The organism is Bordetella sp. 02P26C-1 (assembly GCF_009763255.1).
Taxonomy (GTDB): Bacteria; Pseudomonadota; Gammaproteobacteria; order Burkholderiales; family Burkholderiaceae_B; genus Bordetella_A.
On record NZ_WSJB01000025.1, the window covers coordinates 57,044 to 113,371 of the forward strand.

Annotated in this window: 51 protein-coding genes, 3 tRNA genes and 1 pseudogene (2 of these 55 only partly in view); 27 read left to right on the top strand and 28 right to left on the bottom strand. The window is 62.3% G+C overall.

The window, feature by feature from the left end:
• The 3 genes from GOQ28_RS15180 to araD form a co-directional block, all read right to left on the bottom strand.
• Positions 1-81 carry the 5' portion of a Bug family tripartite tricarboxylate transporter substrate binding protein gene (locus tag GOQ28_RS15180; RefSeq protein ID WP_160357076.1) on the bottom strand. 909 nt of this gene lie to the left of the window's left edge, so 81 of the gene's 990 nt are visible here — the first part of the coding sequence; the start codon lies at positions 79-81; its stop codon lies beyond the left edge, outside the window.
• A 98-nt stretch (positions 82-179) separates the two neighbouring features.
• The gene (locus GOQ28_RS15185; RefSeq protein WP_160351520.1) at positions 180-899 is read right to left on the bottom strand and encodes a ribonuclease activity regulator RraA; all 720 of its coding nucleotides are present in this window, start codon (positions 897-899) and stop codon (positions 180-182) included.
• Positions 900-941: 42 nt separating this feature from the next.
• Positions 942-2,675 carry an L-arabinonate dehydratase gene (gene araD, locus GOQ28_RS15190; protein WP_160357077.1) on the bottom strand — a complete coding sequence of 578 codons (1,734 nt, stop codon included), beginning with the start codon at positions 2,673-2,675 and terminating at the stop codon, positions 942-944.
• A gap of 102 nt (positions 2,676-2,777) precedes the next feature.
• Here araD and GOQ28_RS15195 point away from each other — a divergent pair, with 102 nt between their 5' ends.
• Both GOQ28_RS15195 and GOQ28_RS15200 read left to right on the top strand, forming a co-directional pair.
• Entirely contained in the window at positions 2,778-3,482 is a 705-nt protein-coding gene (locus GOQ28_RS15195) for a GntR family transcriptional regulator (RefSeq protein WP_160351518.1), read from the top strand.
• Positions 3,483-3,555: 73 nt separating this feature from the next.
• Positions 3,556-4,473 (top strand): PhzF family phenazine biosynthesis protein, encoded by a 918-nt coding sequence (locus tag GOQ28_RS15200; RefSeq protein ID WP_160357078.1) that lies wholly within the window; start codon positions 3,556-3,558, stop codon positions 4,471-4,473.
• Between the two features lie 154 nt (positions 4,474-4,627).
• On the opposite strand, the gene GOQ28_RS15205 is transcribed toward GOQ28_RS15200, so the two are convergent.
• The 3 genes from GOQ28_RS15205 to GOQ28_RS15215 all read right to left on the bottom strand — a co-directional run bounded on the left by GOQ28_RS15205 (position 4,628) and on the right by GOQ28_RS15215 (position 9,042).
• Positions 4,628-6,427, bottom strand: coding sequence for a gamma-glutamyltransferase family protein (locus tag GOQ28_RS15205; RefSeq protein WP_202109749.1), 1,800 nt, complete (start codon positions 6,425-6,427; stop codon positions 4,628-4,630).
• Positions 6,428-6,447: 20 nt separating this feature from the next.
• The gene (locus GOQ28_RS15210) at positions 6,448-7,950 is read right to left on the bottom strand and encodes an ABC transporter substrate-binding protein (protein WP_160357080.1); all 1,503 of its coding nucleotides are present in this window, start codon (positions 7,948-7,950) and stop codon (positions 6,448-6,450) included.
• 180 nt (positions 7,951-8,130) lie between these two features.
• Entirely contained in the window at positions 8,131-9,042 is a 912-nt protein-coding gene (locus GOQ28_RS15215; protein ID WP_236844382.1) for an MBL fold metallo-hydrolase, read from the bottom strand.
• A gap of 103 nt (positions 9,043-9,145) precedes the next feature.
• Between GOQ28_RS15215 and GOQ28_RS15220 the strand changes: the two genes are divergently transcribed.
• Positions 9,146-10,042, top strand: coding sequence for a DMT family transporter (locus GOQ28_RS15220; protein ID WP_160351525.1), 897 nt, complete (start codon positions 9,146-9,148; stop codon positions 10,040-10,042).
• 100 nt (positions 10,043-10,142) lie between these two features.
• The gene (locus GOQ28_RS15225; RefSeq protein ID WP_160351513.1) at positions 10,143-10,835 is read left to right on the top strand and encodes a GntR family transcriptional regulator; all 693 of its coding nucleotides are present in this window, start codon (positions 10,143-10,145) and stop codon (positions 10,833-10,835) included.
• 70 nt (positions 10,836-10,905) lie between these two features.
• Here the strand turns inward: GOQ28_RS15225 and GOQ28_RS15230 are convergent, their stop codons facing one another.
• Complete coding sequence (locus GOQ28_RS15230) at positions 10,906-11,169, bottom strand: hypothetical protein (RefSeq protein WP_160351512.1); 264 nt, start codon at positions 11,167-11,169, stop codon at positions 10,906-10,908.
• 114 nt (positions 11,170-11,283) lie between these two features.
• Here GOQ28_RS15230 and GOQ28_RS15235 point away from each other — a divergent pair, with 114 nt between their 5' ends.
• From GOQ28_RS15235 to GOQ28_RS15250, 4 genes are read left to right on the top strand one after another with little or no spacing between them, the layout of a single operon-like run.
• Positions 11,284-11,706, top strand: coding sequence for an organic hydroperoxide resistance protein (locus tag GOQ28_RS15235; protein ID WP_160351511.1), 423 nt, complete (start codon positions 11,284-11,286; stop codon positions 11,704-11,706).
• Between the two features lie 22 nt (positions 11,707-11,728).
• Complete coding sequence (locus tag GOQ28_RS15240; RefSeq protein ID WP_160357081.1) at positions 11,729-12,052, top strand: hypothetical protein; 324 nt, start codon at positions 11,729-11,731, stop codon at positions 12,050-12,052.
• 50 nt (positions 12,053-12,102) lie between these two features.
• Positions 12,103-12,702: an NUDIX domain-containing protein gene (locus GOQ28_RS15245; RefSeq protein ID WP_160351510.1), complete on the top strand. Its 600-nt coding sequence runs from the start codon at positions 12,103-12,105 to the stop codon at positions 12,700-12,702.
• Complete coding sequence (locus GOQ28_RS15250) at positions 12,683-12,928, top strand: DUF3820 family protein (RefSeq protein WP_160357082.1); 246 nt, start codon at positions 12,683-12,685, stop codon at positions 12,926-12,928. The genes GOQ28_RS15245 and GOQ28_RS15250 overlap by 20 nt, the downstream gene beginning before the upstream one ends.
• A 59-nt stretch (positions 12,929-12,987) precedes the next feature.
• Here the strand turns inward: GOQ28_RS15250 and GOQ28_RS15255 are convergent, their stop codons facing one another.
• Both GOQ28_RS15255 and GOQ28_RS15260 read right to left on the bottom strand, forming a co-directional pair.
• Positions 12,988-14,124 carry a hypothetical protein gene (locus tag GOQ28_RS15255; RefSeq protein ID WP_236844383.1) on the bottom strand — a complete coding sequence of 379 codons (1,137 nt, stop codon included), beginning with the start codon at positions 14,122-14,124 and terminating at the stop codon, positions 12,988-12,990.
• Between the two features lie 37 nt (positions 14,125-14,161).
• Positions 14,162-14,890: a helix-turn-helix domain-containing protein gene (locus GOQ28_RS15260; protein ID WP_160357083.1), complete on the bottom strand. Its 729-nt coding sequence runs from the start codon at positions 14,888-14,890 to the stop codon at positions 14,162-14,164.
• 199 nt (positions 14,891-15,089) lie between these two features.
• Between GOQ28_RS15260 and clpB the strand changes: the two genes are divergently transcribed.
• Positions 15,090-17,687 carry an ATP-dependent chaperone ClpB gene (gene clpB / locus GOQ28_RS15265; protein ID WP_160351507.1) on the top strand — a complete coding sequence of 866 codons (2,598 nt, stop codon included), beginning with the start codon at positions 15,090-15,092 and terminating at the stop codon, positions 17,685-17,687.
• A gap of 126 nt (positions 17,688-17,813) precedes the next feature.
• Here clpB and GOQ28_RS15270 read toward each other — a convergent pair whose 3' ends face one another.
• Complete coding sequence (locus tag GOQ28_RS15270; RefSeq protein ID WP_160351522.1) at positions 17,814-18,773, bottom strand: LysR substrate-binding domain-containing protein; 960 nt, start codon at positions 18,771-18,773, stop codon at positions 17,814-17,816.
• Positions 18,774-18,917: 144 nt separating this feature from the next.
• Between GOQ28_RS15270 and GOQ28_RS15275 the strand changes: the two genes are divergently transcribed.
• Positions 18,918-20,360, top strand: coding sequence for an N-acyl-D-amino-acid deacylase family protein (locus tag GOQ28_RS15275; protein ID WP_160357084.1), 1,443 nt, complete (start codon positions 18,918-18,920; stop codon positions 20,358-20,360).
• A gap of 11 nt (positions 20,361-20,371) precedes the next feature.
• On the top strand, positions 20,372-21,328 hold the full coding sequence (locus GOQ28_RS15280) for a tripartite tricarboxylate transporter substrate binding protein BugE (protein WP_160351505.1): 957 nt from the start codon (positions 20,372-20,374) through the stop codon (positions 21,326-21,328).
• Between the two features lie 50 nt (positions 21,329-21,378).
• Here the strand turns inward: GOQ28_RS15280 and GOQ28_RS15285 are convergent, their stop codons facing one another.
• The 5 genes from GOQ28_RS15285 to GOQ28_RS15305 form a co-directional block, all read right to left on the bottom strand.
• Positions 21,379-22,761: a sulfite reductase subunit alpha gene (locus GOQ28_RS15285; RefSeq protein WP_160357085.1), complete on the bottom strand. Its 1,383-nt coding sequence runs from the start codon at positions 22,759-22,761 to the stop codon at positions 21,379-21,381.
• A 19-nt stretch (positions 22,762-22,780) separates the two neighbouring features.
• Positions 22,781-23,833 carry an FAD:protein FMN transferase gene (locus GOQ28_RS15290; protein ID WP_160357086.1) on the bottom strand — a complete coding sequence of 351 codons (1,053 nt, stop codon included), beginning with the start codon at positions 23,831-23,833 and terminating at the stop codon, positions 22,781-22,783.
• Between the two features lie 23 nt (positions 23,834-23,856).
• Positions 23,857-24,657, bottom strand: coding sequence for a DUF4198 domain-containing protein (locus tag GOQ28_RS15295; RefSeq protein WP_160357087.1), 801 nt, complete (start codon positions 24,655-24,657; stop codon positions 23,857-23,859).
• Between the two features lie 87 nt (positions 24,658-24,744).
• A complete protein-coding gene (locus GOQ28_RS15300) occupies positions 24,745-25,260 on the bottom strand; it encodes a DUF2271 domain-containing protein (RefSeq protein ID WP_160357088.1) in 516 nt (171 codons plus the stop codon).
• A 23-nt stretch (positions 25,261-25,283) separates the two neighbouring features.
• A complete protein-coding gene (locus tag GOQ28_RS15305; protein WP_160357089.1) occupies positions 25,284-25,913 on the bottom strand; it encodes a PepSY-associated TM helix domain-containing protein in 630 nt (209 codons plus the stop codon).
• A gap of 65 nt (positions 25,914-25,978) precedes the next feature.
• On the opposite strand from GOQ28_RS15305, the gene crcB reads away from it, so the two are divergent.
• Complete coding sequence (gene crcB, locus GOQ28_RS15310; RefSeq protein ID WP_160351499.1) at positions 25,979-26,365, top strand: fluoride efflux transporter CrcB; 387 nt, start codon at positions 25,979-25,981, stop codon at positions 26,363-26,365.
• A gap of 17 nt (positions 26,366-26,382) precedes the next feature.
• Here the strand turns inward: crcB and hpnE are convergent, their stop codons facing one another.
• The 3 genes from hpnE to hpnC are packed head-to-tail and all read right to left on the bottom strand — an operon-like array spanning position 26,383 to position 29,437.
• Complete coding sequence (gene hpnE / locus GOQ28_RS15315) at positions 26,383-27,705, bottom strand: hydroxysqualene dehydroxylase HpnE (protein WP_160357090.1); 1,323 nt, start codon at positions 27,703-27,705, stop codon at positions 26,383-26,385.
• The gene (gene hpnD / locus GOQ28_RS15320) at positions 27,702-28,565 is read right to left on the bottom strand and encodes a presqualene diphosphate synthase HpnD (protein WP_160351497.1); all 864 of its coding nucleotides are present in this window, start codon (positions 28,563-28,565) and stop codon (positions 27,702-27,704) included. The genes hpnE and hpnD overlap by 4 nt, the downstream gene beginning before the upstream one ends.
• 47 nt (positions 28,566-28,612) lie before the next feature.
• Positions 28,613-29,437 (bottom strand): squalene synthase HpnC, encoded by an 825-nt coding sequence (hpnC, locus tag GOQ28_RS15325; protein ID WP_160351496.1) that lies wholly within the window; start codon positions 29,435-29,437, stop codon positions 28,613-28,615.
• A gap of 193 nt (positions 29,438-29,630) precedes the next feature.
• On the opposite strand from hpnC, the gene alr reads away from it, so the two are divergent.
• From alr to GOQ28_RS15345, 4 genes are all read left to right on the top strand, one after another.
• A complete protein-coding gene (gene alr / locus GOQ28_RS15330; protein WP_160357091.1) occupies positions 29,631-30,761 on the top strand; it encodes an alanine racemase in 1,131 nt (376 codons plus the stop codon).
• A gap of 24 nt (positions 30,762-30,785) precedes the next feature.
• Positions 30,786-31,502 (top strand): SDR family oxidoreductase, encoded by a 717-nt coding sequence (locus GOQ28_RS15335; RefSeq protein ID WP_160351494.1) that lies wholly within the window; start codon positions 30,786-30,788, stop codon positions 31,500-31,502.
• A 65-nt stretch (positions 31,503-31,567) separates the two neighbouring features.
• The gene (radA, locus tag GOQ28_RS15340; protein ID WP_160357092.1) at positions 31,568-32,929 is read left to right on the top strand and encodes a DNA repair protein RadA; all 1,362 of its coding nucleotides are present in this window, start codon (positions 31,568-31,570) and stop codon (positions 32,927-32,929) included.
• A gap of 42 nt (positions 32,930-32,971) precedes the next feature.
• The gene (locus GOQ28_RS15345; protein WP_160357093.1) at positions 32,972-33,748 is read left to right on the top strand and encodes a sulfite exporter TauE/SafE family protein; all 777 of its coding nucleotides are present in this window, start codon (positions 32,972-32,974) and stop codon (positions 33,746-33,748) included.
• A gap of 10 nt (positions 33,749-33,758) precedes the next feature.
• Here the strand turns inward: GOQ28_RS15345 and GOQ28_RS15350 are convergent, their stop codons facing one another.
• The 6 genes from GOQ28_RS15350 to radC all read right to left on the bottom strand — a co-directional run bounded on the left by GOQ28_RS15350 (position 33,759) and on the right by radC (position 39,677).
• On the bottom strand, positions 33,759-35,162 hold the full coding sequence (locus GOQ28_RS15350) for an MATE family efflux transporter (protein ID WP_160357094.1): 1,404 nt from the start codon (positions 35,160-35,162) through the stop codon (positions 33,759-33,761).
• Positions 35,159-36,889: a glycosyltransferase gene (locus GOQ28_RS15355; RefSeq protein ID WP_160357095.1), complete on the bottom strand. Its 1,731-nt coding sequence runs from the start codon at positions 36,887-36,889 to the stop codon at positions 35,159-35,161. Before GOQ28_RS15355 ends, GOQ28_RS15350 begins: the two co-directional genes overlap by 4 nt.
• Before the next feature lie 120 nt (positions 36,890-37,009).
• Positions 37,010-37,276, bottom strand: a complete 267-nt coding sequence (locus GOQ28_RS15360; protein WP_160351489.1) for a type B 50S ribosomal protein L31 — start codon at positions 37,274-37,276, stop codon at positions 37,010-37,012.
• A gap of 112 nt (positions 37,277-37,388) precedes the next feature.
• On the bottom strand, positions 37,389-38,237 hold the full coding sequence (gene kynA, locus GOQ28_RS15365; protein ID WP_160357096.1) for a tryptophan 2,3-dioxygenase: 849 nt from the start codon (positions 38,235-38,237) through the stop codon (positions 37,389-37,391).
• Positions 38,238-38,295: 58 nt separating this feature from the next.
• Positions 38,296-38,925 (bottom strand): arylformamidase, encoded by a 630-nt coding sequence (kynB, locus tag GOQ28_RS15370; protein WP_160351487.1) that lies wholly within the window; start codon positions 38,923-38,925, stop codon positions 38,296-38,298.
• A 74-nt stretch (positions 38,926-38,999) separates the two neighbouring features.
• Positions 39,000-39,677: a RadC family protein gene (gene radC / locus GOQ28_RS15375; RefSeq protein ID WP_160351486.1), complete on the bottom strand. Its 678-nt coding sequence runs from the start codon at positions 39,675-39,677 to the stop codon at positions 39,000-39,002.
• Between the two features lie 183 nt (positions 39,678-39,860).
• Between radC and GOQ28_RS15380 the strand changes: the two genes are divergently transcribed.
• The 3 genes from GOQ28_RS15380 to maiA are packed head-to-tail and all read left to right on the top strand — an operon-like array spanning position 39,861 to position 42,004.
• Positions 39,861-40,340, top strand: a complete 480-nt coding sequence (locus GOQ28_RS15380; RefSeq protein WP_160351485.1) for an FKBP-type peptidyl-prolyl cis-trans isomerase — start codon at positions 39,861-39,863, stop codon at positions 40,338-40,340.
• Positions 40,340-41,323 (top strand): 4-hydroxy-3-methylbut-2-enyl diphosphate reductase, encoded by a 984-nt coding sequence (gene ispH / locus GOQ28_RS15385; RefSeq protein WP_160351484.1) that lies wholly within the window; start codon positions 40,340-40,342, stop codon positions 41,321-41,323. Before GOQ28_RS15380 ends, ispH begins: the two co-directional genes overlap by 1 nt.
• A gap of 36 nt (positions 41,324-41,359) precedes the next feature.
• Positions 41,360-42,004, top strand: a complete 645-nt coding sequence (maiA, locus tag GOQ28_RS15390) for a maleylacetoacetate isomerase (RefSeq protein WP_160357097.1) — start codon at positions 41,360-41,362, stop codon at positions 42,002-42,004.
• Positions 42,005-42,083: 79 nt separating this feature from the next.
• Here the strand turns inward: maiA and GOQ28_RS15395 are convergent, their stop codons facing one another.
• Both GOQ28_RS15395 and GOQ28_RS15400 read right to left on the bottom strand, forming a co-directional pair.
• A complete protein-coding gene (locus GOQ28_RS15395) occupies positions 42,084-42,461 on the bottom strand; it encodes a tripartite tricarboxylate transporter substrate-binding protein (RefSeq protein WP_160357098.1) in 378 nt (125 codons plus the stop codon).
• An 89-nt stretch (positions 42,462-42,550) separates the two neighbouring features.
• Positions 42,551-42,626 (bottom strand) — tRNA-Thr (locus GOQ28_RS15400).
• Positions 42,627-42,840: 214 nt separating this feature from the next.
• Here GOQ28_RS15400 and GOQ28_RS15405 point away from each other — a divergent pair.
• Both GOQ28_RS15405 and GOQ28_RS15410 read left to right on the top strand, forming a co-directional pair.
• Positions 42,841-42,916 (top strand) — tRNA-Asn (locus GOQ28_RS15405).
• 388 nt (positions 42,917-43,304) lie between these two features.
• Positions 43,305-43,715 (top strand): GreA/GreB family elongation factor, encoded by a 411-nt coding sequence (locus GOQ28_RS15410; RefSeq protein ID WP_160351854.1) that lies wholly within the window; start codon positions 43,305-43,307, stop codon positions 43,713-43,715.
• 589 nt (positions 43,716-44,304) lie between these two features.
• Here GOQ28_RS15410 and GOQ28_RS15415 read toward each other — a convergent pair.
• Complete coding sequence (locus tag GOQ28_RS15415; RefSeq protein ID WP_160357099.1) at positions 44,305-45,183, bottom strand: hypothetical protein; 879 nt, start codon at positions 45,181-45,183, stop codon at positions 44,305-44,307.
• Between the two features lie 449 nt (positions 45,184-45,632).
• On the opposite strand from GOQ28_RS15415, the gene GOQ28_RS15420 reads away from it, so the two are divergent.
• The gene (locus GOQ28_RS15420; protein ID WP_160357100.1) at positions 45,633-46,691 is read left to right on the top strand and encodes a CobW family GTP-binding protein; all 1,059 of its coding nucleotides are present in this window, start codon (positions 45,633-45,635) and stop codon (positions 46,689-46,691) included.
• Between the two features lie 726 nt (positions 46,692-47,417).
• Here the strand turns inward: GOQ28_RS15420 and GOQ28_RS15425 are convergent.
• Positions 47,418-47,494, bottom strand: a tRNA-Met gene (locus GOQ28_RS15425).
• 76 nt (positions 47,495-47,570) lie between these two features.
• Here GOQ28_RS15425 and scpB point away from each other — a divergent pair.
• From scpB to infB, 5 genes and pseudogenes are all read left to right on the top strand, one after another.
• Positions 47,571-48,144 (top strand): annotated as a pseudogene (gene scpB, locus GOQ28_RS15430) (SMC-Scp complex subunit ScpB); the annotation flags it as partial.
• 1,016 nt (positions 48,145-49,160) lie between these two features.
• Positions 49,161-50,909: a 23S rRNA pseudouridine(2605) synthase RluB gene (gene rluB / locus GOQ28_RS15435; protein WP_442862109.1), complete on the top strand. Its 1,749-nt coding sequence runs from the start codon at positions 49,161-49,163 to the stop codon at positions 50,907-50,909.
• 289 nt (positions 50,910-51,198) lie between these two features.
• The gene (gene rimP / locus GOQ28_RS15440) at positions 51,199-51,705 is read left to right on the top strand and encodes a ribosome maturation factor RimP (protein ID WP_160351851.1); all 507 of its coding nucleotides are present in this window, start codon (positions 51,199-51,201) and stop codon (positions 51,703-51,705) included.
• On the top strand, positions 51,702-53,180 hold the full coding sequence (nusA, locus tag GOQ28_RS15445; RefSeq protein ID WP_160357101.1) for a transcription termination factor NusA: 1,479 nt from the start codon (positions 51,702-51,704) through the stop codon (positions 53,178-53,180). Before rimP ends, nusA begins: the two co-directional genes overlap by 4 nt.
• Before the next feature lie 78 nt (positions 53,181-53,258).
• Positions 53,259-56,328, top strand: the 5' portion of a protein-coding gene (gene infB, locus GOQ28_RS15450; RefSeq protein WP_160357102.1) for a translation initiation factor IF-2. 68 nt of this gene lie beyond the right edge of the window; the window shows 3,070 of its 3,138 coding nt (coding positions 1-3,070); its start codon is at positions 53,259-53,261; its stop codon lies beyond the right edge, outside the window.

The window sequence follows — 56,328 nt, forward strand, 5'->3', positions numbered from 1 at the left end:
GGCTTGCGCTGACAGGCCACAAGCGCTGAACGTGACGGCAAGCAATGCCGCCAGCAGATGGCGGCGTTGGGATGAACGCATTGTGGTCTCCGTGATTTTTATTGGATAGTGTGCGGCGCGCGAGCGATGCGCGCGCCGTTGGACGCTGCGCGGCGACGCACCGCGCAGCAGGCCTAACATCAACGGCCGTTTTGCTTACGCCATTCGGCGAATTGATCGCGCGTTTGCGGATCGGTGGGCGGGTACAGACCCAGGATGCTGCGGCCACCCTGGACTTCGCTGGTGACGAAGTCCTCGAAGGCGGTCATCTCGTGGGCTTCCTGAGCGATCTCTTCAACGATATCCGCGGGAATGATGACCACGCCTTCGCCGTCGCCCACCACGATATCGCCGGGGAACACGGCCACATCGCCGCAGCCGATCGGCACGTTGATATCCAGGGCTTGGTGCAAGGTCAGGTTCGTCGGGGCCGAAGGACGGTTGTGATACGCGGGGATGTTCAGCGTGGCAATCTCAGGCGAATCGCGAAAACCGCCGTCGGTTACGACGCCGGCGACACCACGCTTCATCAGACGCGTCACCAGAATCGAACCGGCCGACGCGGCGCGCGCGTCCTTGCGGCTGTCGATCACCATCACGTGGCCTTCCGGGCAGGTTTCCACGGCCACGCGTTGCGGGTGACCGCGGTCTTCGAAGACCTTGATCGTGTTCAGGTCTTCACGCGCCGGAATATAGCGCAGCGTGAAAGCCGGGCCCACCATGTTCGGCAGGCTGGGATTGAGCGGGCGCACGTCCTGGATGAACTGGTTGCGCAGGCCGCGCTTGAACAGCGCGGTGCACAGCGTAGCGGTGCTCACCTTCGAGAGGCGGGCGCGGGCGGTGTCGGATAAGGCGGTCATGAATGTCTCGAATCAGGTTGCGTTGTTGTTAGCGAAATACGGTTAGAAAATGCTGGGTTCGGGCACGGGCTCGCCGAAGCTCGTTTCGAGGAAGTCGAAGTCGCAGCCTTCGTTGGCCTGCAGGATGTGCTTGGAATACATCCAGCCGTAGCCGCGTTCATAGCGCTTGGGCGGGGGCGTCCAGGCGGCGCGGCGAGCGGCCATTTCCTCGTCGCTGATGTTCACGTTGATGGTCCGATTGGGCACATCGACGGTGATGAGGTCGCCGGTGCGAACCAACGCCAGCGGGCCGCCGATGTAGGCCTCGGGCGCGGCATGCAGAATGCACGCGCCGTAGCTGGTGCCGCTCATGCGCGCGTCGGACAGGCGCAGCATGTCGCGCACGCCCTGTTTGACCAGCTTGGTCGGGATGGGCAGCATGCCCCATTCCGGCATGCCGGGGCCGCCTTGCGGGCCGGCGTTGCGCAGGATCAGGATATGGTCGGGCGTCACATCGAGGTTTTCGTCATCGACGGCGGCCTTCATGCTGGGATAGTCGTCAAAGACCAGGGCGGGGCCGGTGTGCTGCAGGTATTGCGGCGCGCAGGCGCTGGGTTTGATCACGCAGCCATCGGGAGCCAGGTTGCCCTTCAACACGGCCAGTGCGCCTTCGTTGTAGATGGCGTTGTCCAGTGGGCGGATCACGTCATCGTTGTAGACCGCGGCGCCTTCGATGTTTTCACCGAGGGTGCGGCCCGTGACCGTCTTGGCCGATAGATCGAGGTGGTCCTTCGCCAGACGCGACATCAGACCCGGCAGGCCGCCCGCGTAGTAGAAGTCTTCCATCAGATACTTGTCGCCGCTGGGACGGATGTTGGCGATGACGGGCACCTTGCGGCTTGCGGCGTCGAAATCATCCAGCGTCACGGCGCAACCCGCGCGGCGCGACATCGCGACCAAGTGCACGATCGCGTTGGTCGAGCAGCCCATGGCCATGGCCACATTGATGGCGTTCTTGAACGAGGCCACAGACAGAATGGACTGCGGCGTCTGGTCTGCCCACACCATTTCCACAACGCGGCGGCCGCATTCGGCCGACATGCGCATGTGGTTCACGTCCGCAGCGGGGATGGACGATGCGCCGGGCAGCGTCATGCCGATGGATTCCGCGATCGCGGTCATCGTGCTGGCCGTGCCCATGGTCATGCAAGTGCCGTAGCTGCGCGCGATACCGCCTTCGACTTCGGTCCATTCGGCCTTGGTGATGTTGCCCGCGCGGCGCTCGTCCCACAGTTTCCAGGCGTCGGAGCCGGAGCCCAGCACCTTGCCTTTCCAATTGCCGCGCAGCATGGGGCCGGCGGGCAGGTAGATGCAGGGCAGGTTGGCGCTGAAGGCGCCCATCAACAGACCCGGGGTGGACTTATCGCACCCGCCCATCAGCACCGCGCCGTCGACGGGATGGCTACGCAGCAGTTCCTCGGTTTCCATCGCGAGGAAGTTGCGATAGAGCATGGTGGTCGGCTTGACGAAGGATTCCGACACTGAGATCGCGGGCAGCTCGACGGGGAAGCCACCGGCTTGGAAGATGCCGCGCTTGACGTCTTCCACGCGCTGCTTGAAGTGGCTGTGACAGGGGTTCAGATCGGACCAGGTGTTGATGATGGCGATGATGGGCCGGCCGGCCCAGTCTTGCGGGCCATAGCCCATCTGCATCATGCGTGAGCGGTGGCCGAACGAGCGCAGATCATCATGTGCCATCCAGCGGGCGCTGCGCAGGTCTTCGTATGAACGTGTCATGAATAGGGTCTCCTTGATGTGCGAGGGATTAAAACACTAATATATTAGTGCGTCAACGAAATGACGCCGGTTACACTCAGCCCACTTTACGTCCCGATTTTTATGACCCAATTGTCAACGTTGCCCATCGATCTGCGTCTGGATCGCTCCCGACACGCGGCGCCCCAGGTGTTCGAAAAGCTGCGCGCGTTGATTGTGTCGATGGACCTGAAACCGGGCGCGCCGTTGGCCCGGGGTGAACTGGCCGAGGCGTTTGGGTTGAGCCAGACTCCGATTCGGGATGCGCTGATTCAGCTACGTGACGAAGGGCTGGTGGATATCTATCCGCAGCACACCACGACGGTCAGCCGTATCGATATCGCGGCGGCGCGACAGGCGCATTTTTTACGGCGCTCGCTGGAGCTTGAGATTGTGCGCGTGCTGGCGCAACGCAGCGATCCGGATTTGATTGCGCGCTTGCAGGCGCATATCGATGTGCAGCACGCGAATTGCGGTCAGGAGGGATTTCCGGCGTTCATGGCGGCGGATCAGGGCTTTCATTTCGACATGCATGTCGCGGCGGGTGTTGAAGCCTTGTGGGAATTGGAGCAGCGATATAGTGGTCATGTGGATCGGCTGCGTCGTTTGCATTTGCCCGAGGAAGGCAAGGCCGAGCGTATCCTGCGCGACCATCAGCGGATTCTGGATGCGATTGCGGCGCAAGATGTCGCAGGCGCTCAACTCGCGCTGCGCGAGCATCTGTCGGGCACCCTGAGTCAGATCGACGAGATCTGTCAGCGCTATCCGGATTACGTGCGGTTGGGGTGAGCGGGTCGCCACGATAGTGGATCGATCAGCAATGCGATAAAGTGAATGTCTCCTCAGCCTGGCAGGAACAGACATGCGCTACCGATATGTGACGGCCGACGTCTTCACCCGACATGCCTACGGCGGCAATCCGTTGGCGGTGATCCTGGACGCCGAAGGCTTGACGACGGAGCAGATGCAGCTCATCGCGCGCGAGTTCAATTTTTCCGAGACCAGCTTTGTGCTGCCGCCTAAAGACCCGGCACATACGGCATGGGTGCGAATTTTCACGCCGGACCGCGAGGTGCCGTTCGCGGGCCACCCGAACGTGGGGACGGCGGTGGTCGTGGCGCGTGAGATGGCGGCAAAGGGACAGCCACTGCCTGAGCAGTTGATATTCGACGAGGCCGCGGGCTTGGTCAGGCTGGCGGTCGCCGTGGGCGGCGACGGTGTCGAGCGTGTGCAGTTGCTGGCGCCCGAACCTTTGTCGCGACGCGCGCAGGTACCCGTCGAAGCGGTGGCGCGGGCCCTGTCGCTCGATACGGCCGATATTGATGTCAGCGAGCATGCGCCCCAGGTGGTGTCGGTCGGCTTGCCTTTCTTGGTCGTGCAATTAGCTGACCGCGAGGCGTTACGGCGCGCGCGTCCGGATGGAGCAGGATATGCGAGTTTGCTGCCGCTGGACGGTGCAAAATCGATCTACGCGTATACAACGGATACCCAGGCCGATGCCATCGATAGTCCCACGGACATCCAGGCAAGGATGTTTACCGCGCGCATGACTGAGGATCCCGCCACGGGTAGCGCCACTGCGGCCGCTACCGCATTACGGGCCGCGTTACAAGCGCCCGGGGCGCTGCGGCTGCGCGTGGGCCAAGGCGTGGACATGGGCCGCCCCAGTTTGCTGCTGGCGCATGCCGAACATCGCGGCGACGGGATATGGGCGGGCGTAGCCGGCCAAGCGGTAATCGTGATGGAAGGCAGCTTGATCCCGCCGTCGGTTGTCGGTTAGAGCTGGGCCAGGCAGGCGGCGGCGTTGATGACGGATACGCCATCAGACGCCTCGTGTCATCTTGACCGCCTACCGCCGCATGGGGGAGGGCATTAACGCAAGCGATCGCCGCCTGCTGGTTGCAACGCCAGCGTCGACACCATGTCCCCGCCTTCTATCTTCCCACCGCATACGCCTGCATCAATCGCGGCGTAGCGGCAGCGTGCAGCAGACCGTCTTCATCGCGCGATGCCGCGGTCAAACGCCCGGTTGACCATTCGGGGGCTTCCTCGATGACGTGCCCGCGCGCTCGCAGGTCGGAAATGACTTCCGCCCCGAACGAGGTTTCCACCGCAAGATGCCCCGGCTTTCTGTCGCGAGGATAGAACGAGGAAGGGAAGTGCATCGTATGCGACATGGGTTGATCAATCGCTTCCTGCAGATTCAGACCATGATGCACGTGCCGCAGGAATAGCAATAGCTGCCACTGCTCTTGCTGATCGCCACCGGGTGTGCCGAACACCATATACGGCTTGCCATCGCGCAGCGCCAGGGAGGGCGTGAGCGTGGTGCGGGGGCGTTTGCCGGGCGCGAGCGTGCCGGGCAGGCCTGACTCCAACCAGAACATCTGCCCGCGCGTATTCAACGGGAAACCCAGCTCCGGGATCACGGGCGATGATTGGAACCAGCCACCCGAAGGCGTAGCCGAGACCATGTTGCCCCAACGGTCGATCACGTCCACATGCGTCGTGTCGCCGCGCTTGACCGAGGCGCGCATATCGGCAAGCGTGGGCTCGTTCGAAGGCGAACCGACAGGCGTGACCTTCGACAGACGCGACAAGACGTCCATCACACGATCGACCTGCGCCTCGTAGCCAGCAATACGCCCGGGGCGCAGCTCGTGCGAGGCCGAACGTCCAATGAGCATGCGACGCTCGTCGTTATACGAGTCCGATAACAGCTGCGCGAGCGGTACATCGACAAAGCTCGGGTCGCTGTAGTATGCCTCGCGGTCCGCGAAAGCCAGCTTCATGGCCTCGGTCACTTGATGAATGAACGCGGCGCTGTTGGGGCCTTCCTTTTTCAGATTCAGTGACTTGAGCAAGGCGAGCGTCTGCAGGAACACCGGGCCCTGGCTCCAAGCGCCGGCCTTAGCCACCGTATAACCGTGATAGTCATAGGTCGCTGGCGCCTCATAGGTTGCGGACCACCCGGCCATATCGTCGGCGGTCAGCACGCCGCGATGCGCTCGCCCGCTCTCGTCCATGACCTCATTGTTCCGCGCATACTGATCGATCGCTTCGGCGACAAAGCCGCGATAAAACGCATCGCGCGCGGCATCGATTTGCCGTTCACGGTCGGCGCCCGCGGCTTCGGCTTCGCGCAGGACCCGGCGCCATGTCTCTGCCAGTCGCGGGTTGCGAAACAGCTTGCGCGCTTGAGGGACCGCGTCACCGGGCAGATACACTTCGGCCGTCGTGGGCCAATGCTCGGTGAAGAAATCGCGCAGTCCGGCGATGGTATTGGCGATGCGCGGCATCAACGCATGGCCATGATCCGCGTAATAAATCGCGGGCTCCAGCACATCGCGTACACGCATGGTGCCGTGATCGCGCAATAGCAGCATCCAGGCATCGAATGCGGCTGGGATCACCGCGGGCAACAGGCCGTTGCCCGGGATCAGGCTAAGGCCAAGCGACTGATACCGTTCCAGGGTCGCACCCGCCGGCGCCGTGCCTTGGCCACACAGCACTTCGGTGCGGCCGGTGCGGGCCGAATGGAAAATCACCGGGACTTCGCCGGCCGGGCCGACCAGATGCGGCTCCACGACCTGCAGCACAAAGCCGGCCGCCACGGCGGCATCGAACGCATTGCCGCCACGCTCCAACAGTGACATGCCGGCGCTGCTGGCCAGCCAATGGGTAGAAGTCACCACGCCGAACGTGCCCAAAATTTCAGGCCGCGTGGTGAACATGCGATAGCCGGAGTCAATACTCATTGCTTGGCGACTTTCACGTCTTTGAGACGGATCAGACCGTCGGGATAAGGCACAAAGCCCTGCACATTAGCCTGCGTACCGAAAATCCACGGCAGGTAGAACAGATAAATGTGAGAGTCCTCGTCCTGCAGTTTCTTGAGCGCCTGCGCATACAACTCGCGGCGCTTTGCTTCGTCGGCGGTGCTACGGGCCTCATTGAGCAATTTGTCCATCTCGGCGTCGCAATAACGGCCGTCGTTCAGATTGCCTTTGCATGTGACGTATTGATGAATGTTGCCGCTCGGATCGACGCGGCCCGACCAGCCTGTCTGACCGACCTGGAAATCGCCTTTGGGCAATGCCGATTGCAGCGAGGCGAATTCCAGAGGTTTGAGCGAGATATCGAAACCCGCCTCGGCGCCCATGGCCTGCACCAGTTCGAAGACCTGCTGCATCGTGGTGTTGTTGCCATAGGTGAGCTCGAACGCCACGCGGTCATAGCCAGCCTGCTTGAGCAGTTCGCGCGCCTTTTGCGGGTCGCGACCGGCGCGCTCCGCGCTCTTGTCGTAGGCAAAGCTCGCGGGCGGGAAGGGCTGATAGGCGGGTTGGAACATGCCTTCGCCCACCACTTGATTGATGACATCGCGGTCGATCGCCAGATCCAGCGCCTGACGCACGCGTTTATCCTTGGCCAAGGGAGTGTCGGCGCGCGGACCATTGGCGAGGTTCACCGAGATGGCTTGAAAGCCAAGACCAGTCACCGGGGCGAGCCGAAGCTTCGCATCCGACTTCACGGCCGCCACGTCGCTTGGCGCAATGCGCTCGATGATGTCCAGGCTGCCGGCGCGCAGGTTGTTCAGACGCACGGTCGTGTCGGGCATCGGGGTGAAGACGACTTGATCAAAGTGATAGCTGTCTTTGTCCCAGTGCTTGTCGAATCGTTCCAGCACGATACGATCATTCTGCACGCGGTTCTTGAACTTGTAAGGGCCCGAGCATACCGGGTTGCGGCCCGGGTCTTTGTCGAACGAGGCGGGCGACATCATCATGCCTGCGCGATCAGAGAGTTGCGATAGCAACGATGCGTCGGGCTCTTTCAAACGCAGTACTACCGTGCGGGCGTCGGGCGCCTCCACGCTCGCGACCGAGATCAGCTCGCTCTTGCGGTTGCTTTCCGGCAAGGTCATCGCGCGATCCAGATTCGCTTTGACCGACGCGGCATCGACCGGCGCGCCATCGTGATAGAACGCGTTCTCGCGCAGCTTGAACGTCACCGACATTCCGTCGTCGCTGATCTGCCAGGATTCCGCCAGCTGCGGCACGAACTTGAGATCGGGCGTGATGTCGACGAGCTTGTCGCATAGCGATGCAAAGACGATGCGGCCCACGAAAGTCCGTGCGCGCACGGGATCCAGCACATCGGGGTCGTCCTGCAGACCGATACGCATCGTGGTCTGAGCGGTGGCGGCGGTGCTGGCCAGCAGGCCGGCGGTGAGCAGCGCGAGGCATAGGCTACGCATGGGAATTCCTTAGGTGTGACTACGGATAAACCGATGATCGACTATTGATCGGGGTAGTGGAAACTATTTTAATGTTCAACTACTGGAGGGCTTGGGTACTCGATTAGGTGATTTCCCTGGCGCCGGTTCGGCGCGGCACGACCGTGCGCCGCAGCCGTGGGCGAGTAAACAGGTACCGAATTACAGCGTGTTCAAAGGCACCTTCAGATAGCGCACGCCGTTGTCCTCGGGCTCTGGCAAATGGCCAGCTTGCATATTGACCTGTACGGAAGGCAGCATGAGCTTAGGCATGGATAATGTGGCATCGCGTTTTTCGCGCATGGCGACGAAGGTCGGTTCGTCGATACCGTCATGCACGTGGATATTGCTCGCGCGTTGCTGCCCGATGGTGGTTTCCCAAGCGTACACGTCGCGCGGTGGCGCGGTGTAGTCGTGGCAGACAAACACTCGCGTCTGTTCGGGCAATGCCAATAGCCGTTTTATCGAGCGATACAGCGTGGCCGCATCCCCGCCCGGAAAATCGCAGCGCGCGGTCCCGTAGTCGGGCATGAACAGGGTGTCGCCGGTAAACACAGTGTCGCCGATGACATAGGCCATGCAGGCCGGCGTATGACCCGGCACGTGCAGCGCGATGCCTTCGAGGCTGCCAATCTGAAAGCATTCCCCATCGTCGAACAGGTGATCGAACTGACTGCCGTCGCGCGCGAATGCCGTTCCCGCGTTAAAGATTTTGCCAAACACGGCTTGAACTGCGGTGATGTGCTGGCCAATCGCCAGTTTGCCGCCCAGACGCGCTTGCAGCCAGGGCGCCGCGGACAGGTGGTCGGCATGCGCGTGTGTTTCCAGTATCCACTCGGTGCGTAACGCTGCAGTCTCGATATGACGGGCCAGCTTTTCCGCCGACTTTTCTTCGGTGCGCCCGCTGGCGTAGTCGAAATCCAGCACGCTGTCGATCACCGCGCACGCGTCGCTGCGCGGATCTCGCACGACGTGCGTGGCGGTAAATGTGTCTCGATCGAAGAACGTGTGCACCTCCGGGCGGGCAAGTTCGCCTGCCAGCGTGCGTTCGACGATCGAGATGGCGGAATTCAATGAGGTGTCCATGATGCGAAGGAAAATGCAGATACAACAGATGAGATAGGATAGTGGGCTACTGATCCCAGGCTCTTTTGTGGATCGTATCACCGAGCGCACCATGCAGGTCACCTCTCCGTCTTCCTCTCACGCCTCGCCGCTGGCAGGCATTGCCTGCGTGTGCGCGGGCGTGTTTTTTCTTACTTGTAGCGACGCGCTGGCGAAGTGGATAGGACAGTTTTACAGTCCGATCCAGATTTTGTTCCTACGGGCCGCGATTGCACTGCCGGTCGTATTGGCGATGGTGCTCGCTCTGGGCGGACGGCGCGCGGTGCGCACGAGTCATCTGGGGCTGCATCTGGTGCGCGGCGCGATCAACGTTGTTTCCGCCACGTTTTTCTATTTGGGGCTGCAAGCCCTGCCATTGGCGGAGGCGACTGCCATCGCGTTTTCCGCGCCGCTGTTCGTGACGGCGTTGTCGGTACTGGTGTTGAAGGAAACGGTCGATGCGCGCCGCTGGCTTGCGGTCGCGGTGGGATTTGCCGGGGTGCTGGTGATCGTCCGCCCGGGGGCGGCCAGTTTTCAGATGGCGGCGTTGCTGCCTTTGGCCACGGCGGCGATGTATGCGGTGATGATGCTGACGGCGCGAGCCATCGGTGCGACCGAGAGCATGCTGACCACGACGCTATACATCGTCGCGGGGCAGTTGGTGTGCAGCGCGGTGGCCGTACCGGCGTTTTGGACCCCGCTGACGTGGTCGGACTGGCCGTTTTTTGTCGGCATCGCGCTCTTTAGCACCTTGGGTCTGGCGTTTATCACGCAAGGTTTTCGCATTGGCCCGGCTTCGGTGGTGGCGCCTTTTGACTATATGGGGCTGTTATGGGCGTCGGTGATCGGCTGGCTGGTTTGGCGAGAGGCGCCGGACTGGATTGACACCGTGGGCGCAGCGCTCATCGTCGCCAGCGGGGTGGCGATTGCATGGCGCGAGGCCCGGCAAGCGAAAAAACATCGCAGGTGAACGCCAATCGCTGCCTGGTCGCGGGCGGATATTGATATAGTGGCGGCTGCCGCGCTCCTAGACAGCGCGGCTCGCGTTTACGCCCCGATTTTGTGATGTCATGACAGATACATCGTCCCCTATACACGCTGCGCCCGCCGGCCCGGAGGCCGCTGTGCGCGTGCTGGAAGAAGAAATCGTATTGGGCAGCCTGCACCCGCGCGAACGCCTGATCGAGGACGATCTGATGAGGCGCTTCACGCTCAAGCGTCATGCGGCGCGCGAAGTCTTAGCCGAGCTGGCCCGCCGTGGCCTGGTCGAACGGCGCAAACATATCGGTTGCGAGGTCAAGGCGTTCTCGGTCCAAGAGGTCAAGGAACTGTATCAATTGCGCGAGCTGCTAGAGGCCGAGGCCGCGCGGACGTTGCCATTGCCGCTCGCGCCCGAAGACCTGGAACAGTTGAAAAGTATCCAGCGCCAGCATGACCGGGCGGTGGCCGATGGTGACCCGCGCGGCGTTTTTCATACCAATCTACGCTTTCACGAAACCTTGTTTGGCTTCTGTCATAACGGGGTGCTGCTGCGCGCGATACAGGAATACGCCAGGCAGACGCATGCCATTCGCTTTGGGTCACTGGTCAACCCGGACTATCGGGAACGAGCGCGCGACGAGCACTGGGCGATGATCACGGCGCTGGAGGAAGGGCGGCGCGATGAACTCGTGCGGCTGTGCCGCGACCATCTGGCGCCGTCGCGCGATGCTTATCTGACGGCCACCCGGCATTTGAGCCGACACGACGCCTTCACCGGCTAGCTCTGGCATCTTGGATTGCGCAAAGGCCAAGGCGTGCCGCGCGCGGCGATGGCGAGCGATACCCCGCCTTTCAGGCAGCCGAGTCGTCGGTATTTTGTCCCGTGAACGCTTGAACCAGTCGGGTGATCTGATCCAATTCATCGTGCGCGCCGACTGCCCAAGCGGGCGTCTCGAACGGGCTGTCGGCCGGGGTGTTGTCCAAATTGGCGCGCAGGTCCGACAAAATATCCAGGGCCAGATCGGTGGCCTGCGCATTCCCGCGCGTCGACAGCGCCAGTGCCAGCGCGACCGTCTGTCGTAGGGCCAGCAAGCGACCGTCGAGTTCGTTATCCATAAAAGGGCCTTTTCAAAAAGTCGCAAAAATCGTGGCCGCGATTTGTATTTGTATCGGGCCCGCCGTATGCTGAAGTCACCGCAGAGTTTCATCTGCCATCTATGGGAGCCTAGCATGTCTATCGAAAAAGTCGTTTACCGTGCTCGCGCTAAGGCCACAGGCGGTCGTGACGGTCGCGCCGTGTCTTCTGACAATGTTTTGGACGTCAAACTCGCGGTGCCACGCGAAATGGGCGGCGCGGGCGGCGGTACGAATCCGGAGCAGCTTTTCGCGGCCGGCTATTCGGCGTGCTTTCTGGGCGCCATGAAATTTGTAGCGAATCGCGACAAGCTCAGCATCCCCGCAGACGTCTCTGTCGAGGGCGAGGTCGGTATCGGTGCGATTCCGACGGGCTTTGGTATTGAGGTGGAACTCAAAATCTCGTTGCCGGGGCTGCCGCGCGAGCAGGCGGAAGAACTGGTGCAGCGCGCGCACATTGTCTGCCCTTATTCGAACGCCACGCGCGGCAATATCGATGTCACGCTGACGGTGGTGTGAGGGGGTTTATTCAGGAATGAAAATGATGAAAACCACGATGCTGGGGGCGATCGCCGCCGCCGCGTGCTTGACCAGCGCGGCGGCCTTCGCGCAGGCACAGCGGCCGGCGCAGACACAGCAATACAGCTTTCCCGGAAGCGACGGCAGCTATTCGCCGCCGTCGACGTTACGCATTACTGAGCAACCGGGCACACCTCCTGCGCCCGCAGTGCGGGATACGCAGGAAAGCATTGCGCTGTACCAGCGTTGCCGCAATAACGCCGATCGGGAGGCCGTGGACCGCAACCAGCTGCAGACCATGGTCGCCACTTGCCTGGCCGAGCTGCAACAGCGTCGTCAGCAGTGAACCCTCGGTGGTAAGCTCGCGGCATTGTTTCAATCCTGGACTTTGCCGCGATGACTCTTCCTGATGACGCTCATTTGACCGAAACCTTGGTGGAAAGCCGTTCTCTGTGTGAGGGCAGCTTTCTCAAGGCGCGTTGCGATACGGTGCGACTTCCCGATGGCCGGCTGGCCACGCGCGAATACGTGGTGCATCCTGGCGCGGTCGTCGTGATCCCGTTACTCGATGATGGGCGCGTGTTGATGGAGCGCCAGTATCGTTATCCGGTCGAGCGCGTGATGACGGAGTTCCCCGCGGGCAAAATCGATCCTGGCGAGGACCCGTTTCACTGCGCGCAACGCGAATTGCTCGAGGAAACCGGGTACACCGCGCGTGAATGGGCCTGCGCGGGAGCCTTGCATCTGGCCATCGCCTATTCCACCGAGATTATTCACATCTATTTCGCACGGGGCCTGGTGGCCGGCAAGGCGCAGCTCGATCAAGACGAATTTTTGGAAGTCTGCGCCATGCGGCCCGATGAACTGTACGCCGCGTGTCGCGACGGCAGCGTCACCGATGCGAAAACCCTCACCTGCACACTGTGGCTGCAAAACGTGCTGAGGGGCCAATGGCCCTTGGAATGGCGGCAAGGTAATGAATCCGCAGGATCTTGAGCGACTCGTCACCTTGGAGATGCCGTTCGGCAAGTACCAAGGGCGGCTGATCGCGGACTTGCCAGGCCCATATCTGGCCTGGTTTGCCCGCAAGGGTTTCCCGCCAGGGCAGCTTGGGCGGCTACTGCAACTGATGCACGAGCTGGACCACAACGGGCTCACGCCTTTGCTGGAGCCATTACGTCAGAAATCGGTCAACGGGAAAACGCAGTCGGATACGGAATAGCCTTCGCAAGCCTGACGGCGGCATATTGACTTCATTGACGCGCGAGCGTGGTCAGTCTGTTACCGCGCAGCCGTAACGGGTTCGCACACCGCAGCGTGGGAACTGGCCTGCGCGCCGTGCCCCAGCAGCTCCTCGGCGCCGCATTCCGACGCGAACATGGCTGCCGCCTCGTGTCCTACCCCGATTACCTGATAGGCCGGCGGCGTACGCGGCGCGGCGTGGTTCGTGCGCTGCGCCAGCACACGGTCGTAGCGCGCATAGCCCAGCCCGCGCGCCAGCCGCGTGGCGCCCTGAGCCTCGGCGGCGCAGTGTTGATCGAGCTGGCGATCTTCCGGATTGTTGTCCGCGCTGCCCAGCAAAATCACCACATCGCGCGCGGCATACCTGACATAAAGGTCCGACGCCACACTATGTTGGGCGTAGGGAGGCAGTTGCTGGGGCCCATAGGGGAATTCGTTGTAGCTCGGGCAAATGCCGCGCTCGTAGGGCGCATACCCTTTGCCATCGCGACGCGGCCGTTCGTTGGTGAGATACAAATACGATGGGGCGTTGGCCACGACATAGCGCAAGTTCACGCCCTTGCGGCGCACCGACCCATCGATGCCATTGAGCACCGCATAGCGCTGCAGCAGCTGCGCCCCGCTGCCATGCGCGGCGAGCACGATATCAGTGAGGGCGGGCAAAGATTTGTTGTCGGCCAATCCGGTGACGACATCGTCCAGCACTTCAAACGCACTCAGGGGCGACGGACGCCCCGCAGCGCGCACACTCCTGCCGCCGGTTACCCAGCTGGATTTGCGCCAGGCTGGCAACCCTGCATAGGCGGCATCAACGGGCGACGGGAATTGCAGCGCCACGATCAAGGTCTCGGCCTTGCGCGCCGGCTTCATCGCCAATAGCGCGGCGACGTCCCGATAGTGTCGGCCGGCACTGCCTCGCGTTTCGGGCAGCACCAACAGGATACGGCGAATGTCGCGTAAATCCCGCCCCAGGTCGTGGTTCGCATACACCGGCATCCGATACGCGTGCCCACGATTCTCGAGCGTGAGCAGTTGCGCTTTAGGCAAGCTTGGGTGGGGCACCGACCCAGGGGCTTCATAGTCGTACGGTGGCGGTAGTGGCGTTTGCGCGGCCGCACCCGAGGTCAGCAATGCCGATAACCAAACGGCCACTCGCGCTGAGGCGCGGGTCATCATACGCCTCGCCAAAAAACCGGGTTGGCATGCCGTGGCCTTAACAGTGTTCGCGTCCGAGCAGCGTTTGCAGAGCGGGGATGTCCAAGAGCTGCAGATCGCGCTGCCGGATCGCGATAAGCTTTTCGCGCGCGAATTTCGAGAACAGCCGGCTCGTCGTCTCCAGCGTCAACCCCAGATAATTGCCGATTTCCTCGCGGCTCATGCGCAGGACGAATTCGGACGCCGAATAGCCCAGCGCCGAGTACCGTTGCGACAAATTGAGCAGAAAGCCGGCCAGGCGTTGTTCTGAGCGCATGCCGCCGATCGAAGCCAGGAATTGGAAAGAGCGCGTCAGTTCCCGGCTCATGAGGCGTCGCATCTGCTGTTGCAATGATGGCAACTGGTTCGCGACCAGATCGACTTGCGACAAACGGATCACGCATACCTCGGAATCCTCCAAAGCCGTCGCCGTACTGACGTGGTGGCCTTCCAACATGCCGTCCAGGCCGACCATTTCCCCGGGCAGGTGAAAGCCGGTGATCTGCATGTGCCCGCTGGCGTCTTCGATCTGGGTCTTCAGACAGCCGTAGCGCACACTGTAGACGGCATCAAGGGTATCTTGTTGGGTATAGAGGGTGGTGCCCTTGGGCAGCCGCACACGTTCCTGTACCAGCTCTTCCAGTTGCTGCACATCCGAAGGCGCCATGCCGACAGGAACGCAGATATGGCCAAGCCCACAGGTGGAGCAGTCGGGCGAATCCGGTGTCAGGGCAACGCGTTTTTGCATGGAGGAATAACTGGAAAGCAGGGACGTGTCCCCAGATAGATAACGCCCAACAAAATCGGACGGGCAGAACGCTATTGTAAGCCGTTGGGAAATTTGCTGTTTTACCCTTGAAAAACGCGCCTGCAGTCCACACATGGTATGCATCGAGCCAGCCGCTTGTGTTCCGGTCAGGCTCCCAATCAAGCCTTACGAAAACATCATGCGATTCGACAAATTAACCACCAAATTTCAGCATGCCTTGGCAGACGCTCAGAGCCTGGCTGCTCGTAACGATCATCCCTACATTGAGCCCGTGCACGTGCTCTCGGCCTTGTTGTCCGACGCGGAAAGCGGCGCAGGCAGCCTGCTGGCGCGCGCCGGCGTCGCGGTCAACCGCGTGCCGGCCGCCTTGGACGCTGCGCTAAAGGCGTTGCCGCAGGTCCAGGGTAATGACAATGTGCAGATCAGCCGCGATCTGCAGACCGTGCTGACCCGCACCGACAAGGAAGCCGCCCGTCGAGGCGATACCTATATCGCCAGTGAATTGTTCCTCTTGGCCCTGGCCGATGACAAGGGCCCGGCCGGTACCATCCTGCGCGACGCGGGCCTGCAGAAAAAGGCACTCGAAGCCGCGATCGACGCCGTGCGCGGCGGCGAGGCGGTGTCTGCCGCCGAGGGCGAGTCCAACCGCGAGGCCTTGACCAAGTACACGCTCGATCTGACCGAGCGCGCGCGTGAAGGCAAGCTCGATCCCGTGATCGGCCGCGACGACGAGATCCGCCGCACCATTCAGATCTTGCAACGCCGCACCAAGAACAATCCCGTGTTGATCGGCGAGCCTGGCGTGGGTAAGACCGCCATCGTCGAAGGCCTGGCCCAGCGTATCGTCAATGACGAAGTCCCGGAATCGTTGCGCGGCAAGCGCGTGCTGTCCTTGGACCTGGCCGCCTTGCTCGCTGGTGCAAAATTCCGTGGCGAATTCGAAGAGCGCCTGAAAGCGGTGCTGAAAGAGCTCGCGCAGGACGACGGCCAGAACATCGTCTTCATCGACGAGCTGCACACCATGGTGGGCGCCGGCAAGGCCGAGGGCGCGATGGACGCGGGCAATATGCTCAAGCCGGCGCTTGCGCGCGGCGAGCTGCACTGCATCGGCGCGACCACGCTCGACGAGTATCGCAAGTACATCGAGAAAGACGCCGCGCTGGAGCGCCGCTTCCAAAAAGTGCTGGTCAACGAGCCGGATGTGGAATCGACCATCGCGATCCTGCGCGGTTTGCAAGAGCGCTATGAAATCCACCACGGCGTGGAAATCACCGACCCGGCGATCGTGGCGGCCGCCGAGCTGTCGCACCGCTACATCACCGATCGCTTCCTGCCGGACAAGGCCATCGACCTCATCGACGAGGCCGCAGCCCGTATCCGTATGGAAATCGATTCCAAGCCCGAGGTAATGGACAGGCTCGACCGGCGCATTATCCAGCTCAAGATCGAACGCGAGGCCGTGCGCAAAGAGACCGACGACGCTTCCAAGCGCCGCCTGGCCGTGATCGAGGAAGAGCTCGAAAAGCTGCAGCGCGAGTACAACGACTACGAGGAAATCTGGAAAGCCGAGAAGGCCGCCGTGCAAGGCACGCAAGCCATCAAGGAAGAGATCGACCGTGTGCGCGCCGAAATGGCCGAGCTGCAACGCAAGGGTCAATTCGACAAGCTCGCCGAGCTGCAATACGGCAAGCTGCCCGAACTGGAGGCGCGCTTGAGCGCGGCCGACCACGCCGAGCAGCAAGGCCAGCAGCCTGCCAGCGATCAGCCGCGCCTGTTGCGCACCCAGGTGGGCGCCGAGGAAATCGCAGAGGTCGTCTCGCGCGCGACGGGTATCCCTGTGTCCAAGATGATGCAGGGCGAACGCGACAAGCTCCTGCAGATGGAGGACCATCTGCACAAACGTGTCGTGGGTCAGGATGAGGCGGTCAGCCTGGTATCCGATGCCATCCGCCGCTCGCGTGCGGGTCTGGCGGATCCTTCGCGTCCGTATGGTTCCTTCCTGTTCCTGGGGCCCACGGGCGTGGGCAAGACCGAGCTCACCCGTGCGCTCGCGGACTTCCTGTTCGATTCGGAAGAGCATCTGATCCGTATCGACATGAGCGAGTTCATGGAAAAGCACTCGGTCGCGCGTCTGATCGGCGCGCCTCCGGGATACGTGGGCTACGAGGAAGGCGGTTATCTGACCGAAGCCGTGCGCCGCAAGCCTTACAGTGTGGTGCTGCTCGACGAGGTCGAGAAAGCGCACCCCGATGTGTTCAACGTGCTGCTGCAGGTGCTGGACGACGGTCGCCTGACCGATGGTCAAGGACGCACGGTCGATTTCCGTAATACGGTAATCGTCATGACCTCCAACCTCGGTTCGCAGCATATCCAGAGCATGGCCGGTCAGCCGTACGAAGTGGTCAAGGAAGTCGTGTGGGATGAGCTCAAACAGTCGTTCCGCCCCGAATTCCTTAACCGTATCGACGAAGTGGTTGTCTTCCATGGCCTGGAGGCGCAACACATCGAGTCCATCGCACGCATTCAGCTCAAGCGTCTGGCCGATCGTCTGGAGCATCAGGACATGCGCCTGGAAGTCACCGACGCTGCGCTGGCCGAGTTGGCACGCGCGGGCTTCGATCCGGTGTTTGGCGCGCGTCCGCTCAAGCGGGCGATCCAGCAACAGATCGAGAACCCGGTCGCCAAGCTGATGCTGCAAGGCGCATTTGGGCCCCGCGATGTGGTGCCGGTGGACTGGCAGGACGGCAAGTTCGTGTTTACGCGGACCTTGCAATAGCGGGCAGACGCGATCGCTCCACTGCCGGCGTCGTGTAGCGACGACGGCGGGATTGATCGCGATGAAACCGTGTACGAAGGGCGATACCTGATGAGGGTATCGCCATTTTTTTGGGGCTCGCTTGCCCTATGCGCCGTCGGTCGCCACGACGCGACAGCCATCAGGCAGCGTCATCCGCGCGACGTGCTGGCGCAGCGTTTCAATGACCGCCTGCGCTGCCGGTGTCAACGCATAATCGCGGTGCCGTATCAGGCACAAGGTGCGCACCAGCTTCGGACGGGTCAGCAACGAAAATCGCAAGGCGGCGTTCTGTACCCGCTGTGCCGCCAGTGCTGGCAGCAGCGCCACGCCCAGGCCGGCCTCCACCAGTGCGGCCTGTGACGTGGTGCTGGAGGCTTCGTAAAAAGGCGCGCCCGCAGCGATCGGCAGGTCCGCTCGCCCGCGCAACAGCGCCATGATCCCCGTTTCATCGACCACGCCCACCAACTTGCGTCCTCCCAGGCTCGACCAGTTCACATAGCCGCGACTGTCGCGCTTGATGGTGGGATCGTCGGCGCGCGTCAGCACGCCGAAGCGGTCTTCGATCAGGCCCTCGAATATCAGGCTGGGTGCATCGGCCCAGGGGCTGGTCAGGCCAAAGTCGACCTCTTGTGCGGCGATGAGGCGTTGGATACGCCCCGAGTTGTCATCGCGTAGATAGAGGCGGATGCCAGGGTGTTGCTCCGCGAACGAGGCCATCGCGGGGGCGATGAGTTCGGTGATGGCCGAGGGCGCAGCAGCGATCCCCACGCGACCACGTTCCAGCGTGCCATAGCGCACCACGTCTTCAATCGCGCCGTCAAAGTCCGCCAGCAATCGCATGACCCGAGGCAGAAATTCCTGACCGATAGGCGTGAGCGCCACATGCCGGCTGGTTCGGGCAAAGAGCGGCGTACCCAGGGCGTCCTCAAGCTGGCGAATGAGGCCGGTAATGGATGACTGTGTCTGAAACAGCCGCCGGGCCGCGAGCGTGAAGCTTTTTTCCTGCGCCACCGCGACAAAGGCCGTCAGATGCTTGAGCGTGACGTGCTTGGGAAGCCGATTGATCATGAAATCAGATTGATGGATAAAGTTAAATGATTTTTCCAGTTCGATGGGTAAGGCGATACTCCTCGTTTTTACCAATGGGCGCAACGGGCTGAGCGTGCCGAAGTCTGGTACGGGTGCCAAAGCGCGAGGCTGGGAAACATCATGCTGGATATAAAGATCACCAACGGATGGGTGATTGATGGAAGTGGCGGTGCGCGTCGGCGCTGCGACGTCGGTATCACCGGCGAACGCGTGTCCGCCGTGGGCGATTTGTCCACCATGGCGGCGCGTCGCGAGATCGATGCGACCGGCAAAATCGTCGCGCCCGGCTTTATCGACGTGCACGGTCATGATGACCTGATGTTCGTCGAACGACCGGACCTGCGCTGGAAAACGTCGCAAGGCATCACGACCGTCGTGGTCGGCAATTGCGGCGTGAGCGGCGCCCCCGCGCCCATCCCGGGCAATACCGCCGCCGCGTTGGCGCTGCTGGGTGAAACGCCGTTGTTCGCCGATATGGCGACGTATTTCGCGACGCTCGAGAGCCAACGGCCGATGATCAATGTGGCCGCGTTGGTCGGGCATGCCAACTTGCGCCTGGCCACCATGGCCGACCCGCGTGGCAAGCCCACGGCCGACGAACAGGCGGCGATGGAAACGCTGTTGGATCAGGCGCTGACGGCCGGCGCGGTGGGCTTTAGCACGGGCTTGGCCTACGACCCGGGCGCGTGCGCCGACTTTGACGAACTGGCAGGGCTGGCGCGGGTCGCCGTCCGGCATCAAGCCTTGCATACGAGTCATATCCGCAATGAAGCCGACGAGGTCGAAGCCGCCGTCGATGAGGTGTTGCGCGTGGGGCGCGAGACGCGCTGCGCCAGCGTGCTGTCGCATCACAAATGCATGCTGCCGCGCAACTGGGGGCGCAGCGCGATGACCCTGGCGAATATGGACCGAGCGCGCGCCGAAGGGCTGGACGTGGCGCTGGACATCTACCCGTATCCGGGCAGCTCGACCATCCTCATCCCCGAACGGGCAGAGATCATCGATGACATTCGCATCACCTGGTCCACGCCACATCCCGAGTGCAGTGGCGAATTCCTGCGCGACATCGCTCAGCGCTGGGGATGCGACAAAACCGAGGCCGCCCGGCGTTTGTCGCCCGCAGGCGCCATTTACTTTGCGATGGACGAGGCCGAAGTCCAGCGCATCTTTCAGCACGATGGCTGCATGGTGGGCTCCGATGGCCTGCCCAATGACGCGCAGCCGCATCCCAGGCTGTGGGGCACCTTCCCACGCGTGCTGGGGCGTTATGTGCGAGAAGCGCAGATCGTCACGCTGGAGCAGGCCGTGGCCAAGATGACAGCGCTGCCTGCACGCGTTTTTGGTCTGGCCGACCGGGGATGCTTGCGCGAGGGGGCCTGGGCCGATGTGGTGGTCTTTGATGCCGATACGGTCATTGATCGCGCCACTTGGGACGCTCCCACCGAAGAGTCGTCCGGGATCGACGTCGTCATGGTCAATGGTGCACAGGTTTATCCCGTCGCGCCCGAAGGCAACCGCCCGGGCCGCGTCCTGAAACGCACCCGTCAAAAAACACAATCCTAAGGAGCAATTTCATGCGTAAAACTCTATTGGCAGCAGGCCTGCTCGCGTTCACCACTACGGCGCTCGCCGATTTCCCAGATCGTCCGATCACGCTCATCGTGCCGTTCTCGGCCGGTGGCCCCACCGACGTGGTGGGCCGCGTCGTCGCTGCCAAGGCCGGCGAGATTCTGGGCCAGCAAATCGTTGTCGAAAACCGCACCGGCGCCTCGGGCACCATCGGTCTGACCGCGACGGCTCGCGCCAAGCCTGATGGCTACACTCTGGGCCTGGCCACCGTCAGCACCCACGGCACGGCGCCCCATCTGTTCCCTAAGCTGGCCTATGATCCGGTCAAGGACTTCACGCCCATCAGCAATCTGGTGACCAGCCCCAACATCCTGAGCGTCAACCCTTCGTACCCGGCCAAGACGCTGACCGAATTCGTGGAACGCGTGCGCGCCAACCCCGATACCGAGAGCTATGCGAATGCCGGCGCGGGCGGCGTGAATGACTTGGGCATGATCTGGTTCCTGCAACTGATCGGCGGCAAGATGAACAGCATCGCGTATCGCGGCTCGTCGCCTGCCTTGACGGACACCGTCAGCGGCGTGGTGCCGGTGATCTTCGACAACTTTCCGTCCTCGCAAGCCTACGTGAAGAGCGGCCACCTGCGTGCCTTGGCCATCACCGGCAAAGAGCGCAATCCCAGCCTGCCCGACGTGCCGACCTTCGCCGAACAAGGCTACAAGGATTACGACGTGACCGCCTGGTATGGCGTGGTCGCTCCGGCCGGCGTCCCGGACGATGTGCGCGATAAGCTGGCTGATGCGTTCGCTCGCGCGGTGCGTGATCCGGAAACGGCGCGCAAGCTGGCCGACACCGGTTCGTTCCCCTTGGGCAATACCCCGCAGGAATTCGCCGAGCAGATCCAAGCCGAGAAAGATCGCTGGGGTGTGGTGATCGAAAAAGGCCAGATCAAACTGCAGTAAGGCTGCGAAAACGCGTCGCGGCGGCAAATCCGCCGTGACGATGGCAGCGATTAGTAAACGTCGCGGTGATAGCGTCCCTCTTGACGCAATCTTGTCATCGCGTCGCTACCCAGGATGTGCTGTAACGCCTGATCCACATCCTGCGCCATGCCGTTCAGGCTGCCGCACACATAGATGTCGGCCCCGTCATTGACCCATTCCCGCACGCTGTCTGCCGCTTGCAGCAGCCGATGTTGCACATAGGGGTGCTCACGGTCGTCGCGCGAGAACGTGAGATCCAGCCGGTGCAACCGGCCCGAGGCGAGCCAGGCTTGAAGTTCCTCGCGATAGAAGCCATCGGTGCCCGCGTTGCGCTCGCCAAAGATCAGCCAATTGCGATGATGCCCGGCCGCGATACGCGCCTTGAGCAGCGCGCGCAGGCCCGCGATGCCGGTGCCATTGCCGATGAATAGCGCTCCCCGTGCATCCTGGGGAGGGCGGAAATTCTCGTTACTGCGCAGGCGCAGGTCGATCAGGTCACCTATCTGAGCGATCTGTGTGAGCCAACCGCTGCCCACGCCTAAACCGCCATTGGCGTCGCGACGTAGCCTCACCAGCAGGTGTACGGCGCCATCGCTCGGGACAGAGGCAATCGAGTATTCCCGATGCGGCAGGACGTCGCCGCCTCGCGTCTTGCGCGGCCCGATCTCGGCGATGTCGCCAGGCTGCCATCGCGCGTGGTCGGGATCGAGCGCTGTCAGTTCCAGATGAAAGCAAGGTTCGCCCTGGCTACCCGGGTTGAGCAGCGTGCGGGCGGTCAGCCGCCATGGCTGATAGGCCGGGGTTTCCCAATCGGGCAATTCATGTTGCCCGATCATCTGGCCTAACTGATGCACCCAATGCCGCAATGCGCCGGCATCGATGCGGTCCACATCGACGCGGTCGAATAGGGGGGTCGCGCCCCAGTTGCGCAACCAGCCATCCAGCTGTCTGCCAAAGCCGCAGAAATGGCGATAGGTGCTGTCGCCCAGCGCGAGCAAGGCATATTGCAATCCATCGAGCGCCATGGTGGGCATGCCCGATATCGAATCGGCGAAGGCGGCGGCGTTATCCGGTGGATCGCCTTCGCCATAGGTGCTAGCGACGATCAACACCCGTGGGTAGCTGCGTAATACCGCCGGATTCAGTTGCCCTAATCCGGCCACCCGGGTGGGAACGCCCGCTAGGCTGAGCGTTTGTGCGGTCTTCTGGGCAAGTGATTCTGCTTGTCCGGTTTGACTGGCGTGCGCGATCAGTATGGTGTCGCCGGTGACCGGCGCGGTTAAAGCGGATGCCGCCTCCGCCGCTTTCCTGTGACGGTTGCGAGCCTGATGCCATGCCCATAGGCATAACAGCAGCCATAGCGCAATGACGCAACACGCACAGATCAAACGGTGGGTAGGCGACATCGACATAGCCTTGTGTGTGAGGCCGCTATTGTGCCGCCAGCAGCGCTTCAAACGCCGGACTTGCCGTCATTCGCAGTTGCTGCCCGTCACGCACAATGAACAAGGCCGCCAGTCCGCGGCTTTTGGCGTAGTCCATGCCTTCTTGTTCGCCCATCACCGTCAACGCCGTGCTCAAGGCGTCCGCGTCCATGCACGCCGCGTGCACAACGGTCACGGAAGCCAAGCCGTTGGCGATAGGCCGCCCCGTGCGCGGATCCACCGTATGGGCGTATCGCCCCATCTGGTCTTCACGATAGCGGCGATAATCGCCAGACGTGGCAATGCTGCGTCCTTGCAGGGCAATCGCCATGGCGTGGTCCTCACTGCCATCGGGAAACTCCACGGCGACTCGCCAGGGTGCACCATCCGGCCGGCGGCCAGACGAACGCAATTCGCCGCCCACCTCCATCAGGAAATCGTGCACGCCCAGCCGCGCCAGCGACTGCGCCGCCAAATCCACGCCATAGCCTTTGGCGATGGCCGACAGATCGATATACACGCCCCCCTTTTGCCAGGCGCGCCGATGATCGTGATCCAGCCGCAGGTGCTGCCATCCACAACGTTGACGCAGCGCCGACAACAGTTCCGGTCCGGGCGGCTCGCTGGCATACGGGGGCGGGCCAAACCCCCAGGCATTCACCAGAGGCCCTACCGTCGGGTCATAGGCACCGCCTGTTTCGGCAGCCCAATGCAGTGCCCGCGTCAGTACGTGAAAACAAGGCTCGGGCAGTGGGTGCCAGCCGACTTCAGCCTGATTGAATCGGGACAAATCGGATCGTTCGTCCCAGGTGCTCATCTGCGCGACGACGAGATCCAGGGCTTCTGTGATCGCCCGTTTGGCGTCCAGAGGCGATACGCCTGGCGGCAGCCCCAGACGCGCCGACCAAGTCGTGCCCATCGTCGCGCCCGCCAAGGCGGCGGGCGTCAAGCCCAACGCCTGGGCAGGGCGCTGATCAACAGTCCCTATGGCCGCCGTCAAGATCTGGGGGCCATAACCGACTCCCCAGCCACCCGAGACGTAGGACACCTTATGCTTCATGCGTGCGCTGCGAAGGGCCGTGCTTATTGAGCCAGGACTTCGAGCGTGGCGACATACGACAGACGCCGCTTGGATGCATCCTTGACGGTGGTGTTCTGATCTTCGGTACCCGCCTCCAGCCAGTACAGCCCTGGCTGCGGCCACTTGATTTCGAACTTGCCTTCCTTGTCAGTTTTCAGCGCGATTTCACCGACCTGGTCGCGGTAACGGCCGCCGCCGGGCACGATATTGACTTCAAGATCGGCCGCGGGCTTGCCGTCAATTGTCATCTGAAAGGTTGCTGTTTCGTCTGCGTACAGATCGTTCGGGTGCGTGACCGGCACCAGTTCCAGGCCACGAGCCGCCGCCGCCAGGGTAGTCGGCTTGCCAGCCGTGGCGAAGGTCTCGACACGACCTATTGACTCGGAGACTTCCAGGTCCTGCGCCTGCGCCGGGATGGCGGCGGCCATGTTCTCGACCTTGCCAAAATAACGCTTGGGCTTACCGTCTTCTTTCCAGCGCGCGAAGACGCCGTCGTTGACGACGGCGATGCGGTAGGTGCCGGGCTCGGTCAGCTGCAGGTCGAACGTGCTGCGCAGCTTGCCACGGTTGGCGTTTTCTGGCGACACGGTTTTGCCGCTAGGCGAGACGATGACCAAGTTGTCCAGGCGCAGCGGCGCGTGGTTGAAATAGAACTTGTCGTTACCGACAGAGGCGTCAACCGTGATCCAGCTGTCGTTGCCCGACAGAACCGTGGAGGAGGGCACCAGCCACGCATCGTGCGCGTGAGTCACGGCAGGCAGGCTCAACGCTAACGCAGCGGCAAAACGAAGGGCATATTTCATCGGAGTTCCAATAACCAGGGATTTGAGGACGGTGTCGGCAGCGGACAAATGGCGGTGCTCAAAGACGGGTGCCGACATACGGCAGGATCAAGGGGTAAACGTGACTGCGATTGCGCCCAGCTCATGCTCGCCTTGGGCCGTCAGGGAGTCGGCTTTGGTGGGCGGCCAGTCGAATGGCACTCGCACCAGTTCGCGGCCGCCAACCTCACGCGCGGCTTCGACCACCAAGGCATAGCGCCCGGGCTTGAGTTCGGCCAAAGGCTTCTGGCTGCCCGAAAAGGACAGCGCGTGTTTACCGGCCGGGCGGGTTGCGCCGCTTACGCCGTCCACGGGGAACTGTTGATTGCGGCCGCTGCGACGCCACCACTGGCGCATGTCCTTCAACCATTGCGCGCCTTCGTTGTTTTTCATGGCCACGTCGTACCACACGGCCAGATCGCCCACGGCGTTCTGATCGGCGGTTTCCAGCCAGATCGCCACATAGGGACGGTGATATTCCGCCACGTCCAAGCGCGGAATTTCCACGTTCAGATTGAGATCGGCGGCCTGCGCCGTCCGGGCAATCAGGCCAGCCAGCAACGCCGACAACAGCAGCTTACGCATAAAGTCTCCAGACTCGTGCTTCATCAATGGATAAATACCAGCGCCAGCACAACGGGAATCACCACGCCCAGGCCCACCATGGGCCAGGTCGCCGCGCGCTGGCCCGCGTGCATCTGTAGCAGCACCAGTCCCGTCAGCGAAAACACCAGCGCGGCCACGGCGAACAGGTCCAGAAACCAGCTCCACGCCGTGCCGGTATGGCGTCCCTTGTGCAGGTCGTTCAAATACGCGATCCAACCGCGATCGGTGTACTCGTATTCCACCAGGCCGTCGTCCAGCGATATCGACACCCAGCCGTCGCCCCCAGGGCGGGGCAAGGACAGGTAGAGTTCGTCGGGCGACCATTCGGGTGACCGGCCAGTCGCATCGGCGTGCGCTTCGCTGCGCAGCCATTGGGCGACGTTGCCCGGCACGGGGGCTTGCTTGCCAGCGGTCTTGGCGGATTGCAGCTCCGTCAGCAACGCATCGGGCAACTGCGCCTCGCCACTCGTGACTACGGGCGTTGCGGGGATTAACGAGGCATTGTTGAGCGTCAGGCCGGTGATGGCGAACAGCAGCATCCCCAACAGGCATAATGCGGAACTAATCCAGTGCCATTGGTGCAGGGTTTTCAGCCAGTAGGCTCGTCGGCGAGAGGGTGTTTGTCGGTCCATGACGCAAATGGCGAATTGGCTGCGGATTCTACCAGTGAAATGAGAATGAGTCTCAAGTTATTTTTATGCAAACGCTGACTACGATCAATGTCCTTGCCGTGGCGCTGGGCGCCGCGTTGGGTGCTTGCGCTCGTTGGTGGGTCGGGCTCTGGCTCAATACGGCCGGGTGGCCGTGGGGGACGCTGGCGGTGAATCTGGCCGGTGGGTATTTGATCGGGGTCGCGTTGGCGGTGTTATGGGCGCATCCGGATTGGCCACAATGGGTGCGCTTGGCGGCTGTGACAGGTTTCCTGGGCGGGCTGACCACGTTTTCGACGTTTTCGGCCGAAACCGTGGGCATGCTGGAACGGGGCGACTATGTGCCCGCGATCGGCTATGCAGGATTGAGCTTGCTGGGATCGCTTGGGTTAACCGCCCTCGGATTAGCAAGCGCCAATTCCATGCTGCGTTAAAACGGCCGTATCGGCGCCTATTTCCCGGCCAGCAGTACCTGTGCTGCCTTCAGACCACTGCGCACTGCGCCTTCCAGCACTCCTGGATAGCCTGTGTCGGTCCAGTCGCCCGCCAGGGCTAGCGTCGGCCATGGCGTGCTGTTAAGCGGGCGGTTCAGCCCTGGCACCGCGGCGAAGGTGGCGCGTTTCTCGACGAAAAGCTCAGCGGCCACCACCGCCGGCATGGGTGGCAGACGGGAAGGGTGCCGGGCGGCCTGCTCGGTGACTTGTTGCGTCAAGTTCGCGATGATGGTTTCGCGCGACTCGGACGAGAGCGCGCGCGCCGCACTCGTCACGATGGCCAACTCGGATTCAGGGCTACGCCCGGTCAGGCGCGATCGGTCGAATACCCATTGGCCCCAATGCCCGCGCGACTTGTCCTCGCGCAGCAGCATCATGGGCGCCGGCAGCGGCCATGGCGCGGCCAGGCGCAGGTTCAAGGTGGCGATCGGCACATACTCAAACGCCTGCAGCGCATGCAGCAGACCCGGCGAGTCGGCATCGAGCAGGGCATCTTCCAGCAGGCGGGCGGCCACGAAGGGTGGTACCGCGAGCACCGCCGCGTCGAACCGTTCCCGATTGACATCCACCCAATAATCGCCGGGCTTCAGATGGCGTACCGTGGCCCCATAACGCATGGTGGCATGCAGCGCGACCGCATCCGGCCACAACGCCGACAAATCCACGCAGGGCAGCAGTAAATCGCTATTGCGACGGTCGCCGGTCAGGCTGTCCTGCAAAATACGCGCGAAGAGGCCCGCGCTGGCCTCGTCCAGCGGCGTGTTCAGTGCCGCCAAGCATAGCGGTTCCCACAGGCGCTGCACGATCTGCGCCGGTTGCTGATAGTGCGATAACAATCGCGACACGGTCCAGTCGCGTGGGGGGCGCCAGCCTTGCTTTTGCAGTCCGCGCATCAACCGTATCGCGGCAAGCCGGCTTTCCCACGAAAGGCCACGCGCCGTTACCAGCGCGGCCAAGGCGTGAAAAGGTGCGGGCAGGGCGGGCGCGGCCAGATTAAATGCACCGTCCAAACTGCTCAGTCGCAAGGAACGCCGCATTAGCAGCGTGGCCGGATTGCGCCCAAGGCGCCGCATCAACGCGAGCGTCTGCTGATAGGCGCCCAGCAAAATATGTTGGCCATTATCCAGGTGCCCGCCAAAATCGGGATGCACCACGCGACGCGCCCGGCCCCCAGGCGTGCGACCCGCTTCAAACACGGTGACCTGCGCGCCCGCGTCGCGCAACGCCGCACAGGCCGCAAGGCCTGCCCAGCCAGCGCCGATAATCGCGACCTTTTTCATGTCGAGAGGCGGCGCACGAGGCCGCGGCCACCACCGACCCAGGTTTTCCAGGCCAGCCAGAATTTCCGAATGGGCGTGAGCGAGATGCGTTGATGCAGCACCTGCCAGTTATCGCGCTCGATTTCATCGAGCAGCGCGTGATAGATGGCTGCCATCAACAATCCCGGTCGCTGCGCGCGGCGGTCGGTTTCGGGCAGACTCTGCATGGCTTCTTTGTAAAGCTGTCGCGCCCGGTCGGCCTGGAACTTCATCAGCGCGGCGAACCTGTCCGAATAGGTGCCGTTCAGTATCTCGGCGGCCTTCACGTCGAACTGCTGCAGCTCATTGACGGGCAAGTAGATCCGCCCGCGCCTGGCATCGTCGCCCACGTCACGAATGATGTTGGTAAGCTGAAACGCCAAGCCTAGCTTGGACGCATATTCCAGCGTGCGCGCATCGGTATAGCCGAAAACGCCCGCCGACAGCTCGCCGACCACGCCGGCCGCATGCCAACAGTATTTACGCAGCCCCGGCCAGTCCAGGTAACGCGTCTGGTCCAGGTCCATTTCCATGCCGTCGATGACCGCCAGCATGCGTTCGCGCGAGATATCGCACGACGCCAAGTGCGGCTGCAGCGCCTGCATCACCGGATGCTCCGCATGACCGGCAAACAGCTGATCGACCTGTGTTCTCCACCAGGCGAGCTTGATGCGCGCCACGGACGCATCCGTGCACTCGTCCACCACATCGTCCACTTCCCGGCAAAACGCGTACAGCGCCGTGATGGCGCGGCGGCGTTCGGGCGGCAGGAACAGGAACGAGTAATAAAAACTCGACCCGCTTTTGGCGGCTTTTTCCTGGCAATAGTCGTCAGGCGTCATAAATTTGGCATGTATCCCATCAGTATGTCAGCGCGTGCGGTGTCGAGTTATCGGATGCGCCACAGCATGACGGCCCAGTCCTTCCAGCCCAATTCGGGCCGGTTCATGAACACGTCATAGCCACAGCGCTCAATCCGCTCGAGAATGCGCAGTCCCCCTTGCACGATCAGGCGCAGTTCCAGGCCGATACGGCCCGGCAACCGGCGTGCCAGTGGAGCGCCAGAGTGTAGCAGTGCCCGGGTGCGTTCTACTTGAAAGGCCATGAGATCGCGCCATTGTGGGGTCAAGCGACAAGTGGCGATGTCGTCCTCGGTGACGTGATGATGCAGCAAGTCCTCGCGTGGCAGATAGATGCGTTGCTTGCGCCAGTCTACCCGCACATCTTGCCAGAAGTTCGCCAACTGCAGACCCGTGCAAATCGCGTCGGACTGCGCCAGATTGTCGGGCGTTGCCGCATCGTATAAATGCAGCATCAGCCGTCCGACCGGATTGGCCGAGCGCGAGCAGTAGTCCAGCAGCGATGCGTAGTCGTCGTACCGTTTGACAGAGACATCCTGCTCGAACGCCGACAGCAGATCCAGGAACGGCGTGATGGGCAACTGATATTGGGCAATCGTCTGGGCGAGCGGCGCAAAGATAGGCGCGAGGACGTCCGCAGGGCGGCATTCGCCTCCCGGCTCAGCACCGATGCGATGCAGCTCCGCGCGGAAAGCGGCCAACGCCGCCAACCGTTCAGCGTCGCTGGCGTTGCCCTCGTCGGCGATGTCGTCGGCCGCGCGCGCGAACCGATAGATATCCGTGACCGGACGGCGCAGCCGGCGCGGCAACAGTACCGAGGCAACGGGGAAATTTTCGTAGTGATCGACTGCCATACCTCTGAATTGCAACGGCCTGAAGGCCAGCTTGGTGGAAACCCTGAGTCCCTATTTTAGTCGGGCGCATCCCGGCCGCCCCACGGCGGCCAGCCGGCGGATAAGTAGCTAATAATTTCTGTGTGATTCCGCCGCACACTCTCGACCCGCTGCGAGGCAGATCAGGTAGACTAACTGCCATAGGAAATTACAAATGCCACGCCCGATCAAAGCCACTATTTCAGTTTCCGCACTCAGCCATAATCTGGCCGTCGTGCGACGTCATCTCGATCAGTCAGCCCAAGCCGCGGCGGCGAAGTCCCCATCGATTTGGGCCGTCATCAAGGCGAATGCCTACGGGCATGGGATCGAGGCCGCCGTGGCGGGATTTTCTGCCGCCCAGGGTCTGGCCATGCTGGATCTGTCCGAGGCAGTACGCTGTCGCGAGGCAGGTTGGGGCGGGCCGATCTTGCTGCTCGAAGGGTTTTTCGAGCCTGGCGACCTGGAGTGGGTGGATCGCTATCATCTATCGGTCACCGTGCATACCCGCGAGCAGCTCGACATGCTGGCGCGCGCGCGTCTGGCACGCCGCGTCGACATCATGCTCAAACTGAACACGGGGATGAACCGGCTCGGCTTTACGCCGGATACATTCCAAAGCGCCTTTCAGCGCGCCAACCAGTTGCGCGATCAAGGCAGCGTCGGCAGTATTGGCACCATGACCCATTTCGCCTGCGCCGACGGTCCCGAGGGCGTGGCAGAGCCGATGCAGGTTTTCCGCGATGTGACCGACGGTTTGGGTAATGGGCCCGTCAGTGTTTGCAATTCGGCGGCCACGCTGCGTTATCCGGAGATCGCTTTGACTAGCGGCGCGCAGGCGCACTGGGTCCGTCCGGGCATCTGCTTGTACGGCGCCTCGCCTATCGCTGGCGAAAGCGCGGAACAACTCGGCCTGCGTCCGGCGATGTCGCTGCGTTCCGAGATCATCGGCGTGCAGGAAGTGCCCGTGGGTGCGGCCGTGGGGTACGGCGCCTTGTTCCGCGCTGACCGGCCCATGCGCATCGGTGTGGTCGCTTGCGGATATGCCGACGGTTATCCGCGTCATGCCAGCACAGGCACGCCGGTCGTCGTCGGCGGCACGCGCACCACGCTGGTCGGCCGCGTCTCCATGGACATGTTGATGGTCGATCTGACCAGCGTTCCGTCCGTACGCGTGGGTACCCCGGTGTCGCTGTGGGGCGCCGAAGGGCCGTCGGTCGACGAGGTGGCCGAATCGTGCGGCACGATCGGATACGAGCTATTGTGCGCGGTGGCCCCGCGCGTGCCCGTCGAGCGTATCGCCTGATTTCGATATTTAGCGAGGAATTCCATGAAAGACAAATGCGTGCTGGTCACTGGCGCGACGAAAGGCATCGGCTGGGCGCTGACCCAGCGGCTTGCCGACCAGGGCTGCCATGTCGTGGGAATCGCGCGTAACACCGAACACGTCGATTTCCCGGGCTATCTGTATGCCTGTGATCTGGCCGATGCCGGACGCACCGAAGAAGTCCTGCGTGAGATCCGCGAGAAATATCCCGTCGACGCCATTGTGAATAATGTCGGCATGGTGCGGCCCCAGCCGCTGGGCGAAATCGATTTGGCTTCGCTCTACAGCGTCATGGACCTCAATGTACGCGTGGCCGTGCAAGTCACGCAGGCCTTTCTGGAATCGATGAAGGCGCGCCGCACCGGGCGCATCGTCAATATCGTCAGTCGGACCATCCATGGGGCGCACGAGCGCACCAGCTATTCGGCCGCCAAAAGCGCCCTGGTCGGATGCACGCGCACCTGGGCGCTGGAGTTGGCCGAGTACGGTATCACCGTCAATGCCGTCGCTCCCGGCCCCATCGAGACCGAGCTATTCCGCCTTGCTCAACCCGCGGGCAGCGAGGGCGAGCGTCGCGCGTTGGCGTCCATTCCAATGAAGCGCATTGGCACTCCGGATGAAGTGGCCGCCGCGATCGCCTTTTTCCTGTCCGACGAAGCCGGCTTCGTCACGGGGCAGGTGCTAGGCGTCGATGGCGGGGGCAGTTTGGCAGGACGCTGAGTCGCGAGTGTCAAAAACGTAGCGCCTGCTCCAACGGGCCACGTTTAGGCGGGTAAACTTGCCACATGGCCAAGCCTCGAACCGTCTACGTCTGCGCCGAATGCGGCGGCACTACTCCCAAATGGCAGGGCAAATGCCCGCATTGCGCTGCCTGGAATACCCTCGAAGAAACCGTCGAGTCCGCAAGTCCCACCGCGGCCTCGCATCGTTACGCGCCGCTGGCCGCTTCGACGCCAGTGCGTACCCTCGCCGATATCGAACCCCGCGAAACGCCGCGTCAGCCCACCGGTCTGGATGAGTTCGACCGCGTTTTGGGGGGTGGCTTGGTGGCGGGGGCCGTGGTCCTTATCGGTGGCGATCCCGGCATCGGGAAATCCACGTTGTTGCTGCAGGCCCTGGCTGCCATGTCGGCCAATTCACGCGTGCTCTATGTGACCGGCGAAGAATCCGCCGAACAAGTCGCACTGCGCGCGCGTCGTCTGGGCGTTCCGACCGGCAATGTCAGTTTGTTGGCCGAAATTCGTCTGGAATCCATCCAGGCGGCGGTGTCCGAGCAGCGTCCCACCGTCGCGGTCATCGACTCTATTCAAACGCTCTATAGCAGCGAACTGACGGCCGCACCCGGCTCGGTATCGCAGGTCCGGGAATGCGCCGCGCAGCTTACCCGCCTGGCCAAGCAAACCGGCATCTCCATCGTCATGATCGGTCACGTCACCAAGGACGGCGCGCTCGCCGGTCCACGCGTGCTCGAACATATTGTGGATACCGTGCTGTACTTCGAGGGTGATACGCATTCCTCGTTTCGCCTGGTGCGTGCCTTCAAGAACCGATTTGGCGCGGTCAATGAGCTTGGCGTTTTCGCCATGACAGACCGTGGCCTGCGTGGCGTGGCCAACCCATCGGCATTGTTCCTCTCGCAACACGAACAGCAGGTCTCCGGTTCCTGCGTGATGGCCACGCAAGAGGGCACCCGCCCGTTGCTGGTCGAAATCCAGGCGCTGGTAGACAGCTCGCATGCCCCGAATCCGCGCCGACTGACAGTCGGTCTGGAAGGCAACCGTCTCGCCATGCTGCTCGCCGTGCTGCATCGTCACGCTGGCGTGTCCACGTTCGATCAAGATGTGTTCGTCAATGCCGTGGGCGGCGTGCGGATCACGGAGCCGGCGGCCGACCTTCCCGTGCTGCTGGCGATTATGTCTTCCTTGCGCGACAGGCCCTTGCCGCGCGGGTTGATCGCCTTTGGCGAAGTCGGTTTGGCAGGTGAAATCCGGCCCGCGCCGCGTGGACAAGAACGACTGCGCGAGGCCGCCAAGCTGGGCTTTAGCGTGGCCCTGATCCCGAAAGCCAACGCCCCCCGTCAGCCCATCGAGGGTCTGGAAATTTGGGCCGTCGATCGCCTCGACTCGGCCATGGAAAAGCTGCGCTAAAAACATCATGCCGTTCTCGTACGCATTCGCCGGGACTCTCACATGAGTCTGTGGATCATCGCGGCCTGCCTCGCTAGCGGCGCACTCATCGGGTTCCTGGGCGGTGTACTGGGCATAGGCGGGGGTCTGATCGCGATTCCGGCGTTGGTTTTGCTCATGGACATGCCCCAGCAGCTGGCGCAAGGCACGGCTCTGATCATGGTGCTGCCCACCATCATCATGGCCGTACGTAAATACAATCAAAAAGTCCCCATCGATCCGCGTGTGGCCGCTGCGGGTGCGCTGGGGGCGGTAGCCTTCACGTGGCTCGGCGCCCGGCTTGCGCTTGGTATTGCGTCCAGCACGCTGCGCGTGAGTTTTGCCATTTTTCTGTTCTTTGTCGCCGTGTTTTACGTCTATCGCATGGTGCGGCCCCCGCGTCCGCTGCATGCGAACGAGGTGCCAAGACGCGCCGCGCCGGCGCTCACGCCTCGCCGGTCAGCGGCGCTAGGGATGTTGTGCGGCACATTCGGCGGATTTTTCGGAGTGGGGGGTGCGGTGCTATGCGTGCCGATCCTGACGGCCGGTTTTCGCCTGTCGCAAACCGCCGCACAGGCCTTGGCCTTGACCATGGTCATACCTGGCTCCACCATCGCGTTGATCACCTACAGCTGGGCAGGGCAGGCCAATGGCTGGGTCGGCATCCCGCTGGCGCTCGGCAGCCTCGCTTTCGTCCCCGTTGGGGTGCGCTTGGCGTATCGCATGCCGGACCGCCATTTACGCGGATGCTTTGCCGCGATGTTGTTCGTGACCGTGGGATTGCTGATTTATCAGGCGTGATCCGTGGCCGTCACGCGCCGCGGAAATTGCGCACGACTTTCCAGAACCACGCATGCAGCAGCACAGCCGAAAACGCCAGCCCCAGCATGGCCATCAGCCACATCGTGCCGGCGCCTTGCGGCGATCCGGGCAAGATCAGCGTGCGCAAGCCATCAAGCATTCCGCGCCCAGGCCCAAAACCCAGCCACCAACCACCCAGCAACCCTAGCCCAGCCAACGCGACCACTTGCAGCAACAGCGGCACCACCGCGACTTTATAGGCGCGCAACACATACGAGTTAATACACTGCATGGAGTCCGCCAAGTGAAACAGCGGGATGATCGTCAGCAGCGTACTCGCCACGGCTGCGACTTCTGGATCGTCCGTATAGGCAGCCAGAATGAGAGGCTGGCCCACCAGCAGCACGGCGGCCGTCAATACCGCCCCGATCAGCCCTAGCGCCATGCCGGCCAAGCTGTGGCGTCGCGCCAGGACCAAGTCGCCCGCGCCGATCGATTGCGCGGCCAAGGCCGCCGTCGCCACGCCCAGCGCCATCGGCATCATGTAGCACAGCGCCGCCAGGTTCGACATGATCTGATGGCCGCCGCTGACATAGGTACCCTCGCGAGCCACCAGCAACGCCATAAAAGTAAAAGCCGAAACTTCCACCAGATACGAGCCGCCCATGGGCAGGCCTAGCCGTAGCAGTTCCTTCTGAGCGGCCCAGGTAGGACGCCCTAATGTCAGATGAAAACGTCGGAAGTAGGGGTCATGCGTGATCACCCATAGCCCCACGCTCAGACTGATCCAGAACGTAATTGCCGTGGCCAGCCCCGCGCCCGCCGCACCCAAGGCCGGCAGCCCCAGATTGCCGTAAATCAGTACCCAGTTCAAAAATGCCTTGATTCCGACCGCCACCAGATTGATGGTCATCACAACCTTCGGTCGCGAGACCGCCGTGCCCAACGCATAAATGGTGCGAAACACCAGCGCGGCTGGCAAGGCCAGCGCGAGCGCGCGTAGATAATCCGCCACGCGGGCACGCACTTCGGGTGCAACGTCACCCGAGAGCGACAGCCACATATCGGGAAACATCATCAGCACGGCGCCCGCGAGCGCCAGTCCCAGCGCCAGCCACACACCCTGACCCCAGGCGCGTCCCACCTCATCAAAGCGCCCCGCGCCAAAATGCTGAGCCTGGATCGGGATCAACGCATGGACCACGCCCATCAGTCCCACGAACACCGTGATGTACACCGAGATCGACAGGGACATCGCGGCCAGGTCCGCCGCACTGGCATGTCCCGTCATCGCCGTGTCCAGCACGCCGAAGGCAATCCCCGCCCATTGGCTCACCAGCACGGGCCAAGCTTGCCGGGCGATACCCGACATCGAAGCGCCAAAGCCTTTAGTCGTGGGAGCCGCGGCGTTCATCGTGATTGGTCGATACGCAGCAGACGGAAGATCTCATGACGGTCCGCGCGCCGCCCACCGCGCCACAACTCCGTCGCGCCTTCGCTAAAGGCGGCCTGGCCGTCGCGCAGCCGTTCGCGCGTCGTCTGCTGTAACACCAAAGCGCAGCGCGAGTCATAGCTCAGCGTCAGATTATCGAAAATCAGTAACGAAGCACGCTGCCCGCTACCCACGCTCAATCCGCGTACGCACTCGCCCGGCCGGCGATGCTGGTCGAGCGCCGTTTTCAGTTCTGCCGACACATCGCGATAGCTACGCGCATAGTCCACAGCCGGCTGCCACAGCAATACCAGCAAAATCCAAGTCGCTGTCAGGCCGCTGGCCGACAGCACCGTCCCGCGCCATAGCGCCAGCGGCTTCGAGCGCAAGCGCCAGGCCACCAGAACGGTCCAGGCCGCGGTCACGATCAACGCCAGGGCAAACGCGAACCACGAAATCGTAGGCTCGTAGCCCGTCGTCTGGCGCGCGATATTGCGCGCGATCTGCGCCGGCCACCCGAAGTGCAGCGCGATCCATCCCAGCCAGGCGGTGGCGACCGTCAGCGAAAAGCACATGATGGCGAACCAGTCCAGCGTGTTCACCACACCGCGCCGCAACGTCGGCAGCGAAAACGCACCCAGGATCGCGCAGGGCACAACCAGCAATATGTATTCCGCCTCAGTCGGCTCCGACAGGAACACCAGCTCGCCCGCTGCAAAGAGCGCCAACCCCAAAGCCAACCAGATATGTGGCGCGAAAACCCAATCGCGCCACCGCCACACCGCCAGCAACGCCAACGGCCAGGTCGGCCACAAATACCAAGGCAGATCCCTTGCGGTCCTGCCAATATCCGACCAGCTAGGCCAGCTGAACGAGGCCAGATTCCAAGTCTTCCAATTGTCGATCCAGTAGCTGCTGCCGTGTGACGCCGGTATCCACCACGCCAGGATCAGCACCGCTGCCACGGCAATCGCCCCCGCCAGCCAATAGCGCCTCGCCCACAACGCACTACGGGGAGCAAAAGCGACCAGCGTACCCAGCATAATCGGCAGGGCGCCGACCCACCCCCGGGTCAAAAACGCGGCCGCCAGCGCCACGCCCAGCGTGATCACGCCCGACAGCGGCCGATCCAGCGTGCGTGCCATGCCGTAGAACGCCAATGCTTGCCACGCCATAATGGCCGGCACCACTGACGTCTCATGGGTGCGTTGCAGAATCCCGACGGTCGCCAGCAGCAACAACAGCGCCGCGTCGGCCAGCATGCGGCCATAGTCGCGCGGTGCTGGTTCTCCGCCAAACGGCAGCGCCAGCGGCTGCGCCTCCGCGCGGCGTCCAACCAGATAGGTACCGTACCAAACACTGACCGTCGTGATACCGAACCACAATAAATTCGGTAGCCGCCCCGCCGTGATCTCACCCAGCCAGGGGCCGAACAGTGCGATGCAAACGGCTCCTGCCCAAGTTAGCAGCGGCCCTTCCTGCGCGAACGCAAGCTGCCCCACCTGCGGCAGCAGCCAAGTCGATCCGCCTTCCCGAAACGCCGTGATCATGGTGGCCAATCCCACCGCGTCCTCGGTCTTCCAAGGGTCGCGCATGAACAGGCCAGCGAGGATATAGGCCAGCGACAAGCCCAGCAGGACTAGCCGCGGTAACTTGGCAGTCGCCGAGGCGGTGAGTCGGGCCGGAGTAGAGCGCGAAATGGGAGACACGTAGCTAATGATACTGAGCAGTCCAGGGCCCGGGGCCCTCAAACGGGATGGAGGGGAGCGTCAAGGAAAAAAAAACAGCCCGAAGGCTGCTTTTTTTCCAGCATCTCGGAAGATGCAAGTTTACGACGCGGACTTGACCGTGCCAGCCGTACGGGCGAAACGCGCGCGGAATTTCTCAACGCGGCCGGTTTCGACGATACGGGTTTGCGCGCCCGTGTAGAAGGGATGCGACTCGGAGGTCACGTCGCACTTGAACAGCGGGTAGGTCTTGCCATCGAGCTCGATGGTTTCGCGGGTGTTGACCGTCGAACGCGTGACAAACTTGTTGCCCGTTTGCAGGTCCAAGAACACCACTTCGCGGTATTCGGGGTGAATGCCTTCTTTCATGAGTATTTCCGGTTCTTCCGGTCTTGCCGGGGGGTTAGCGGGTCGCCAGCCTGACGGGTCAAAACGCCGTAGGCCACGTATCCAGGAAGCAACTCCGCATTCTAACATGGACTCAAAGGTTTGTACGCAGCGCCCAGATCTCCGGGAACAACACCACATCCAGCATCTTGCGCAGATAGCCCACACCCGACGTGCCGCCCGTGCCGCGCTTGAATCCAATCACGCGCTCGACCGTCGTGACGTGTCGAAAACGCCACAGCCGGAATGCATCTTCCAAATCCGTGAGCTTTTCGCCCAGCTGATACAGGTCCCAGTATCGGTCTGGATTGCGATAGACCGTCAGCCAGGCGGCTTCCACCACCGGATCCGCCTGATAGGGCTGCGTCCAGTCGCGCTCGACATGGCTCTCGGGGATCATCAGCCCTTCGCGCGCCAACAGGCGCAAGGACTCGTCATACAGCGACGGGCTTTCATAAGCAGTCCGGACCGCGCCGAGCAGGTCGGCGCGGTGCGCGTGCGGCTTTAGCATTGCCGCGTTCTTGTTACCCAGCAAAAACTCAATTTGCCGGTACTGATAGCTTTGAAAACCGCTGGAGCGCGCCAGATACGGCCGCAGGGCGGAATACTCGGGCGGCGTCATCGTCGCCAGCACATCCCAGGCGTGGACCAGCTGTTCCATGATTTTGCTCACCCGGGCCAGCATCTTGAACGTCGGAGGCAGCTGATTCTGAGACACATTGGTGATGGCCGCGCGCAGCTCATGCAGCATGAGCTTCATCCACAGCTCGCTCGTTTGATGCTGCACGATAAACAGCATCTCGTTATGTTCGGGCGACATCGGGTGCTGAGCACCCAATAGCTCATCCAGATGCAGATAATCCCCGTAGGTCATATCGCGGGTGTAATCGAGCTGTGCGTTTTCTTGCCGAACGATGTCTTCGGGTTTGTCGGACGTGGTCATCGAGTCATGCCTTGTCAATACTGACCGCCGCTCGCAAGCGGCGATACAAGGGGAACAATCAGTCCAGCTCGCGCAAGATCGCGCGCACCGGGCTGGCATCGGCCTCGGACAGCGCCAGGGGCAGGGCGATCAACTCGTAATCGCCCGGTTCCACGTCATCGAGCAGCAAATTTTCCAGCACACGCAAATCGCGGCGCAGAATGACGTGATGGCTGTCCAGGGTCTTGCTCGAGGCGGGGTCAATGCTGGGCGTATCCAGCCCGATCAACACCACCCCGCGGTCAGCCAGCCATTCGATGGTATGCGGCGCATAGGCGCTAAAGTCATCCGTCCACCAGGACACCGCGGCATTGCGCGCGGTGCGTACCAGCACGCGAGGCGGCAGATCGTCCATCGCGTGTTCCAAGTGTTCGGGCAGGATCAATGGCCCGCAGTCCAGCGCGTGAATCACGCGACAGGGGCCCAAAAAAGGTTCCAAGGACAACTGTCCGATCGCCGGCGCGCCGTTCTGGTAATGCAGCGGTGCATCGGCGTGCGCGCCAATATGCGGCGACATGGCAATCTCGCTGACATTGACCGGGCATTCCTGCGTCAGGGTCCATTTCCATTGCTGGCGATACGGCGTGTCCCCGGGGAAAACCGGAGAGCTGGCCGAGACCGGCGGCGAAATATCCCAAAGACGTTTCATCAGGCGTGTAGGCAGAGATGACAGCAAAGCACTGATGATACCGGCTGGTGTCTGCTGCGCGCCAGCGCTCACCCTCACATCATGCCCAGCTCCGCCATCGACACAACCTGGTGGCCCGCCACAATCAAATGATCGACGAGCCGCACATCCACCAATGCGAGCGCCTGCCGCAAATGGGTGGTGAAACGCAAATCCGCGTCGCTAGGCCGCGCTATGCCCGACGGGTGGTTATGCGCCAGTATGATCGCCGCGGCATGATGTCGCAGCGCCTCGCGCACGACCTCCCGGGGGTATACCGACGCCTGATTGAGCGTTCCGCGCGCCAGCTCGCCCGTGGCGATCAGATTAAGCTGGTTATCCAGATAAAGCGCGATGCAGTGTTCCACGGTGCGATGCCCCAGTGCGGTGCGGAAATACTGTTTGACGTGCGAGGGTTCCGACAGGACATGCTGACGCGTGAGCTGTTCCTCGGTCGCGCGCCGCGCCAGCTCGAGCACCGCCGCCAGCGAACACGCCTTGGCCGCCCCCAGCCCTGACAACGTCATCAGCTCGTCGGGCGAGGCGGAAAACAATCCGCGCAGGCCACCATAATGCTGCATCAGCAGGTTGCCCATATCAATCGCACTGCGCCCGCGCGTGCCGGTACGCAGCGCCAGGGCCAGCAACTCGGCATCGCGCAGGGATCCCGGGCCGTGGCGCAGCAGTCGCTCCCGGGGGCGTTCATGGACAGGCAGATCTACAGGTAAGCTCATCGCGATACGGCAGAATTCGAACAACGGGCAGGATGCCAGAGACCGGCCTTCGCAGGGTCCTACGGTGCACACTTTTATCCATCCGCAAAACTACGGTGTGACACCCCGCCGCACCGGTGCGCCAGAACGATTCGCTAAGTCGTTCTAAAATCAGGGACTACGTTCATTTATTGGTGATCCGCTTTGACCGCCACGCCTGATTCTTCCGCCACGCCCGTCGTCCGTCCCGACTCCTACCTGACGCTGCATTACCGCATCGTGTTGGCCTCGGGCCCGGCCGAAGGCTCGATCTTCGCCGATACCTTCGACGGCCGGCCCGCCACGCTGCAAATGGGCAGTGGCCAGTGGGCCCCCGGCCTTGAGCAGGCGCTGCTCGGACATGCCGAAGGCGACGAGTTCAGCGTCACCCTGGAGCCGGCGCAGGCCTATGGCGATCGCAATCCCGATCTGATTCAAAAAATCACGCGCACCATGCTGGCTGAGCATGCCGGCGCCGACGCCACCTTCGAACCTGGCGATCTGGTCGAATTCGCCGCGCCCAACGGCGGCCGCTATTCGGGTGTGCTCAAGCAGCTCGAACCCGACTGGGCCCTGTTCGATTTCAATCATCCGTTGGCGGGTACGTCGCTGCGCGTCGATGTAAATATCCTCGGAGTGCTTTAATGACTGTTGCCGTCACCCACCCCGAAGCCGAAGTCGTCCTGGCGCAGCCGCGCGGCTTCTGTGCGGGCGTGGACCGCGCCATCGACATCGTCGAGCGCGCGCTCGAGCTGCATGGCGCGCCCATTTATGTCCGCCACGAAATCGTGCATAACCGCTACGTCGTCGAAGACCTGCGCAACAAAGGCGCGATCTTCATCGACGAACTCGACGAGGCCCCGTCCGGCGCGATCGTGGTGTTCTCCGCGCACGGCGTTTCCAAGGCCGTGCGTCAAGAGGCCGAGTCACGCGGTCTGCAGGTATTCGATGCGACTTGCCCGCTCGTGACCAAGGTGCATATCGAGGTCTCTCGCATGCGCGCCGCGGGCCGCGAAATCATCATGATCGGGCACAAAGGTCATCCCGAGGTCGAAGGCACGCTGGGCCAGGCGCAAGGTGGCATGTATCTGGTCGAGACCGTCGAGGACGTGGCCGAGCTGCAGGTGACCGATCCGGCAAATCTCGCCTTCGTCACCCAGACCACGCTGTCTGTCGACGATGCGGCTGCGGTGTCTGCGGCCTTGCGCGCGCGCTTTCCGCAGATTGTCGAGCCAAAGAAAAGCGACATCTGCTATGCCACGCAAAACCGCCAGGACGCCGTCAAGATTTTGGCCCCCCAATGCGATCTGATGCTCGTGGTGGGCAGCACCAATAGTTCCAACTCCAACCGCCTGCGCGAGGTTGCCGAGCGTATCGGTATCGACGCATATCTGGTCGACGGTGCGGATTCCATCGACCCGGCGTGGCTGGTGGGACGCCAACGCATTGGCATCTCGGCGGGTGCTTCTGCCCCCGAAGTGCTGGTGCAAGAGGTCGTGCAGCGCCTGAAAGCGCTGGGCGCGGTTTCGGTTCGCACCATGCCAGGGCTCGAGGAAAACGTCGCCTTCCCGCTACCCAAAGGTCTTTCGCGTAAAGTCGCGCCAGCCCCTGACTCATCGGCCAGCTAGTTATCGATCATCGGTCATTGCATGGAAGGAGACATCATGCAGTTGTATAGCTATTTCCGCAGTTCCGCCGCCTATCGCGTCCGCATTGCCTTGAATCTCAAGGGCCTTCCTTATGAGTATCTGGGTGTGCATTTGCTTAAAAGCGGCGGCGAGCAGTTTTCCGAAGCCTATCGCAGCGTCAACCCCACGGCGCTCGTGCCCACGCTCGTCGATGGTGATGTCTCTATCGGTCAATCGCTGGCCATCGTGGAATACCTGGACGAAACGCATCCCGATCCGGCATTGCTACCGGCGGATGCCGCCGGCCGTGCCCGCGTGCGAGCGATCGCACAGACCATCGCCTGCGACACGCACCCGCTCAATAACCTGCGCGTGCTGAAATACTTAAAGCGCGAACTGAATATCGACGACGAAAGCCGCGATGCCTGGTATCGCCACTGGGTGGCTCTGGGCCTGGGTGCGGTCGAAACCATGCTGGCCAACTCCGCAGCCACCGGCGAGTTCTGCCATGGTGATGCGCCCGGTCTGGCCGACATCTGTCTCGTTCCGCAAGTCTTTAACGCCCGCCGTCTAAACTGCGATCTGTCGGCCATGCCCAACGTGCTGCGCATTGATGCGGTATGCCGCGCCTTACCGGCGTTCGATCTGGCGGCGCCGGAGAAACAGCCGGATGCGGAGTAATCGGCGCGCCGAGCGGTGTTGATTCGCTGACGCCCTCGGCTCGCTACAACCCCTCCGTGATCAGGGGCAGCGCGTCGCTTCAATCCACCCGGATGTTCACCGACTCGACGACCCCCGCCCACTTCTTCAGTTCATCTTGGATGAATGCGCTCAATTCCGCGGGCGTACTCTGAGCGGGCACTGCGCCTTCTTTGTCAAAATGTTGGCGCAGCGTCGGGGACTTCATCGCTGCGTTCAGCGCGGCGCTCAGGGTATTGATGACGCCGGCCGGCGTGCCTTTAGGGGCGAGCAGGGCGTTCCAGGTGTTGATCTCATACCCCGCGAATCCATCTATCTCCGCCAGTGCAGGGACGTCGGGCAGCTGGGGAAACCCGCAATGCGTTATGCGATTGAATCGTTGAACGCGCGGGGCGGGGGAGGGGGTATGTTGATTTCTGTACGGTTCGCCGGACCGCATGTCTGATGCCGGGCCAATGCCGCCCTATCAGGAGGCACAAACAAAAAGCCCCGCTAACTGTGGGCTAGCGAGGCTTTTCGAGAATCTCTTGGTGCCGGCAATAGGAGTCGAACCTACGACCTTCGCATTACGAATGCGCTGCTCTACCAACTGAGCTATGCCGGCGTGCATCAGCGCTATCGCGCTTTTGCTGGTGTGCGCTTAGAGCGCAGCACCAAAGACCGAAATAATAGCAGAAAAATTTATGTTGTGGGGTCAGATCGCACGGGCGCCGTTAAGAATGTCAAAAAAACTGCGGCACAAACGCAATCGAGGGATTTTTAGCGCCGGGACTTGCACAAGCCTAAAAACTCGTGCATAATCTCGTTTCTCTAGCAGTTCCCCGATAGCTCAGTCGGTAGAGCGACGGACTGTTAATCCGCAGGTCGCTGGTTCGAGCCCAGCTCGGGGAGCCAACCAACGCTAGAAATTTGTACCGACACAGCAACCTCGCCACCTTTGGGTGGCGTTTTGCTTTTCCGGCTCGGTTTTTTTTCGTTAGTGCTTGTGCGATGACGGCGGGCGTCATTGCGTAGGTTAACGCTGTACTGATATTTGGGGCTTTAGTCTCGCCCCTGCATCGGGTACCATTCCCAATATGAACGCGGCTTTAGGATTCGCCTCTGCTATCGCTTCTCTGCGTCGCGCCGGTTTTCGGCGCACGGCGAGCGCGCGCCCGTTCATTTCGGCCCCCGACGCCGACGCAGACTCCTAAGCCCGGCGGCCACCTAGAGCTCCCTCATTCTGGAGCGTGCTGCCGGGCCAAACCACACACCCCTTTTATGGTTTGACTAGGAGTATTACATGTCTGCATCTCACACTGAACGTATTTTTTCCGAACTGGACCGTGTCCGCATCGAGCGCCTCGCGGCGCGTTTCCCTACTCCCGACGGACTGCCGCACGCTGTGCTGGAAGGCTTTGACGAGGGCGACTTCCTGATGCCCAGCGATATTCCCAGCGATGTGGTGACCGTAAACTCGCGCCTGCTCGTGCGGGATCAGGATGGCGCCGAGCGCGAGATCACGATCTGCTACCCCAGCGAGGCCGATGCCCCGAAGGGCTTTATCTCCGTGCTATCGCCGGTGGGCGGTCATTTGCTCGGCCATCGTGTGGGCGCGACCGTGTCTTGGGTGGATGCCAGTGGCACGCCGGCAACTCTGCATATCGAAGCGTTGCTGTTTCAACCCGAGGCCAGCGGCGAACTGGCGCTCTGAACCCTCACGCCGACGCGCGGGCGCGTGGGACGTCAGCGACAGCAAACGTTCCACACTCCAGCCCGCGCCGCAAAGCAACATTCTGGTGTGCAGATCTTCAAATTGACGCCGTTCGATAGACCTGCCCAAATCCATCAGGCGCTTTCCTTGTAGCTGAACATGGTGCAACGGGTAATGCTGCCCCAACGAGCGCCACAGTTGCAGGGCTCCAGGCGATTGGCGAGCACTGCTGAGCAAGCACAGTCCTGCATCCAGCGCCTCGAGGTAGATGCGTTTAGCCAGCCCCATGCGCTGGTACGCTTCGCGATAGCGTGAATGAGGCAAACGCACGTGTTGATCCAGCCGGCGATCTAAACCGACCACGCGATTAAAACTTGTGGTTCCCGCCAGCCATCGACGTTCGGGGTCCTCTATATAGATAAAGGTTTCTTTATTCGCTGTGCGTCGGTAGCGGGGCAGTGGGATATTGCCCAGCTTCGGCAGAAAGATCGTTCCGTCCACTGCCGCGTCACGCAGGCAAGCGGGGTATAGCGCATCAAGCTCGGCGTCGAGCCGTTCGTCAATATGGTCTACATCGATTCTCACGGCGTCATCCCTCGTCGTGAGCATGTGCGACATTCAGCCAATGTCCGCTGCGCAAACCCTGGGGGCGCTGGCTGGCTTGCACGCATGCGCTGCTCTCCCACGCGTGTTCCGGCACGTTCAGGCCGGCATAAACACCATATCCCTCTCCCGCGCGAATCTCGGCTTCGCTGTACAGGCTTTCGCCAGCGCTGATAGCGCCCGCGGCGGTCATTCCTTCCATTGCCTTGATGCCCCAGCCCGCGAACAGGTGCCCGCCGCAATCCAGGATGCCATTGCACTCAATGCCCTGACGCGTGAGGATATCGCCCTGGCTGGTGATGTCGGTGCCTGCCCGAATGCCTTTTTCGCTGTGCAGCGACTGCACATTAATGGACTGGCCGACTTGAGCGCCGCCGTGTAGCCTTACCGCGCCGGACGATGCGAGATCCCAACCTGCGCGGAGCTCTTCGCAATCGATATCGCCTTGTACCAGCACGTTCCATGCGGCGTGCACGCGGCCCGTCACATTTAACGACTCGCCGCAGGTGAGCGCCCCAGCGCAATGCACATCATCGCCCGCTTGCAAGCTGCCTTCCACCCGGATGCCGCCTCCAGCACGAATGCCGCGGCCCACGCGCAGGTTGCCGGTCACCTCGATCGTGCCACGCACCTCGATGGCTCCGGCAAAGACAAAATCGTGCGCGTCCAGATGGTCGAGCCGCAACACGGCGTCGGTGGGGCCGAACTGATCGAGCAGCCAGCAAGCGTCCTTGCCGCGCCCGTCGGCCACCAGTGCGTCCAAGATTTGTTGATAGGTGCCATGTGGCGGCGCGTGCCGCAGATACCAGCGATAGCCGTCGGCGCAGGGCTGTTTGAGCTTAATGAAATCCTTGGTGATGTCCATGCGAGTCCTAGTCGGCCGGCCCTTTAGAAAAAAGGCGGACCATTTGGTGTGCTCGTGCGCCGGCCTGTAACCGAAAGGGCAAGTCAGTAGCGTGGGGAAGGTCGAAGGCTGCTGTAATCAGCCGCCGAGCAGGCACCGAATCGCGCGGGAGAAGCCCGACGACCGAGGATGTGCGCAAAAAAGGGGAGGGAGGGTCGCCGGGCTAGCCAAGTGCGGCGAAGGCCGCGGCTGGACCGGCGCAAGTGGCGCGCGGCCGACGGACACGCCAAGTCGCCCACCCAAAGTGGGTCGCACGGGAAATGGTGCGCAAAGAGACCTGGCGGATGTTCATGGGCAGGCATTGTAGGCCGGGCCGGCTCGGTTTGTACACCCTTGTGTCGCGTCAGGGCCGCGACGGCAGGTGGGTAGTGGACGACTTTGCCCTCATGTTTTGGCTTCATAATAGGCCGATGAAATCCTTGTCTGCGACCGCCGTGTCGTCTAAGCCGGCCAGCCCATCTCGATCTGGTCCCGCAAATCGCGACCATCGCATTCCTGTCACGGTGCTTACCGGCTTTCTCGGCAGCGGCAAAACAACGTTGCTGAATCAACTGGTGCGCGAGCCAGCCTTTACCGATGCCGCCGTGATCGTCAATGAATTGGGCGAAATCGGCGTGGATCATCATTTATTGCGTCATGCGGACGGCCGCATCGCGTTGGTGGAAGGGGGGTGCATCTGTTGCAGCGTCAGCGGCGACCTCGTCAATACGTTGCGCGATCTCTTTATGCTGGCTTTGCGTAAGCAGATCCCCCGCTTTCGCCGGGTGGTGATTGAAACCACGGGATTGGCTACCCCCGCGCCGATTATGTTTACGTTGCGTCATGACGCGTTTATCGCCGAACGCTATGTCCATCGCGGCACCATCGTCGTGGCGGACGCGAAGCATGTGGTGCATCAGTTGGTGGCGCAGCCAGAGGTGGTGCAGCAGATTGCGGCAGCCGATGTGATCGCGTGCGCCAAAGCGGATCTGGTGTCTGCTTCCGATCTAAACGCGGCGGTGCAATCCGTGAAATCCGTCAATTCAGGCGCGGCACTGTCGGTGCTGCGCCCAGATGCGCCCTTGGCTCGGGAACTGCTGGAGCCTGTACTGCGCGGGACCTCCGACAGGGACTCCCTGCAACGCTGGTTGAGCGGTTCGCTCTCGGCCGTGGGCCCTCGACACGCGGATGTTCAACAGGTAACGCTGGAACTCAATCAAGCGCTTACGCGGTCGGCTTTCATCTCGGGCATGGCCTGTCTGCAAGAAGCCCATCATGAATCCCTGCTGCGGATCAAAGGCATTATTCGCTTCGCCAGCGAGGATTTGCCCTATGCCGTGCACGGCGTGCATCGTGATCTCTACCCGCTTGAGGCGTTGACCGATTGGCCGACAGGCGACCGTCGTTGTTGGTTGGTCGCGATTGCGCGCACCCGGGACGCAGCCGCCATTTCGGTCGCGTTGAGGCAGGCACTAAATCAGCCTGCATGAGTTCGGCGCAACAAAAGCGCATCATCGTTTGTCCCTGCGGGCATTGTGAGTATAATTACCCGAACTGTCCTCATGTAGACCAACGTCGTTTTTGGCTCGGCAGGCTTCTTTTAGCCGCCGATGAATCACCGGCCATCCTACCGATGCGCGGTGTCCAGAATTCAGGCCAGCCGTGAGCGGGATTCGCAACGGGCTTAAAAACCGTGGGTGGCGTTGCCACGGACCCCAGTGCTGATCGTGCTGGTGCTGATACGTTGGCAGGCCGCGATGCCGGCCGGTCATGCGGACGGATTGTCGTCCCATACATCTAAAGATCGTCGGTTCAAGGTCCGCTACAAGAAGACGTCACGGCTTGGCCTGTTCAAGTCTCAGGTGTCCCCCTGGTAGATGTGCCCGCCGGGTAGCGGTTGAGCCGCCCCGTGCTGTGGGGCCAGACGATTCAGGTTCATTTTTTACGTATGTGCCGCGAGCGCGGTGCCGCGCACCGGTTGCGTGGCAATGCGCGAAGCCCAGAGGCCTTGTCGGCGCGGGGCGGTGCGATGCTATCTACGCCCACAGGAAGGTTGTGAACACTACGCTAGTCAGCGCTACATCTCTTCGGTTGCCGTCGCGGCAAGCGCCCTTCGTGGCGACTGTGCGTGCGCGCCTGGTGTCGTTGGTGCGTGGATTTACTGGCTATGCCAAAAAACAAAAAGGCCCGGCGGTAAGCCAGGCCTTTAAGAAATTTGGTTGCGGGGGCAGGATTTGAACCTACGACCTTCGGGTTATGAGCCCGACGAGCTGCCAGACTGCTCCACCCCGCGTCTGAGAGAACGAAATCATAGCCGTTTTCTTGGTGCGACGCAAATTCGCCCTTTTATCTTGGTGTACTGAAGCTCAATGGACAATAACGAGGCAACATGTGTGCTGGAGACCGCGCTCTTATGCGCGAGCCAGCCTATGCCGTTGGCCGAGATGCGCAAGCTCTTCGGTGAGGATCCCGAGTTCAATAACGAACGGTTAAACGCGTTATTGCAAGGTTTGCAGGAACAATGGGCCGATCGCGGGTTGGAGCTCGTTCAGCTGGCCAGTGGCTGGCGGTTTCAGAGTCGTGCGAGAATGCAGCGGTATCTCGAGCGTTTGAACCCGGAACGGCCGCCGAAATATTCACGCGCGGTGATGGAAACACTGGCCATCGTGGCGTGGCGACAGCCCGTGACGCGTGGCGACATCGAAGATATACGCGGCGTCACCGTGTCATCCCAGATTGTCAAAACATTGGAAGATCGCGGCTGGATCGAGGTCATTGGACATCGGGATGCCCCAGGGCGGCCCGCCTTATTCGCGACAACGCGCCAATTTTTGGATGACCTGGGTCTACGTTCCCTCGGCGAACTCCCGCCGTTGGATAGTGCCCAGGCCGCCACCGCGTTGCAGGGCCTGGATCTGGGCGGCACCGAAGTCACGCTCGAGCCTGCCGCTACCGAGGCTGTCGAGGCCGCCGAGAACACAAGCTTAGCGACGAACGCCACACCGTTCGCCGATATCGAAACCCATACCGAAGCCGAACCCCTAGAGCGCGATACCGCCGTAGAAAGCGTGGAATCCGAGGGTTCGCCACTCACCGAAAATAAGGACCTGTCCGTCGAGAGCGGATCGGCCAAAGCATAAAGAATTCTGGAGCTGTCTGTGCCAACCGATACTACGCCTACAACCATGCAAGACGAATCCCTCGCTCACGACGCGACTGTCGAGGCGCCCGCCGCTGCAACGAAAGCCCGCGCAACGAAGTCGGCGGCTAGCAAAACCGCGGCGAAGACGGCTGCGGTGAAATCGCCCGCCACGAAGGCGGCTTCCACGCGGTCGTCAGCGACAAAGCGAGCGGCGAAGAAGGTCGCGGATGCAGAAACCGGCGACGTGTCGAGCGTGGTCGTGGCGAGCGACGCCCCGGCTGTCGCCGCGGCTGAGCCGGCCTCTGCCAAGCCTGCCACCAAGCGTGCGACCTCTAAGGTCGCCACCAAATCCGCCACGGCGAAAGCTGGTGCCAAGTCCGCGGCGAAGAAGCAAGCGGATGTCGCCGGCGACGCCGAGAGCGGCCCGGCCGTCTCAGATGGTGTCGAAACGCCCGTGACTGAGCCGGCGCCCAAGCGTACTCGTACGCGTAAGGCCGCCGCTGCGGTGGTTGCTTCCGACGCGAGTGGCGCGGAATCGGGTGGTGTTCAAGCGGCTGCAGTCGCACAGGTTCAAGCTCCGGCTGCCGCTTCCAGCGCATCGGGTGTGTCGGCTGAACCTGCCGCGCCGTCAGCAGGGGCGCAAGACCCGGCGTCTATCTCGGAACCCCAAGCGACGTATGCGGACCAGTCCGCCGAGCAAGCTCCCGCGTCCGGCAGGGCCCGTCAGGAGCGCCAGCGATCGCCCGCTCGCGCAGAGTCGGCTCGCGGCGAACGCCAGCCGCGCCGCCGTGGCCGTGCCGCCGACGTGTCTTCGGATATCGCGCCTCAAGACGCATCCGCCAGTCAGAATCCGGCATTCGATCAAGCGGAGGCATCCGGGCAATTTGGCGCCTCCGGTATGGACGGTCAGGGCCTCGCAGGCCAATCGGCGGAGGGGGATGCCAATGGCGCGCGAGGCGGCCGTGGTCGCAAGTTGCGCACGCCGTTCCGCCGCCGCCGTGGCGACGCAGCCGACGGGATGCCCGGTGTTCCTGGCGCCGAAGGCGACGGACGCGGGGGCGAGCGTGACGCCGAGCAGGCATTGTCCTACCTGGAGCACGCCGAACGTATCGAGCAGCGCCTGGGTAAATACCTGCAAAGCGACATTGCCATGCCGAAGCTGCACAAGGTGTTGGCAGATGCAGGCATCGGCTCGCGCCGCGAAATGGAAGAGCTGATCACTGCGGGTCGCGTGTCCGTCAATGGCGAACCGGCGCATATCGGTCAACGTGTTTCGCCCACGGACTTGGTGCGCGTCAACGGCAAGCCCATCGCCCGCCCCAACACCCGCAAGCCGCCGCGAGTGATCCTGTATCACAAGCCGGCCGGTGAAATCGTCAGCCACGACGACCCCGGTGGACGTGCCAGCGTCTTCGCGCGCTTGCCCAAGCTGCGGACGGGTAAATGGTTGTCGGTCGGCCGTCTGGACCTCAATACCGAAGGTCTGCTGATCTTCACCACTTCGGGCGACATGGCCAACCGCATCATGCACCCGCGCTATGGCACCGAGCGCGAATACGCCGTGCGCGTACTGGGTGAGATGGATGATGCCACCCGCAAGTCCTTGGTTGAAGGTATTCAGCTTGACGACGGTATGGCGGCTTTTGGCTCGCTGGATTATCTGGGTGGCGATGGTAGCAACCGCTGGTATCGCGTCACCTTGCAAGAAGGGCGCAACCGCGAAGTTCGGCGCATGTTTGAGTCTGTCGGCGTGACGGTCAGCCGCCTGATCCGTACCCGTTTCGGCGATATGGTGCTGCCGCGCAATCTGCGCCGCGGTCGCTGGGAGGAGCTGGAGCCCAATCTGGTCACGGCGCTCATGGTGCAGTTGGGCTTGCTGCGTGACGATGATGACGCCGAAGGGGGACGCCGTCCCCGTCAGCCGCGTTCGCACGACAGCGCGCTGCCTCCAGGCTTCGGCACACTCGAGCGTAACGGCATGAATGGCGCTCGTATCGGCCGCCGTGGCAAACTGCAGGGTGGCCGTCCCGGCAGCGCAGGCGTGGTCGCCTCGTCGCCGTCGGATCCGTTTGGGACCGGCCTGATGATCACTGGCGGATATGCCAACGGTCATCCGTTGGGTAAAGACGGTGGGCGCGGCGGCAGGCCGAATGGCAAACCTGCCGGTAAACACGGTGGCAAGCCCGGCGGCGGTCGTCGTGGCGGCAAGGGGCCGGCGCAGTTCGGTGGCGGCGCGCCGACCGGCTATGCGGCACCCGCAGCTGTAATGTCCGGCGAAGACGGTTTTTCCCGTCCCGGCAAGCCGCCGCGTCGCAATAAAGGCCCTGGTGGCGAGCAGGCGGGCGGCGCGCAGCGTCAAGGCCCCAATCGCCCCAACGGCAAAAACTCAGCCGGCCCACGTTCCGGCCAGCCGCGCAATGGTGGCAAGCCGCAGAGCGGCAACGGTGGCAACAAAAACCGGGGTGCTCGGGGTGGCCGCGGCGATGACTGGCAGCCCAAGAGCGCGTCCGCACACGAATCGCGTCTGGGCTTTCTCGGCGGCAACCGCGGGCGCGGCGACCGCTAAGCGTTTCTGCCAGATGTCAAGAGTGTCGTCAGTGCGCTCTTGACGTAAACCCGCGACATAGCAGGAAATTTTCGCGGTTATCTGGTAAAATTGTTGGTTTTCACGGCGCGCATGCATCGCAAGATGTGTCCTGCCGTGTGCCACAGCGTACGCTGTCGCTTGGGTTTATACCCGGGTGTGCTTCTTTTGGGCTTGGGTCCGGTGGCGGGTGCGAAATGCGTTTCGCGCAGTTGAACCGGGGGCCAGGCAATACGGTGGGCTGGGTTTACAGCCCATTTTTTTTGAGTGTATGGCAGATATTTACGCATTGACCCAACAGGCTTTGGCCGGCATGGACGTCGAATTAGTCGACGTCGAACGTGCTGCGCTGGGCCTCTTGCGCATCACTATCGACAGGCCTGACGGCGTGCGCATCGAAGACTGCGAGCAGGTCTCGCGGCAGCTCTCGCGCGTCTTTGAGGTCGAAAACATCGACTACAAGCGACTCGAAGTCGGCTCGCCGGGCGTCGATCGCCCTTTGCGCACCGAGGCCGAGTTCCGCCGCTTTGTCGGTGAACGTGTCGAGATCAAGCTGCGCGAGGCGCTGGATGGTCGTAAAGTATTTTCCGGCGTGCTGACTCTGTCCGAGACGGAGCAGGGCGGCGAGGGCGATGCGACTGCGCCTGCACAGCAGGCGGTATTTGGTCTCGAATTTGAAGCAAAAAAGAACGATATTCAGGTCTTGAATTTCACGCTCGGTGATATCGAGCGTGCGAAGCTGGATCCCGTTCTGGATTTCAAGGGCAAAAAGCGATGAGTCGCGAAATTCTTCTGTTGGTCGATGCCTTGGCGCGTGAGAAAAACGTCACGCGCGAAGTCGTATTCGGAGCGCTCGAAAGCGCGCTGGCTTCGGCCATGAAAAAGCGTTTCAAGGAAGACGCCGACATTCGCGTCTCCATCGATCGTGAAACGGGTAGCCACGAGGGCTTCCGTCGTTGGTTGGTTGTGCCCGACGAAGCCGGCTTGCAAGAGCCCGACAAGCAGGAAATGCTTTCGGATGCACGCGAGCTCGTGCCCAATATCGAAGTCGGCGAGTACATCGAAGAAGCCCTCGAGCCTATCGAATTCGGTCGTATCGGCGCACAGGCCGCCAAGCAGGCGATTCTGCAAAAGATCCGTGACGCCGAGCGCGAACAAGTGCTTAACGACTTCCTTGAGCGTGGCGAGACCATCATCTCCGGCACGATCAAGCGTATGGATAAGGGCGACATCATCGTCGAAACGGGCAAGATCGAAGCCCGTCTGCCCCGTTCCGAAATGATCCCCAAGGAAAACTTCCGGGTGGGCGACCGTCTGCGCGCTTTCGTGCTGAAGATCGATCACGCCGCCCGGGGCCAGCAGGTCATTCTGTCGCGCACCTCGCCGGATTTCATCCGTCAGCTGTTCGAAAATGAAGTCCCCGAAATCGAGCAGGGTCTGCTCGAAATCAAGGCGGCTGCCCGCGATCCCGGCGTACGCGCCAAGATCGCCGTTGTGGCCTACGATAAGCGTATCGACCCGATCGGTACGTGTGTCGGTATGCGCGGCTCGCGCGTGACCGCCGTGCGCAACGAGCTGGGCGGCGAGCAAGTCGACATTGTGCTATGGTCAGAAGACCCCGCACAGTTTGTGATCGGTGCCCTGGCGCCTGCCAACGTCGAATCCATCGTGGTCGACGAGGACAAGCACGCCATGGACGTGGTCGTCGACGAAGAGAACCTGCCCAAGGCCATCGGCGCCAAGGGCCAGAACGTGCGTCTGGCGTCCGAGCTGACCGGTTGGCAGATCAACATCATGACGCCTGAGGAAAGCCTCAGCCGTCAGGAAACCGAGCGTGCCGGTCTGCGCGCGACGTTCATGGACAAGCTGGACGTGGACGAAGAAGTCGCCGACATCCTGATCGACGAGGGCTTTACTGGCATCGAGGAAATCGCCTACGTGCCGCTGCCCGAGTTGCTCGAGATCGAAGCGTTCGACGAAGACACCATCAACGAGTTGCGCGCCCGTGCCCGCAACGCGCTGCTCACCGAGGCAATTGCCCAGGAAGAGCGCTTGGAAACGGCACAAGATTTGCTCGAACTCGAGGGTGTCACACCCGAACTGGCGGCCAAGCTGGCCGAACGCCAGGTGTTGACGCGTGACGATCTGGCCGAGCTCGCCACTGACGAGCTTGCCGAGATCGCCGGCATCGATGAACAACAGGCCAGCGACCTGATCATGCGGGCTCGCGCCCATTGGTTCGAAGAGGAATAATTTTCTGACGTCCGACCTGTTGATACGAGAAAAACACATCGTTGTTGTAACTGCTGCATATAGAGGGAAGATAGCCTAATGTCGAGTAATACTGTCGCCCAGTTCGCCACCGAGCTGAAAATGCCAGCCAACGTGCTGCTCGAGCAGCTGCGTTCGGCCGGTGTTAGCCTCAACTCGGTCGACGATGCGGTCACCGACAGCGACAAGGCGAAGCTGCTCGACTCTCTGCGCCGCGCTCATGGCGCGACTGAGGGCAAGAAGATCACCTTGACGCGTCGCCAGACTTCCGAGATCCGCCAGGCAGATGCCACCGGCCGTTCTCGTACCATCCAGGTCGAAGTTCGCAAGAAGCGCGTGTTCGTCAAGCGGGATCCGTCCGAACTCGCCATGGAGCAGGCTGCAGCACAATCGGTCGACGCGCCTCAAGTCGCGGCGCCTGAAGTTGCGGCTACCCCGGTTGCCGAGGCGCCCGTTGCCCAAGCCGCGCAACCCGCGGTCGAAACGTCGCAAGCGACGCCTGCCGCGCAGACGCCGGTGGAAAGCCAATCGGCCAGCGCCGAGCAGGCTGCATCCCCCGAGGCGGCGGAAGTTTCCCAGGCGCAGCCTGAAGAGACTCCGGCCGTGCAGGATGCGGCTCCCGTCGAAGCTCCGGTTGTCGCCGCGGAAGAACCCGCTGCGGCCGCTGAAGCCCCTGCAGTTGAATCGCAATCCGAAGGGTCTGCGGCGGCTGAGTCCAAGACGGACGCCGCATCCGAAACGACCCCCCCCGTGGCCCAGGCCGAGCCTGAGTCCCAACCCGAACCGGCTCCCGCGCCGGCAGACACCCCGGCCGCTTCGGCCGAATCTGCCACCGGGCAAGCCGCTGCCGAGCGCGAGGCCACACCGGCCCCGTCGGAACCTGCTGTGCAAGCTGAAATCGATACCGTTGCCAAAACCCCCGCTGAGTCCACCAAGTCGACTCAGCCGAATGCTCCCCAGAAATCCAACGCTGCCGCTGCGCCGCGTATGACGCGCGCCGATCGCCGCGCTGCACCGCCGCCACTGGCGCAATCCGCTGGCGACAGCGCCTCGCGCGACGCCGCGCGCCGCGCCGCCGAAGCCGAGGCTGCCGCTCTGCGCGAGATGCTGAATCGTCCGCGCAAGGTGTTGCGTGCGCCCGAGCCCGAGGCCCCGGCACCGCTGACTGGTACGCTGCACAAGCCTAGCGGCAAAACCGCTGCTTCCCCGGCCGCGAAAAAAGACGCGAAACCGGCAGCAGGCGCCGGCTCCAAGAAGACGATCAAGACCGCCGAGGTCTCCTCGTCCTGGAGCGACGATGCCTCCCGCAAGAAGCCGGCTGACGCCAAGAGCGCCGCACCTAGTCGTGACGGCTGGCGCGCCGGTGGCAAGGGCGGTAAGGGCAAGGGCGGTCGCAATCAGCAACAGGACCACCGTCGCCAGGAGCCCGTGCAGCAAGAGTTCATCGCTCGCGAAGTGCACGTTCCCGAGACCATCAGCGTGGCCGATCTGGCGCACAAGATGTCTGTCAAGGCCGCGGAAGTCATCAAGCATTTGATGAAGCTTGGCCAGATGGTCACCATCAACCAGGTGCTGGATCAGGAAACGGCTATGATCGTGGTCGAAGAACTGGGCCACGTCGCGATTGCCGCCAAGCTCGACGATCCGGAAGCCTTCCTGGACGAAACCTCCACCGCCACCGAAGCCGAGGCGCTGCCGCGTGCTCCCGTGGTCACGGTCATGGGTCACGTCGACCACGGCAAGACCTCGCTCCTGGACTACATCCGTCGCGCCAAGGTTGCCTCCGGCGAAGCCGGCGGCATCACGCAGCATATCGGTGCGTATCACGTGAAAACCGAACGTGGCATGGTCACCTTCCTCGACACCCCGGGTCACGAGGCGTTTACCGCCATGCGTGCTCGCGGTGCGAAGGCAACCGACATCGTGATTCTGGTCGTCGCGGCCGATGACGGCGTCATGCCGCAAACGCGCGAGGCGATTCACCACGCCAAGGCCGCCGGTGTTCCGCTGGTCGTCGCGGTGAACAAGATCGACAAACACGAAGCCAACCCCGAGCGCGTGAAGCAAGAGCTCGTGGCCGAGGAAGTCGTGCCCGAAGAATACGGTGGCGACGTGCCGTTCGTGCCGGTTTCGGCCAAGACTGGCGCCGGTATCGACGATCTGCTGGAAAACGTCCTGCTGCAAGCCGAAATCCTGGAGCTCACCGCTCCGGTGGACGCGCCGGCCAAGGGTCTGGTCATCGAAGCCCGCCTCGACAAGGGTCGTGGTCCGGTGGCGACCATCCTGGTGCAAAGCGGCACGCTCAAGCGCGGCGACGTCGTGCTGGCGGGTGCAAGCTTCGGCCGTGTTCGCGCCATGGTGGACGAGAACGGCAAGCAGATCCAGGAAGCCGGCCCCTCTATTCCGGTAGAAATCCAAGGTCTGACCGAGGTTCCCGCTGCTGGTGACGAATTGATCGCACTGGCTGACGAGCGCAAGGCGCGTGAAATCGCCCTGTTCCGTCAAGGCAAGTTCCGTGACGTCAAGCTGGCACGCCAACAGGCCGCTAAGCTCGAATCCATGTTCGACAATCTGGGCGAAGGCACGCAAACGCTGCCGCTTATCGTCAAGACCGACGTGCAAGGTTCGCAAGAAGCCCTGGTGGCTTCGCTCACCAAGCTGTCCACCGACGAAGTTCGTGTGCAAGTCGTGCACGCCGCCGTGGGTGGTATCTCGGAAAGCGACGTCAACCTGGCGATTGCCTCGAACGCGGTGGTCATCGGCTTTAACGTTCGCGCTGAACAAAGCGCCAAGAAGCTCGCCGAGAACAACGGCATCGATCTGCGCTACTACAACATCATCTACGACGCGGTGGATGAGGTGAAGGCAGCCATGTCGGGCATGTTGGCTCCCGAGAAAAAAGAGGAAGTCATCGGTCTGGTCGAGGTTCGCGAGGTCTACACGATTTCGCGTATCGGCACGGTCGCCGGTTGTATGGTGCTCGACGGTATCGTTCGTCGCGACTCGCAGGTACGCCTGCTGCGCAACAACGTCGTTACCTGGACTGGTCACCTCGATTCTCTGCGCCGCTTCAAGGACGACGTCAAGGAAGTCAAATCTGGCTTCGATTGCGGTCTGACTCTGCGCGGCA

Coding starts and splice junctions, on each gene's coding strand:
- GOQ28_RS15185 (WP_160351520.1), bottom strand. CDS start 899: ATGACCGCCTTATCCGACACCGCCCGCGCCCGCCTCTCGAAGGTGAGC.
- araD (WP_160357077.1), bottom strand. CDS start 2,675: ATGACACGTTCATACGAAGACCTGCGCAGCGCCCGCTGGATGGCACAT.
- GOQ28_RS15195 (WP_160351518.1), top strand. CDS start 2,778: ATGACCCAATTGTCAACGTTGCCCATCGATCTGCGTCTGGATCGCTCC.
- GOQ28_RS15200 (WP_160357078.1), top strand. CDS start 3,556: ATGCGCTACCGATATGTGACGGCCGACGTCTTCACCCGACATGCCTAC.
- GOQ28_RS15205 (WP_202109749.1), bottom strand. CDS start 6,427: ATGTTCACCACGCGGCCTGAAATTTTGGGCACGTTCGGCGTGGTGACT.
- GOQ28_RS15210 (WP_160357080.1), bottom strand. CDS start 7,950: ATGCGTAGCCTATGCCTCGCGCTGCTCACCGCCGGCCTGCTGGCCAGC.
- GOQ28_RS15220 (WP_160351525.1), top strand. CDS start 9,146: ATGCAGGTCACCTCTCCGTCTTCCTCTCACGCCTCGCCGCTGGCAGGC.
- GOQ28_RS15225 (WP_160351513.1), top strand. CDS start 10,143: ATGACAGATACATCGTCCCCTATACACGCTGCGCCCGCCGGCCCGGAG.
- GOQ28_RS15230 (WP_160351512.1), bottom strand. CDS start 11,169: ATGGATAACGAACTCGACGGTCGCTTGCTGGCCCTACGACAGACGGTC.
- GOQ28_RS15235 (WP_160351511.1), top strand. CDS start 11,284: ATGTCTATCGAAAAAGTCGTTTACCGTGCTCGCGCTAAGGCCACAGGC.
- GOQ28_RS15240 (WP_160357081.1), top strand. CDS start 11,729: ATGATGAAAACCACGATGCTGGGGGCGATCGCCGCCGCCGCGTGCTTG.
- GOQ28_RS15245 (WP_160351510.1), top strand. CDS start 12,103: ATGACTCTTCCTGATGACGCTCATTTGACCGAAACCTTGGTGGAAAGC.
- GOQ28_RS15250 (WP_160357082.1), top strand. CDS start 12,683: ATGAATCCGCAGGATCTTGAGCGACTCGTCACCTTGGAGATGCCGTTC.
- GOQ28_RS15255 (WP_236844383.1), bottom strand. CDS start 14,124: ATGATGACCCGCGCCTCAGCGCGAGTGGCCGTTTGGTTATCGGCATTG.
- GOQ28_RS15260 (WP_160357083.1), bottom strand. CDS start 14,890: ATGCAAAAACGCGTTGCCCTGACACCGGATTCGCCCGACTGCTCCACC.
- clpB (WP_160351507.1), top strand. CDS start 15,090: ATGCGATTCGACAAATTAACCACCAAATTTCAGCATGCCTTGGCAGAC.
- GOQ28_RS15275 (WP_160357084.1), top strand. CDS start 18,918: ATGCTGGATATAAAGATCACCAACGGATGGGTGATTGATGGAAGTGGC.
- GOQ28_RS15280 (WP_160351505.1), top strand. CDS start 20,372: ATGCGTAAAACTCTATTGGCAGCAGGCCTGCTCGCGTTCACCACTACG.
- GOQ28_RS15285 (WP_160357085.1), bottom strand. CDS start 22,761: ATGTCGATGTCGCCTACCCACCGTTTGATCTGTGCGTGTTGCGTCATT.
- GOQ28_RS15290 (WP_160357086.1), bottom strand. CDS start 23,833: ATGAAGCATAAGGTGTCCTACGTCTCGGGTGGCTGGGGAGTCGGTTAT.
- GOQ28_RS15295 (WP_160357087.1), bottom strand. CDS start 24,657: ATGAAATATGCCCTTCGTTTTGCCGCTGCGTTAGCGTTGAGCCTGCCT.
- GOQ28_RS15300 (WP_160357088.1), bottom strand. CDS start 25,260: ATGCGTAAGCTGCTGTTGTCGGCGTTGCTGGCTGGCCTGATTGCCCGG.
- GOQ28_RS15305 (WP_160357089.1), bottom strand. CDS start 25,913: ATGGACCGACAAACACCCTCTCGCCGACGAGCCTACTGGCTGAAAACC.
- crcB (WP_160351499.1), top strand. CDS start 25,979: ATGCAAACGCTGACTACGATCAATGTCCTTGCCGTGGCGCTGGGCGCC.
- hpnE (WP_160357090.1), bottom strand. CDS start 27,705: ATGAAAAAGGTCGCGATTATCGGCGCTGGCTGGGCAGGCCTTGCGGCC.
- hpnD (WP_160351497.1), bottom strand. CDS start 28,565: ATGACGCCTGACGACTATTGCCAGGAAAAAGCCGCCAAAAGCGGGTCG.
- hpnC (WP_160351496.1), bottom strand. CDS start 29,437: ATGGCAGTCGATCACTACGAAAATTTCCCCGTTGCCTCGGTACTGTTG.
- alr (WP_160357091.1), top strand. CDS start 29,631: ATGCCACGCCCGATCAAAGCCACTATTTCAGTTTCCGCACTCAGCCAT.
- GOQ28_RS15335 (WP_160351494.1), top strand. CDS start 30,786: ATGAAAGACAAATGCGTGCTGGTCACTGGCGCGACGAAAGGCATCGGC.
- radA (WP_160357092.1), top strand. CDS start 31,568: ATGGCCAAGCCTCGAACCGTCTACGTCTGCGCCGAATGCGGCGGCACT.
- GOQ28_RS15345 (WP_160357093.1), top strand. CDS start 32,972: ATGAGTCTGTGGATCATCGCGGCCTGCCTCGCTAGCGGCGCACTCATC.
- GOQ28_RS15350 (WP_160357094.1), bottom strand. CDS start 35,162: ATGAACGCCGCGGCTCCCACGACTAAAGGCTTTGGCGCTTCGATGTCG.
- GOQ28_RS15360 (WP_160351489.1), bottom strand. CDS start 37,276: ATGAAAGAAGGCATTCACCCCGAATACCGCGAAGTGGTGTTCTTGGAC.
- kynA (WP_160357096.1), bottom strand. CDS start 38,237: ATGACCACGTCCGACAAACCCGAAGACATCGTTCGGCAAGAAAACGCA.
- kynB (WP_160351487.1), bottom strand. CDS start 38,925: ATGAAACGTCTTTGGGATATTTCGCCGCCGGTCTCGGCCAGCTCTCCG.
- radC (WP_160351486.1), bottom strand. CDS start 39,677: ATGAGCTTACCTGTAGATCTGCCTGTCCATGAACGCCCCCGGGAGCGA.
- ispH (WP_160351484.1), top strand. CDS start 40,340: ATGACTGTTGCCGTCACCCACCCCGAAGCCGAAGTCGTCCTGGCGCAG.
- maiA (WP_160357097.1), top strand. CDS start 41,360: ATGCAGTTGTATAGCTATTTCCGCAGTTCCGCCGCCTATCGCGTCCGC.
- GOQ28_RS15395 (WP_160357098.1), bottom strand. CDS start 42,461: ATGCGGTCCGGCGAACCGTACAGAAATCAACATACCCCCTCCCCCGCC.
- GOQ28_RS15410 (WP_160351854.1), top strand. CDS start 43,305: ATGTCTGCATCTCACACTGAACGTATTTTTTCCGAACTGGACCGTGTC.
- GOQ28_RS15415 (WP_160357099.1), bottom strand. CDS start 45,183: ATGGACATCACCAAGGATTTCATTAAGCTCAAACAGCCCTGCGCCGAC.
- GOQ28_RS15420 (WP_160357100.1), top strand. CDS start 45,633: ATGAAATCCTTGTCTGCGACCGCCGTGTCGTCTAAGCCGGCCAGCCCA.
- rimP (WP_160351851.1), top strand. CDS start 51,199: ATGGCAGATATTTACGCATTGACCCAACAGGCTTTGGCCGGCATGGAC.
- nusA (WP_160357101.1), top strand. CDS start 51,702: ATGAGTCGCGAAATTCTTCTGTTGGTCGATGCCTTGGCGCGTGAGAAA.